General features: G+C 64.0%; 48 protein-coding genes and 2 pseudogenes (1 of these 50 running past the window's edge). 21 read left to right on the top strand and 29 right to left on the bottom strand.

What is annotated here, in order from left to right; translation table 11 throughout:
• On the top strand, nt 1-1105 hold the 3' portion of the coding sequence (locus tag ACMV8A_RS00250; protein ID WP_495323716.1) for a PhoH family protein. Its footprint begins 311 nt before the window's first position; 1105 of the gene's 1416 nt are visible here — the last part of the coding sequence; its start codon lies off the left edge, out of view; the stop codon is at nt 1103-1105.
• A gap of 197 nt (nt 1106-1302) precedes the next feature.
• Nucleotides 1303-1539 (top strand): hypothetical protein, encoded by a 237-nt coding sequence (locus tag ACMV8A_RS00245; protein WP_495323715.1) that lies wholly within the window; start codon nt 1303-1305, stop codon nt 1537-1539.
• Nucleotides 1540-1629: 90 nt separating this feature from the next.
• Here the strand turns inward: ACMV8A_RS00245 and ACMV8A_RS00240 are convergent, their stop codons facing one another.
• The 7 genes from ACMV8A_RS00240 to ACMV8A_RS00210 form a co-directional block, all read right to left on the bottom strand.
• Nucleotides 1630-2709, bottom strand: a complete 1080-nt coding sequence (locus ACMV8A_RS00240) for an AI-2E family transporter (RefSeq protein WP_495323714.1) — start codon at nt 2707-2709, stop codon at nt 1630-1632.
• On the bottom strand, nt 2706-3047 hold the full coding sequence (locus ACMV8A_RS00235; protein WP_495323713.1) for a Crp/Fnr family transcriptional regulator: 342 nt from the start codon (nt 3045-3047) through the stop codon (nt 2706-2708). The genes ACMV8A_RS00240 and ACMV8A_RS00235 overlap by 4 nt, the downstream gene beginning before the upstream one ends.
• Before the next feature lie 3 nt (nt 3048-3050).
• Nucleotides 3051-3962, bottom strand: a complete 912-nt coding sequence (locus ACMV8A_RS00230) for a selenium metabolism-associated LysR family transcriptional regulator (protein WP_495323712.1) — start codon at nt 3960-3962, stop codon at nt 3051-3053.
• A 227-nt stretch (nt 3963-4189) separates the two neighbouring features.
• Nucleotides 4190-7420 carry an efflux RND transporter permease subunit gene (locus tag ACMV8A_RS00225; protein ID WP_495323711.1) on the bottom strand — a complete coding sequence of 1077 codons (3231 nt, stop codon included), beginning with the start codon at nt 7418-7420 and terminating at the stop codon, nt 4190-4192.
• Nucleotides 7417-8424: an efflux RND transporter periplasmic adaptor subunit gene (locus ACMV8A_RS00220; protein WP_495323710.1), complete on the bottom strand. Its 1008-nt coding sequence runs from the start codon at nt 8422-8424 to the stop codon at nt 7417-7419. The genes ACMV8A_RS00225 and ACMV8A_RS00220 overlap by 4 nt, the downstream gene beginning before the upstream one ends.
• 216 nt (nt 8425-8640) lie before the next feature.
• Nucleotides 8641-10263 (bottom strand): methyl-accepting chemotaxis protein, encoded by a 1623-nt coding sequence (locus tag ACMV8A_RS00215; protein ID WP_495323709.1) that lies wholly within the window; start codon nt 10261-10263, stop codon nt 8641-8643.
• Nucleotides 10264-10456: 193 nt separating this feature from the next.
• Entirely contained in the window at nt 10457-11776 is a 1320-nt protein-coding gene (locus tag ACMV8A_RS00210; protein ID WP_495323708.1) for a PAS domain S-box protein, read from the bottom strand.
• Between the two features lie 150 nt (nt 11777-11926).
• On the opposite strand from ACMV8A_RS00210, the gene ettA reads away from it, so the two are divergent.
• The 4 genes and pseudogenes from ettA to ACMV8A_RS00190 all read left to right on the top strand — a co-directional run bounded on the left by ettA (nt 11927) and on the right by ACMV8A_RS00190 (nt 14929).
• Nucleotides 11927-13591 carry an energy-dependent translational throttle protein EttA gene (gene ettA / locus ACMV8A_RS00205; protein WP_495323707.1) on the top strand — a complete coding sequence of 555 codons (1665 nt, stop codon included), beginning with the start codon at nt 11927-11929 and terminating at the stop codon, nt 13589-13591.
• Nucleotides 13592-13621: 30 nt separating this feature from the next.
• A pseudogene (locus ACMV8A_RS00200) lies at nt 13622-13875 on the top strand (DUF4160 domain-containing protein).
• Nucleotides 13830-14150, top strand: coding sequence for a DUF2442 domain-containing protein (locus tag ACMV8A_RS00195; RefSeq protein WP_495323706.1), 321 nt, complete (start codon nt 13830-13832; stop codon nt 14148-14150). The pseudogene ACMV8A_RS00200 and the gene ACMV8A_RS00195 overlap by 46 nt, the downstream one beginning before the upstream one ends.
• Before the next feature lie 128 nt (nt 14151-14278).
• Nucleotides 14279-14929 (top strand): hypothetical protein, encoded by a 651-nt coding sequence (locus tag ACMV8A_RS00190; RefSeq protein WP_495323705.1) that lies wholly within the window; start codon nt 14279-14281, stop codon nt 14927-14929.
• A gap of 52 nt (nt 14930-14981) precedes the next feature.
• Here ACMV8A_RS00190 and ACMV8A_RS00185 read toward each other — a convergent pair whose 3' ends face one another.
• Both ACMV8A_RS00185 and ACMV8A_RS00180 read right to left on the bottom strand, forming a co-directional pair.
• Nucleotides 14982-15179 (bottom strand): hypothetical protein, encoded by a 198-nt coding sequence (locus ACMV8A_RS00185; protein ID WP_495323704.1) that lies wholly within the window; start codon nt 15177-15179, stop codon nt 14982-14984.
• 372 nt (nt 15180-15551) lie between these two features.
• A complete protein-coding gene (locus tag ACMV8A_RS00180) occupies nt 15552-15998 on the bottom strand; it encodes a NanQ anomerase/TabA/YiaL family protein (protein WP_495323703.1) in 447 nt (148 codons plus the stop codon).
• 167 nt (nt 15999-16165) lie between these two features.
• Here ACMV8A_RS00180 and ACMV8A_RS00175 point away from each other — a divergent pair, with 167 nt between their 5' ends.
• The 4 genes from ACMV8A_RS00175 to ACMV8A_RS00160 all read left to right on the top strand — a co-directional run bounded on the left by ACMV8A_RS00175 (nt 16166) and on the right by ACMV8A_RS00160 (nt 22621).
• Nucleotides 16166-17518: a TrpB-like pyridoxal phosphate-dependent enzyme gene (locus ACMV8A_RS00175; RefSeq protein ID WP_495323702.1), complete on the top strand. Its 1353-nt coding sequence runs from the start codon at nt 16166-16168 to the stop codon at nt 17516-17518.
• A gap of 133 nt (nt 17519-17651) precedes the next feature.
• Nucleotides 17652-20105, top strand: a complete 2454-nt coding sequence (locus ACMV8A_RS00170) for a Lon protease family protein (protein WP_495323701.1) — start codon at nt 17652-17654, stop codon at nt 20103-20105.
• Nucleotides 20095-20832 carry a hypothetical protein gene (locus ACMV8A_RS00165; protein WP_495323700.1) on the top strand — a complete coding sequence of 246 codons (738 nt, stop codon included), beginning with the start codon at nt 20095-20097 and terminating at the stop codon, nt 20830-20832. Before ACMV8A_RS00170 ends, ACMV8A_RS00165 begins: the two co-directional genes overlap by 11 nt.
• A gap of 181 nt (nt 20833-21013) precedes the next feature.
• On the top strand, nt 21014-22621 hold the full coding sequence (locus ACMV8A_RS00160) for an ABC-F family ATP-binding cassette domain-containing protein (protein WP_495323699.1): 1608 nt from the start codon (nt 21014-21016) through the stop codon (nt 22619-22621).
• A 22-nt stretch (nt 22622-22643) separates the two neighbouring features.
• On the opposite strand, the gene ACMV8A_RS00155 is transcribed toward ACMV8A_RS00160, so the two are convergent.
• The gene (locus ACMV8A_RS00155; protein ID WP_495323990.1) at nt 22644-23276 is read right to left on the bottom strand and encodes a protein-L-isoaspartate(D-aspartate) O-methyltransferase; all 633 of its coding nucleotides are present in this window, start codon (nt 23274-23276) and stop codon (nt 22644-22646) included.
• 53 nt (nt 23277-23329) lie between these two features.
• The gene (locus ACMV8A_RS00150; RefSeq protein WP_495323698.1) at nt 23330-23629 is read right to left on the bottom strand and encodes a DUF6763 family protein; all 300 of its coding nucleotides are present in this window, start codon (nt 23627-23629) and stop codon (nt 23330-23332) included.
• 194 nt (nt 23630-23823) lie between these two features.
• On the opposite strand from ACMV8A_RS00150, the gene ACMV8A_RS00145 reads away from it, so the two are divergent.
• Nucleotides 23824-25971 (top strand): putative bifunctional diguanylate cyclase/phosphodiesterase, encoded by a 2148-nt coding sequence (locus ACMV8A_RS00145; RefSeq protein WP_495323697.1) that lies wholly within the window; start codon nt 23824-23826, stop codon nt 25969-25971.
• Nucleotides 25972-26042: 71 nt separating this feature from the next.
• On the opposite strand, the gene ACMV8A_RS00140 is transcribed toward ACMV8A_RS00145, so the two are convergent.
• The gene (locus tag ACMV8A_RS00140) at nt 26043-26447 is read right to left on the bottom strand and encodes a DUF2914 domain-containing protein (RefSeq protein WP_495323696.1); all 405 of its coding nucleotides are present in this window, start codon (nt 26445-26447) and stop codon (nt 26043-26045) included.
• 135 nt (nt 26448-26582) lie between these two features.
• Nucleotides 26583-27827 (bottom strand): hypothetical protein, encoded by a 1245-nt coding sequence (locus ACMV8A_RS00135; protein ID WP_495323695.1) that lies wholly within the window; start codon nt 27825-27827, stop codon nt 26583-26585.
• A gap of 58 nt (nt 27828-27885) precedes the next feature.
• Here ACMV8A_RS00135 and ACMV8A_RS00130 point away from each other — a divergent pair, with 58 nt between their 5' ends.
• Nucleotides 27886-28854, top strand: a complete 969-nt coding sequence (locus ACMV8A_RS00130) for a YbgA family protein (protein WP_495323694.1) — start codon at nt 27886-27888, stop codon at nt 28852-28854.
• 425 nt (nt 28855-29279) lie between these two features.
• Here ACMV8A_RS00130 and ACMV8A_RS00125 read toward each other — a convergent pair whose 3' ends face one another.
• From ACMV8A_RS00125 to ACMV8A_RS00115, 3 genes are all read right to left on the bottom strand, one after another.
• The gene (locus ACMV8A_RS00125) at nt 29280-30122 is read right to left on the bottom strand and encodes a universal stress protein (protein ID WP_495323693.1); all 843 of its coding nucleotides are present in this window, start codon (nt 30120-30122) and stop codon (nt 29280-29282) included.
• A 13-nt stretch (nt 30123-30135) separates the two neighbouring features.
• On the bottom strand, nt 30136-31614 hold the full coding sequence (locus ACMV8A_RS00120) for a SulP family inorganic anion transporter (RefSeq protein WP_495323692.1): 1479 nt from the start codon (nt 31612-31614) through the stop codon (nt 30136-30138).
• Nucleotides 31615-31894: 280 nt separating this feature from the next.
• Nucleotides 31895-35773 carry a PAS domain S-box protein gene (locus tag ACMV8A_RS00115; RefSeq protein ID WP_495323691.1) on the bottom strand — a complete coding sequence of 1293 codons (3879 nt, stop codon included), beginning with the start codon at nt 35771-35773 and terminating at the stop codon, nt 31895-31897.
• A 215-nt stretch (nt 35774-35988) separates the two neighbouring features.
• On the opposite strand from ACMV8A_RS00115, the gene ACMV8A_RS00110 reads away from it, so the two are divergent.
• Together ACMV8A_RS00110 and nhaD are read left to right on the top strand one after the other, a co-directional pair.
• Complete coding sequence (locus ACMV8A_RS00110) at nt 35989-36174, top strand: hypothetical protein (RefSeq protein WP_495323690.1); 186 nt, start codon at nt 35989-35991, stop codon at nt 36172-36174.
• A gap of 98 nt (nt 36175-36272) precedes the next feature.
• The gene (nhaD, locus tag ACMV8A_RS00105; RefSeq protein ID WP_495323689.1) at nt 36273-37706 is read left to right on the top strand and encodes a sodium:proton antiporter NhaD; all 1434 of its coding nucleotides are present in this window, start codon (nt 36273-36275) and stop codon (nt 37704-37706) included.
• 69 nt (nt 37707-37775) lie between these two features.
• On the opposite strand, the gene ACMV8A_RS00100 is transcribed toward nhaD, so the two are convergent.
• The 5 genes from ACMV8A_RS00100 to soxB all read right to left on the bottom strand — a co-directional run bounded on the left by ACMV8A_RS00100 (nt 37776) and on the right by soxB (nt 44028).
• Nucleotides 37776-38270 carry a universal stress protein gene (locus ACMV8A_RS00100; RefSeq protein ID WP_495323688.1) on the bottom strand — a complete coding sequence of 165 codons (495 nt, stop codon included), beginning with the start codon at nt 38268-38270 and terminating at the stop codon, nt 37776-37778.
• On the bottom strand, nt 38267-40066 hold the full coding sequence (locus ACMV8A_RS00095; protein ID WP_495323687.1) for a SulP family inorganic anion transporter: 1800 nt from the start codon (nt 40064-40066) through the stop codon (nt 38267-38269). The genes ACMV8A_RS00100 and ACMV8A_RS00095 overlap by 4 nt, the downstream gene beginning before the upstream one ends.
• 136 nt (nt 40067-40202) lie before the next feature.
• Nucleotides 40203-41474: a sensor histidine kinase gene (locus ACMV8A_RS00090; protein ID WP_495323686.1), complete on the bottom strand. Its 1272-nt coding sequence runs from the start codon at nt 41472-41474 to the stop codon at nt 40203-40205.
• Entirely contained in the window at nt 41464-42144 is a 681-nt protein-coding gene (locus ACMV8A_RS00085) for a response regulator transcription factor (RefSeq protein ID WP_495323685.1), read from the bottom strand. The genes ACMV8A_RS00090 and ACMV8A_RS00085 overlap by 11 nt, the downstream gene beginning before the upstream one ends.
• A gap of 123 nt (nt 42145-42267) precedes the next feature.
• Nucleotides 42268-44028, bottom strand: a complete 1761-nt coding sequence (soxB, locus tag ACMV8A_RS00080; RefSeq protein ID WP_495323684.1) for a thiosulfohydrolase SoxB — start codon at nt 44026-44028, stop codon at nt 42268-42270.
• 187 nt (nt 44029-44215) lie between these two features.
• Between soxB and ACMV8A_RS00075 the strand changes: the two genes are divergently transcribed.
• The 4 genes from ACMV8A_RS00075 to ACMV8A_RS00060 all read left to right on the top strand — a co-directional run bounded on the left by ACMV8A_RS00075 (nt 44216) and on the right by ACMV8A_RS00060 (nt 47894).
• Nucleotides 44216-44422: a hypothetical protein gene (locus ACMV8A_RS00075; protein ID WP_495323683.1), complete on the top strand. Its 207-nt coding sequence runs from the start codon at nt 44216-44218 to the stop codon at nt 44420-44422.
• Nucleotides 44423-44522: 100 nt separating this feature from the next.
• Nucleotides 44523-46331 (top strand): cation:proton antiporter domain-containing protein, encoded by a 1809-nt coding sequence (locus tag ACMV8A_RS00070; protein WP_495323682.1) that lies wholly within the window; start codon nt 44523-44525, stop codon nt 46329-46331.
• Nucleotides 46332-46349: 18 nt separating this feature from the next.
• The gene (locus ACMV8A_RS00065; RefSeq protein ID WP_495323681.1) at nt 46350-46610 is read left to right on the top strand and encodes a YcgL domain-containing protein; all 261 of its coding nucleotides are present in this window, start codon (nt 46350-46352) and stop codon (nt 46608-46610) included.
• Nucleotides 46611-46652: 42 nt separating this feature from the next.
• Entirely contained in the window at nt 46653-47894 is a 1242-nt protein-coding gene (locus ACMV8A_RS00060; RefSeq protein WP_495323680.1) for a DUF1015 domain-containing protein, read from the top strand.
• 5 nt (nt 47895-47899) lie between these two features.
• Here ACMV8A_RS00060 and ACMV8A_RS00055 read toward each other — a convergent pair whose 3' ends face one another.
• Nucleotides 47900-48298 (bottom strand): hypothetical protein, encoded by a 399-nt coding sequence (locus ACMV8A_RS00055; RefSeq protein ID WP_495323679.1) that lies wholly within the window; start codon nt 48296-48298, stop codon nt 47900-47902.
• Between the two features lie 91 nt (nt 48299-48389).
• Here ACMV8A_RS00055 and ACMV8A_RS00050 point away from each other — a divergent pair, with 91 nt between their 5' ends.
• Both ACMV8A_RS00050 and ACMV8A_RS00045 read left to right on the top strand, forming a co-directional pair.
• Complete coding sequence (locus ACMV8A_RS00050) at nt 48390-48845, top strand: DUF6231 family protein (RefSeq protein ID WP_495323678.1); 456 nt, start codon at nt 48390-48392, stop codon at nt 48843-48845.
• 72 nt (nt 48846-48917) lie between these two features.
• Entirely contained in the window at nt 48918-49661 is a 744-nt protein-coding gene (locus ACMV8A_RS00045) for a pentapeptide repeat-containing protein (RefSeq protein WP_495323677.1), read from the top strand.
• Nucleotides 49662-49754: 93 nt separating this feature from the next.
• Here the strand turns inward: ACMV8A_RS00045 and ACMV8A_RS00040 are convergent, their stop codons facing one another.
• The 4 genes from ACMV8A_RS00040 to ACMV8A_RS00025 all read right to left on the bottom strand — a co-directional run bounded on the left by ACMV8A_RS00040 (nt 49755) and on the right by ACMV8A_RS00025 (nt 54538).
• A complete protein-coding gene (locus ACMV8A_RS00040) occupies nt 49755-51113 on the bottom strand; it encodes an HDOD domain-containing protein (RefSeq protein WP_495323676.1) in 1359 nt (452 codons plus the stop codon).
• Between the two features lie 123 nt (nt 51114-51236).
• A complete protein-coding gene (dinB, locus tag ACMV8A_RS00035) occupies nt 51237-52436 on the bottom strand; it encodes a DNA polymerase IV (protein WP_495323675.1) in 1200 nt (399 codons plus the stop codon).
• A gap of 15 nt (nt 52437-52451) precedes the next feature.
• A complete protein-coding gene (locus ACMV8A_RS00030) occupies nt 52452-53105 on the bottom strand; it encodes a VWA domain-containing protein (protein WP_495323674.1) in 654 nt (217 codons plus the stop codon).
• Nucleotides 53102-54538 (bottom strand): hypothetical protein, encoded by a 1437-nt coding sequence (locus ACMV8A_RS00025; protein WP_495323673.1) that lies wholly within the window; start codon nt 54536-54538, stop codon nt 53102-53104. Before ACMV8A_RS00025 ends, ACMV8A_RS00030 begins: the two co-directional genes overlap by 4 nt.
• Nucleotides 54539-54667: 129 nt before the next feature.
• Between ACMV8A_RS00025 and ACMV8A_RS00020 the strand changes: the two genes are divergently transcribed.
• Nucleotides 54668-56074 carry a Y-family DNA polymerase gene (locus ACMV8A_RS00020; RefSeq protein ID WP_495323672.1) on the top strand — a complete coding sequence of 469 codons (1407 nt, stop codon included), beginning with the start codon at nt 54668-54670 and terminating at the stop codon, nt 56072-56074.
• A gap of 90 nt (nt 56075-56164) precedes the next feature.
• Here the strand turns inward: ACMV8A_RS00020 and ACMV8A_RS00015 are convergent, their stop codons facing one another.
• The 3 genes and pseudogenes from ACMV8A_RS00015 to ACMV8A_RS00005 all read right to left on the bottom strand — a co-directional run.
• Nucleotides 56165-56680 carry a hypothetical protein gene (locus tag ACMV8A_RS00015; RefSeq protein WP_495323671.1) on the bottom strand — a complete coding sequence of 172 codons (516 nt, stop codon included), beginning with the start codon at nt 56678-56680 and terminating at the stop codon, nt 56165-56167.
• A gap of 67 nt (nt 56681-56747) precedes the next feature.
• Entirely contained in the window at nt 56748-57089 is a 342-nt protein-coding gene (locus ACMV8A_RS00010; RefSeq protein WP_495323670.1) for an antibiotic biosynthesis monooxygenase family protein, read from the bottom strand.
• A 226-nt stretch (nt 57090-57315) separates the two neighbouring features.
• Nucleotides 57316-57671: pseudogene (locus tag ACMV8A_RS00005) on the bottom strand (hypothetical protein); the annotation flags it as partial.

Below are 57671 nucleotides of genomic sequence, written 5' to 3'. Positions count from 1 at the left end.
CAAGGTGATGGACGCCGATCTGCCCACCACCCTGCCCGGCAGCAAGTCCGACAACACCATCCTCGGCACCGCCCTCGCCCTGCGCGATACACGCAAGGACGTCATCGTCACCCTGGTGTCCAAGGACACCAACATGCGCATCAAGGCGGCGATCCTCGGTATCCACGCCGAGGACTACCGCAACGACCAGGTACTGGACGACGTCGACCTGCTGTACAGCGGCATGACCGAACTGCCGGCGAACTTCTGGGACCAGCACAGCAAGGCGATGGAATCCTGGCAGGAGCAGGGCCGCAGCTATTACCGCATCAAAGGGCCGGAGGCCGCCTCCTGGCATCCCAACCAGTTGCTCTACCTGGACGGCGAGACCCCGTTCGAAGCCGTGGTGCGTGAATCGGGCGAGGAAGGCAGCATCATCGAGACCGTGCGCGACTTTCGTGGCAAGGGCCACAGCGTGTGGGGCATCAATGCGCGCAATCGCGAACAGAACTTCGCCCTCAATCTGCTGATGGACCCGGAGATCGACTTCGTCACCCTGGTCGGCCAGGCCGGTACCGGCAAGACCCTACTCACCCTCGCCGCCGGTCTGGCCCAGACCCTGGACGAGAAACGCTACAACGAAATCGTCGTCACCCGAGTCACCGTCCCAGTGGGCGAGGACATCGGCTTCCTGCCCGGCACCGAAGAGGAGAAGATGACGCCGTGGATGGGCGCCCTGATGGACAACCTGGAAGTGCTAACCCAGTCCGAGCACAACAACGACTGGGAGCGCGCCGCCACTCAGGAACTGCTCAACAAGCGCATCAAGATCCGCTCCCTCAACTTCATGCGCGGCCGCACCTTCCTCAACAAGTTCCTCATCATCGACGAGGCGCAAAACCTGACCTCCAAGCAGATGAAGACCCTGATCACCCGTGCCGGCCCCGGCACCAAGGTGGTGTGCCTGGGCAACGTCGCCCAGATCGATACGCCCTACCTCACCGAGACCAATTCCGGCCTCACCTACGTGGTCGACCGCTTCCAGAACTGGGAGCACTCCGGCCACATCACCCTCACCCGTGGTGAGCGCTCGCGCCTGGCCGACTACGCCTCCGAAGTGCTGTAGGTCCGAGAGTGGCCATCAGGGACAGGGACGTCCCGGCCGCGGCAGTAACAAAGCAAAATCCTTGGTTTTTGTGAAGGCGTTCGCACCGGCCTGTCCGCTCGCTATGTAACTTGATTGTCACCGGCACCGGTCATACTGCACCGGAATCAGGAAATGGCCGTCACAACAACAAGTGACATACCAGGAGGGAGCAGGAGATGTACCAAGACCCCACCGTCGCCGTACAACAGTTGCAGCAAACCTACCGCCAGAACAGGCACGCCATCGAACAACGCCTGCGCACAGAAATCGAACAGTTCCGCAGTGAGCGGGACAAACTTAACCCACGCAGCCCGCATGAGGCGGAGCGCTGGAGCGCGGATATCTACACCAAACTGCTGCAGCGCCGCGAATACCTCTTGCGCATCCTCTCATCAGAGGCCTGTACTGCCTGACGGCAGCGCATTACGCCTATGGCAGCAATAAAAAACGCGCCTTGTGGCGCGTTTTTTATTGCTGCCGCTACAACATGACTGCAACGCAGATCACTGGCCCGGCGCTGTGGTCGCGGGCGGAGCATCCGCGCCCGGCCGCGGCCAGGCGCGGATGATGGCGTTGACCAGGGTGGCAAGCGGAATGGCGAAGAACACGCCCCAGAAGCCCCACAGGCCACCGAACAGCAACACGGCGACGATGATCGCCACCGGATGCAGGTTGACCACCTCGGAGAACAGCAGCGGCACCAGCACATTGCCGTCCAGAGCCTGAATGATGGCGTAGGCCGCCATCAGCCAGGCAAACTCGGAACTCCAGCCCCACTGAAACCAGGCGATCAGCGCCACCGGCAGGGTCACCACCGCGGCACCGATGTAGGGCACCACCACCGACAGCCCCACCAGCACGCCGAGCAACACCGCATACTTCAGGTCCATCAGCACGAAGGTCACCGAGGTCACCAGACCGACGATGAGGATCTCCCAGAACTTGCCGCGCACGTAATTGCCAATCTGCACGTCCACCTCGCCCCACACCTGTTCCGCCAGATGGCGCTCCCGCGGCAGAAAGCCGCTGATCCAACGCACCAGCGCCTCCTTGTCCTTGAGAAAGAAGAACACCAGCAGCGGCAGCAGGATGACGTAGACCAGGATGGTGATGACGCCAGGCAACGAGGTGAGCGAATAGGTGAGCAGACGCTGACCAAAGCCCAGGCTCTGGGCACGGATCACCTGCAGCAACTCCGCCACTTGGTCCTCCGAAACGATGGGATAGTGCTGCGGCAATTGCAGCAGGGCCTGCTGTCCCTGATTGATGTAGGCCGGCAGCTCACGTGCCAGCTCCACCGTCTGCGCCCACAACAGCGGCGTCACGCCGAACAGCAGGAACACCAGAAAGGTCATGAAGGCCAGGAACACCAGAATCACCGCCGACAGACGCGGCGAGCCGTGGCGCACCATGATCCGAACCAATCCCTCCAGCAGATAGGCAATGACGATCGCCGCCAATACCGGCGCCAACATGTGACCAAAGAAAAACACCGCGCCGAACCCCACCAGCAGCAGCACGGCCAGGATGATGGCCTGCGGATCGGAGAAATAGCGGTTAAACCAGCGCGTGATCAGATTCATGCGCCATCACCGAATTGCTTCTGGTAGTGACGACGGAACAGGACCTCCAGCTCGTCGATCACCTCGGCGGCAGGACGTCCCTGCATCAGGTGCTCGGTCATCAGGCCCGAGGTCTCGTGCAGCATCTTGGAGCGATCCAGCATGTGATAGCTGGCGGACAGGCGCTTGATGGCGCCGACCACCGATTCCTCCGCCGGACGTTCGGTGGGTTTGGGAGTGATATCCAGCGGCACGGCACTGCGCGACACCAGAAACTCGGCGAAGGCCAACAGCGTCTCGCGTTGGGCGGTAGGCAAGCGATTGAACAGCTGCACCAGGCGGGCGTCATCCTTGGCCATGGCTTACAGACCTGCGCCGGGGTGATCCTTGCAATAGGCGCGGGCAAAATCGAGCAACTTCTCGATGGCGCGCAGACGGAACTTCTGCTTCTGGTGCACGAAGGAGAAGGGGCGCTCCATGGGCGGGTCGATATTGATCGCCACCAGGGTGCCCAGGGCCAGCTCCTTGGCAATGGTGGCGCGGGAGATGATGGAAATGCCCATGCCCGCCTCCACCGCGCCCTTCACCGCCTCGGGGCTGCCCAGTTCCATAACGATGTTGAGATTACACGATTCGATGCCGCCGGCATTGAGATGCTCCAGCATCACCTCACGCGTCCCGGACCCCTCTTCGCGGCAAATGTATGGATAATCCACGATGCGGCTCATGGGCACCGAGCGCTCCCGTGCCAGGGGATGGTTCTTGGGCACAATCAGCACCATCTGGTCCATGCGGCAGGTTTCCACCACCAGGTTTTTGTTGGCAACCGGTGCCTCGACCACGCCCAGGTCGATACTGTTGTTCTCCACCAGAGAAACGATGTGGTCGGTATTGGCCACCTGCAGACGGATGTTCACGTCCGGATACTTGGATTTGAAGTCGCCCAACAGCGCCGGCAACATGTATTCGGCAATCGTGGTACTGGCGCCGATGAGCAACACACCGCTCACCTCGCCGGTCAGCTCACGCACCGAGTTCTCCATCTCCCCATACAGGGTGAAAATGCGATCGGCATACTGGTAGACCCGCTCGCCGGCGGCGGTCAGGCTGATGCGATTGTGGGTGCGGTCGAACAGGCGGGTATTGAAATGCTCCTCCAACTGGCGCACCTGAAAGGTGACCGCCGGCTGGGTCATGTGCAGATGCTCCGCCGCCTTGGTGAAACTGAGCAGGCGGGCAACCGTGTGAAATACCTGTAAACGTCTGTCGGCCATGACATCCTCAAGCCGTGGGGGCGGCAAAACCTGATTAATGCATAGATAAGCGGCAAGAATACTTTATCCGCATGGTACGAAACAACGGCAACCGTATATCCACAACGGGGAAGGGGGATGTGATGAGGCGTATTTGCCTTGGCGGCGGCAGGTGAACGAGGTATGTGGGCTGCGCACATCCGCTCCCTCCCCCACATCCTTGGGGGGGGAGCGATTAAGCCGCCGGCCTAGGCCGGCCCGTTGATGATGCTATCCAAACGCTTGCGCATAAACGCGTAATACATCACCGGAATCACCACCAGGGTCAGGATGGTGGAAACCAGAATGCCGAAGATCAGCGACACGGCCAGACCGCTGAAGATCGGGTCGTCCAGGATGAAGAACGCGCCCAGCATGGCCGCCAGACCGGTGAGCACGATGGGTTTGGCGCGCACCGCACCGGAGCGAATCACCGCCTCCTCGAACTCCATACCCTCGCGCACCTGCTGATTGATGAAGTCCACCAGCAGGATCGAGTTGCGCACGATGATGCCGGCCAGGGCGATCATGCCGATCATCGAGGTGGCGGTGAACTGCATGCCGAGCAGGGCATGCCCCGGCATCACGCCGATGATGGTGAGCGGAATCGGTACCATGATGATCAGCGGCACCAGGTAGGAACGGAACTGCCCCACCACCAGCAGGTAAATGAGCAACAGCCCCACCGAATAGGCCAGACCCATGTCGCGGAAGGTCTCGTAGGTGACCTGCCACTCGCCGTCCCACTTCAGGCTGTACTCGTAGGGGTTGACCGGCGGACTGATCAGATACTGCTTGAGTGCCTCGCCGTTGCCCAGTGCGCGGTCCGCCAGTTGGCCGAAGATGTCGAACATGCCGTACAACGGGCTGTCCAGCTTGCCGGCCATATCGCCGGTGACGAACACCACCGGCAGCATGTCCTTATGGTAGATAGCATGCTCGCGCGTGCTCTCCTCCACCCTGACGATGTCGGACAGCGGCACCAGCTGGCCACCCTGGCTGCGCACGCGCAGGTCGAGCAGGGAGCCGATATCTGCCTTGGCCGCCACCGGGAACTCCAGGCGGATGGGCACCGGATACTTGAAGTGCTCGCCATGCAGATAGGAAGCGTCCTCACCGGACAGCGCCGTGGCAAGCGCCGCCACCACGCTCTGCTGCGCCACGCCGAGCAGGGCCGCCTTCTGCTGATCCACGCGCACGATCAGCTTGCGCTGCGGCGCCTCGACGCTGTCGTCCACATCGATGATGTCGGGCGTGCCCTCGAACACGGCACGTACTTCCTTGGCGACGCGGATCTGGCCCTCGTAGTCCAGGCCATAGATCTCCGCCACCAGCGGCGCCATCACCGGCGGGCCAGGCGGCACCTCCACGATCTTCACATTGGCGTTGTGGCGCCGGCCGATCTCCTGCAAGGGCGCGCGTACGGCCAGGGCGATGTCGTGGCTCTTGCGCTTGCGCTCAGCGGCTGCCACCAGATTGACCTGGATATCGCCCACATTGGCGCCCTGGCGCAGGTAATACTGGCGCACCAGGCCATTGAAGTTGATGGGTGCCGCGGTTCCGGCATAGACCTGATAGTCGCTCACTTCCGGCACGCTGGCGAGGTACTCACCCAGCTCGGACAGCACACGCGCGGTCTGCTCCACGCTGGTGCCCTCCGGCATGTCCAGTACCACCTGGAATTCCGACTTGTTGTCGAAGGGCAGCATCTTCAGCACCACCAGCTTGACACCGGCCAGCCCCACCGAGATCACGATCAGACCAAGGATCGCCAGGGTCAGCTTGCGCCGGCGCGGCGCCCCCTCGGCACCGCACAGGAAGCGGCCGACGTAGTTCTTGAACAGGCGGTACAGCCAGTCCTCGTTGTGCTCCTCGTGATGAGGCACGTGATGATTCTTGAACATCACCTGCGACAGCCAGGGCGTGAAGATGAAGGCCACGGCTAGGGAGATCAGCATACCGATGGAGGCGTTGATGGGGATCGGGCTCATGTACGGCCCCATCAGGCCAGTGACAAAGGCCATCGGCAGCAGCGCGGCGATGACGGTGAAGGTGGCCAGGATGGTGGGGCCACCCACCTCGTCCACCGCCAGCGGGATCGCCTCCAGCAGCGACTTGTTGCCCATCTGCATGTGGCGGTGGATGTTTTCCACCACCACGATGGCATCATCCACCAGGATGCCGATGGAGAAGATCAACGCGAACAACGACACGCGGTTGAGGGTGAAGCCCCAGGCCCAGGAGGCGAACAGGGTCACCGCCAGGGTGATCACCACCGCCATGCCGACGATGAAGGCCTCGCGCCAGCCGAGGGCGAAAAATACCAGCGCCACCACCGAGGCCGTGGCGAAGATCAGCTTGGAGATCAGCTTTTGCGCCTTGTCGTTGGCGGTCTCGCCGTAGTTGCGCGTCACCGTGGCGTGCACGCCCTCGGGGACGAAAATGCCTTTGAGCTGCTCGAAACGGTCGATCACCTGATTGGCGATGTCTACCGCATTGGTGCCGGCCTGCTTGGCTACCGCAACGGTCACCGCCGGGTGCACGCCCTGTGCACCAATACCCTTGCTGGCTGCCGCCGGCCCGGTGCCAAACCAGGCGTACTGTTCCGGCTGATCGGGGCCGCGCGTCACCCGCGCCACATCCCGCAGATAAACCGGCGCCCCGTTGGCCACCCCCACCACCAAATCGGCCACTTCATCAGCGCTGGACAGGAAGGTGCCCGCCTGCACCAGGATCTCCTGGTTGTCGCGCACCAGGGCGCCCGCCGGCTGGGTTACGTTGGACAATTGCAGGGCGCGGCGCAGATCATCCAGCGCCAGGCCGTAACCGGCCAGGCGCGCGGCGTCGAACTGCACGTGTACCACCTGATCCGGGCCGCCGATGGTGTAGATGTCGCGTGTGCCCTTGACCCGCTTCAGCTCCGTCTCCAGGGCATGGGCCACCTGCTGCAACTCGTAACCGCCCACCGCCGCATCGTCGCTCCACAGGGTGAGGGCGACGATGGGCACGTCGTCGATCCCCTTGGGCTTGATCAGCGGCTGGCCCACGCCCAGGTTGCGCGGCAGCCAATCACCCTTGGAATACATGGCGTTGTACAGACGCACGATCGCGGCGGTACGATCCTCGCCGACTTCATACTGCACGGTGAGCACCGCCATGCCCGGCTGCGATACGGAGTAGACGTGCTTGACGCCCTCGATCTCGGACAGGATCTGCTCCGCCGGCATGCTCACCAGGCTCTCCACCTCCTTGGCCGAGGCGCCGGGATAGGCGATGAAGACATTGGCAAAGGTGACGTTGATCTGCGGCTCCTCCTCACGCGGTGTGATCAACACCGCGAACACCCCGAGCAGAAAGCCCACCAGGGCCAGCAGCGGGGTGATCTCGGTGGTGAGGAAACGCTGGGCGATATTGCCCGAGATACCCAGCTTCATGCTCATGAGCCGCTGCCCCCGCGCTGTCCCTTGAGGTGGATACCGGCACGGATCGGGTCGAGCGCCACGCGCTCACCGGCGGCCAAGCCCGCCAGTACCTCCATGCTGCCATCGGACAGAGTGCGGCCGGCGCGGATCTGGCGCAGAGTGACGCGGTCGCCCTCGCCCACCACGTACACCGCCGTCACCTCGGAACGATGCACCACCGCCGCCGCCGGCACCAGCAGGCGCTCCTCCTCGCCCACGGCGAAGGCCACCTTGGCGAACATGCCGGGATACACGCCGTGCTGCCCGGGCGGCAGGTCGACGCGCACCTTGAAGGTGTGCGACACCGCATCGGCATAGGGGCTGATGGTCAGTTTGGTACCCTCGACGCTGCCGGCACCGTCCGGTACCAGCACCCGCGCCCGCGACAGGCTGCGCAGGGTGTCGATATGGGCCTGCGGCACGTCGGCCACGGCACGCAGCCGCTCCAGCGACAGACCGGTCATCAGCGCCTGGCCCGGATTGGCCACCTCGCCCACCTCGATGTGGCGCTTGACCACGATGCCGCTGTAGGGGGCACGCACCACGGTGTGCTCGATCTGCTCCTGCGCCTGGTCCAGGCCGGCGCGGGCGGCCTTGAAGGCGGCCTCGGCACGATCGAAGGCGGCCTTGGCCACCAGTTGCTTTTCGTAGATGTCCTTGATGCGGTTAAACTCCGCCTCGGCCTCGCTGTAGCGGGCCTGGGCGGCCTTGAGCGCGGCGCGCTGTTCGGCATCGCGGAAGCGGATCAGCACGCTGCCCTTGGTGACGTAATCATCGGTGTCGAAATTGACCTCCACCACCCGGCCGGAGGTCTGTGCCGACACGGTGGCACGCTGCACCGCCTCGATGACCGCATTGACCACCGCCTCGCGCACCACCGTGCGCGACTCCGCCGTGGCCACCTCGAAGGGCAGTTGCGACTCCGCCGCCGCCGAGCCCAGCCCGGCCAGGGCGACGATGCCACCGATCAACAGACGCCTCATGCGCATAACCGTTCCTCCAGAGAAAATCGTTATCAAACCGAAAGTTGGGTAACTATAGTGAATCCACGTTACAAGCGCGAACATGCCGCGCCGGATTGCATCGCATTGTATATTAGCGTTCTCTAATATACCAGAGCGGGTATGGGGCGGGCGGTAAAGGATTCAAGCGCCGGAGGGAGGAACCCGGCTGCGCCGGGTTCCCGTCCCGAGAGAGGACTACAGCTTGAACTGACCGACCAGGCGGTTGAGTTCGCTGGCGAGGCGTACCAGCTCCTCGCTGATCTGCGAAGTCTGTTTGGCCCCTTCCGAGGTCATGTCGGCCATGTGGCTGATGCTGGAAATATTGCGGTTGATCTCGTCCGCCACGGCGCTCTGCTCCTCGGCGGCAGTGGCGATCTGGGTATTCATATCATTGATGGTGCCCACCTCGCCGGCGATCATGCCCAGGCTCTCGGCCGCCTTCTCCACCTGTTCGGAACCGGACTGGGCCCGCGTCTGCGCTGCCTCCATGGCCCGCACCGCATCACGCACGCCCCCCTGCAGGCGCTCGATCATGGTCTGGATTTCCTCGGTGGACTTCTGCGTGCGCGAAGCCAGGGTACGCACCTCGTCGGCCACCACGGCGAAACCGCGGCCCTGCTCGCCGGCACGCGCCGCCTCGATGGCGGCGTTGAGGGCCAGCAGATTGGTTTGTTCAGCGATGCCCTTGATCACGTCCAGCACCATGCCGATGTTGGCGCTGTCGCCCTCCACCTTCTGGATCACCTTGGCGGCATTCTCGATGTCGCGGATCAACACCTCGATGCCACCCAAGGCCTCGGTGGCCACATAGGCGCCATTCTTGGCCTCGTCATCGGCACCCCGCGAGGCGGCCGCCGTCTGGCTGGCATTGCGCGCCACCTCCTGTACCGTGGCACTCATTTCATTCATCGCCGAGGCCACCATATCGGTCTCGCTGCGCTGATCCATCACCACCTTCAGCGTCTCCTCGGCGACATTGGAGACACGATCCGACACCTCGTTGAGCCGGTGGGTGGCACTGGACACCGCCTCCAGGCTGTGGCGGAACTTCTCGATCATACGGTTGAAGGCATGGCCCATGGCGCCGACCTCATCCTCCGCCTGGATGGCGACGCTGCGGGTCAGATCCTCGTTCTCGGCCATGGTTTCCATGGTGGAGCGCATGGCATTGATACGGCTGATCACCACGCGGCGCACGGTATAAACCATCACTGCCAGGCCCAGGAGCAGCAGCAGGAGTTGGATGCCGGCGGAAACCAGGATATTGCGGTCCACCTCTTCGTCCAGTTCCTTGAGGGAATAGCTGATGCGCACCGCGCCGACCACGGCGTTTTCCGCCACTGGGTGGCACATCAGGCAGTTGGTGCCGCGGTAATCCTTTTCGGCATGAATAGGGTTGATCACGGTAAGGACACGGCCGCCGTTCTGCTTACGCACGTCGATGATCTGCTCACCGGCCAGGGCGCGGCGATCGAAATCGTCCACCGGGGCCTGATGGTCAAAACCGGGCCCGAAGATCTTGGTGATTTCCTCGTCGCGGATGATGCGGGCATCGATGACACCGGGGCGCGCCAGGATCTTTTTGCGCAGCACATCGCGCTGGTTCATGGTGCCGGTCAGCATCATGGTGTTGATACTGTCGAAATAGGAGTCAGCCGCGTCCTTGGTCTGCTGCTCCACCACCTCCAGCACCAGCCGCTTTTCGGTACTCGCGGCGAACATCAGGGAAGCAGTCATGACTAGGCCAAGCACCAGTAGCAGGGCCAGATTGATTTTCGCCTGCACGGACATCTGTCGGGTAGCGGACGGCTTATTCATGTATTACCTCAACACCACAGTGGCGCACGGCACTGGGCCGTGGTCATTTATTAGTTTATTTAGATATTCCTTACTACTGACCCGACTTCCCCGCTGCGGGCCGGGCCTTCCCCTACCGTCCGCTATCGGCAAGCACCGCGCATTCTGAAGGGAGGGCCGGGGCTATCATACCCTGCGGCGCGCGCGATGCCACTCAACTGTTGATGCGCGGTCTGCCAGGGCCGGCGGGGTGGTGATAAAACGCATAATGCGCGCCGCACTCGCGCGCCCGCTGCATGGCGATTTCGGCCTTGTGCAACAGGTCTTCGGTTTCCTCGCCATCGTCGGGATAGAGGCTGATGCCGATGGCCGGGGTAAGGAACAGCGCGTAGCCATCCCGTCGCAGGGGCTGGGCAAACTCCAGCATGATGCGCCGGGCCAGCGGCTCCATTTCCTGGGCGTGCAGGGGTTGCTTGTGCAGAATGGCGAACTCGTCCCGCCCCAGCCGCGCCACCGTGTCCCCCGGTGCCACCACCTCCTTCAGATGCTGGGCCAGCAATCCCTGAAAGCCCTCCAGCGTCGCCCGCTCCACCTCATCACCGACAACGGCCCCCAGATCGAACCCCACCTGGAGCACCCCTACCGCCAAGCCCAGACGCCGCGCCTGCAACAGGGCATGCGTCAACCGGTCGACGAACAGGATACGGTTGGCGAGGCCAGTCATGGCGTCGTAATGCATCACCCGGTGTAGCCGCTGCTGGGCCGCCAGGCGCCGGGTGATGTCCTTGCCGGTGGACACGAAGTGGGTGATGTTGCCCTGCTCATCCCGTACCGGGGTGATGGTCTTTTCCTCGTAATACAGCTCGCCGTCCTTGCGCCGGTTGATGAACACCTCGCTATAGGGCAGGCCGTTGAGCAACAGCTGCCACATCTGGCGGTAGAAGTCCGTCTCCTGAAAGCCGGAGCGCAACAGCGCCGGGGTGCGGCCCAGCACCTCCTGCTTGGCGTAACCAGTGATGTCCTCGAAGGCAGCGTTGACGTACTCGATCACCCCGTCGCGGTCGGTGATCATCACCGCATCGGCGGTCTGTTCCAGGGCGCGCGACATCTGCTTCATCTGCGTCTCCAGCAAGCGCGCCTCGGTGATGTCGCTGGACAAGGTCACGCTGCGGCAAAGACGGCTATCGGCATCCCGGATGGGGAAGCTGCGGCTGCGCACCCAGCGCACCGCGCCGTCCGGCTGCTGGATGCGGTATTCACCGTTGAGGCCAGTCCATCCCGCCGTCAGCCATGCCTCCACTCGCGCCACATCCTCGGCATGTATCGTGGCAAGAAAGGCGGGAATATCGCGGAACAGGAGCGGCGCCGGGCGTCCCCACAGGTTCTCGCAGGCGGGATTGGTATGGAGCAGACGGCCGCTGGTGCTATCGGCCAGCCAGAAGGCTTCGTCGATGGCATCGGCGAGTTGCTGGATACCGGCGACGCTCATCTCGGGCGCAGCCGCCTCCGGCGGGGAATGGCGTGAGTCGTCCATCGCGGTGGATACACCTGGGTGGGAACACGGCTGCCCCCATCCTATGGCCACCACCACGCCGGCACAAGCCTTTTTCTACGCTGCTCTGCCCGCCCCTTGGCGGGCCGGGTATAATGCCGCCCTTTGCAACTTCACTGACAGCAGACAGCCATGGCCCAATACGTAATGTCCATGCTCCGCGTGAGCAAAGTCGTCCCGCCCAAGCGCCAGATCATCAAGGATATCTCCCTGTCCTTCTTCCCCGGCGCCAAGATCGGCCTGCTCGGCCTCAACGGCTCGGGCAAGTCCACCGTGCTGCGCATCATGGCCGGCGCCGACAAGGAATTCGACGGCGAGGTGCAATGGCAGTCCGGCGTGCGCATCGGCTATCTGCCGCAGGAGCCGCAACTCGATGCCAGCAAAACGGTGAAGGAAGAGGTGGAGGCCGGCCTGGGCGAGATCGCCGAGGCACGCACCAAACTGGAGGAGATCTACGCCGCCTACGCCGAGCCGGATGCCGACTTCGACAAGCTGGCCGAACAGCAGGCCAAGTACGAGGCGATCATCGCCGCCGCCGGCAATGACATCGAACACCAGATGGAGATCGCCGCCGACGCCCTGCGCCTGCCGCCCTGGGAGGCGAAGATCGAACACCTGTCCGGTGGCGAGAAACGCCGCGTGGCCCTGTGCAAGCTGCTGCTATCCAAGCCCGACATGCTGCTGCTGGACGAACCCACCAACCACCTCGACGCCGAGTCGGTGGAATGGCTGGAACAGTTCCTCACCCGCTTCCCCGGCACCGTGGTCGCCGTCACCCACGACCGCTACTTCCTCGACAACGCCGCCGAGTGGATCCTGGAACTGGACCGCGGCCACGGCATCCCCTGGAAAGGCAATTACTCCTCCTGGCTGGAGCAGAAGGAAGAGCGTCTGGAGAAAGAGCAGAAGCAGATCGACGCCCACATGAAGGCGATGAAGCAGGAACTGGAATGGGTGCGCTCCAATCCCAAGGCGCGTCAGGCCAAGTCCAAGGCGCGCATCGCCCGCTTCGAGGAACTCAACTCCATCGAGTACCAGCGCCGCAACGAAACGCAGGAGATCTTCATCCCGCCCGGCGAGCGCCTGGGCGACAAGGTCATCGAGTTCAAGAACGTCAGCAAAAGCTTCGGTGAGCGCCTGCTCATCGACGACCTCAGCTTCCAGATCCCGCCCGGCGCCATCGTCGGCATCATCGGCCCCAACGGCGCGGGTAAGTCGACGCTGTTCAAGATGCTGCAAGGCAAGGAACAACCGGATTCGGGCAGCATCGACATCGGCCCGACGGTGAAAATCTCCTCCGTCGATCAGAGCCGCGAAGGACTGGAGAACGACAAGACGGTATTCGACGCCATCTCCGGCGGAGCCGACATCCTCACCGTCGGCCGCTTCGAGATGCCGAGCCGCGCCTACATCGGCCGCTTCAACTTCAAGGGAGGCGATCAGCAAAAGATCGTCGGCAACCTGTCCGGCGGTGAACGCGGCCGCCTGCACCTGGCCAAGACCCTGATCCAGGGCGGCAACGTGCTACTGCTCGACGAACCCTCCAACGACCTCGACGTGGAAACCCTGCGCGCCCTGGAAGATGCCCTGCTGGAGTTCGCCGGCTGCGTGCTGGTGATCTCCCACGACCGCTGGTTCCTCGACCGCATCGCCACCCACATCCTGGCCTGCGAAGGCGACTCACACTGGGAATTCTTCGCCGGCAACTACCAGGAATACGAGGCCGACAAGAAACGCCGCCTCGGCGAAGAAGGAGCCAAACCCAAGCGCATCCGCTACAAGCCGATCAGCCGGTAACTGCTAGACTGAACCGCAAGTACGCGGCCCATGCCAACCGTCAGCCAGTTCTTCGGGAGATCCAGATGTTCTGGCGGGAACATGCGCCGCCTCACTTCCACGCCCTCTACGGCGAATACGAGGCGCTGATCGATATGCGTACCCTGGAGGTTATCAAAAACCTGCCCCAGCGCGCCTTGGCGCTGGTGCTCGAATGGGCGGCGCAGCACCGCAGCGAATTGACGGAGGATTGGGAGCTATGTCAAACGAAGCAATTGCCCAAGACTATCGCCCCACTGGAGTAGAGGCAGCGGCCCCCTGGCGGGTGCGCAACGTCGAGGTACTACCCGGCTATCGCCTTTCGGTCACCTGCAACGACGGCACCACCGGCATCATCGATATGTCCCGACTGGTCACGGACAAGCGGGCAGGCATCTATGCTGCACTCAAAGACGAGCAGTTATTCAGCCAGGTGCGTATCGAACTCGGAGCCCTCACTTGGCCTAATGGCGCAGATATGGATCCGGAGTGGATGCATGAGGAACTTGCCCGCAACGATGCCTGGCAAGTTCCCGCATAGCAGCATCGCCCCTGCATTCAGCCCCGTAGATGGATGGAGCGCAGCGCAACCCATCGATTCTCCGGGCTCAGCGCATGAGCCAAACCGCTATGCTATAGATGGCGCATCCTCGTGCAAGGACTGCAAGCATGCTGACGATATCCCGAGAAGCCCTGGTAAAACTCGCCAAGCACTCCTGGAATCTGTATCCACTGGAGGCGTTCGGCTATCTGTTGGGAAGCTCCGCCGACAACGCGATCTATGCCGCCCTGCCCTGCTCGAAGACACAACACTGGTACGAATATGGCGATCGCTGGAACGGCATCGCACAGCATGCGGACAAGGCCGCATCGGTGGCACGCCACTTCGACCTGGAATTGGCGGGTGTTTATGCATCGTTCTATGGATACGCCAATGATTCAGGAAGACTGGAGGATTACCCTGCCCCGCCGGCATTGGCCACACCGGGCATGGCGTTAGTGTTGAACTATCTCATGATGTGCTGCCGCAGTTGTTCGTCGTTCCGAATGACCCAACATGGACACCTGCTTACCTACGGCGACGACTATGTGCTGACACGCAAAAAGCGCCTGACGCGATCCATCAATCAGCGGCGCATCCTCCAGAAGTGGCACACGGTATTCGGCCCCATCGACTATTCCAACGGGTATGGGCTCATGGAGGCCATCAGGGCATACACCGAGCGATTTGACGAAGGCCCATCTATTCTCGGTTGGGCTGAACAGAAAGCGATCAGCGCCATCAACGAAGCGCTCGCCACGGGGCGCCCCGTCAAATGAGGGGCGGAGGCCGATATTCCCACTGGCGCGATCCTAAGGTGATGCGGGCGCATCAGCGCCTCAGGAGCGGCTCCAGCCACGCCGTGACATAGGCAAAGAACGCGAATACCGCCACGCCCGCGGCTATCGGCAGCATGACCGATATCCAGGGGTCCATGCCCCAGAACAGCCAGCCGGCGCCCAGGGCGACAACGAACGCAGGGATCAACGGCCAGAAGTGGCGCAGATAGATGAAAAAAATACGAACCATGGGGCAAGCGTAGCACGACTGGGGCAGCTGGCACGGCGGACAAATCCCGGGCCGCCCTACTGCGAAATGCACAAACTCAGACCGTGATCCAGCTCCAGCCGTGATTGAAGCGCTTACACCAATTTCGGAGGCTACCAGCCATGCTGTTTGACCGGCACAGTGTGAGGTATGGGGCAATCTGGGCCCTATGGATGCTCGTCGCCCTCCTGGTGGCATGGCACCAATTGGCAGCACCAGGCTCGCTGCTTTGGTTTCTCATCGTGGCCCCACCGGTCGCTGTGGCCATCCTTCTCTTTGGCGGCGTGGTGCTGATGGCCATCCTCGCGCTGTATGCCTGGTGTCTGACGCCCCCCAAGAGGCGATAGCTCCGGTTTACACCTCGATCTTCAACACCACCTTGTGGATCAGTCCGTCGCTCACCAGTGGGGCGTGGGCGTCTTCCGGGAAGAAGATGCAGAAGCTGCCGGCACGGGCCGTGACCCAGCTGTGCGGCGTGTCGTGGAAGAACTGGATGTCCTTTTCGCTGCTGAAGGCCGCCACCGGCTGGCGGCAGGCCTGTAGCGGCGCCCAGCCCATTTCATCGCAGCCGGCAATGACGTACTGAATGTCGATGTAGCGGCGATGGCATTCCAGTTGCGCCGCATCGCGCGCCCGTCCCTGCACCGCCGAGTAGATGGCCACCAGGTGCTCGCCGACGAGATTGAGCCGCCCGCTCTGCGGCGGCTGCACCGGCAAATGGTGCAGATAGGCAAAGGCGCGCTCGAATAGGGGGTGCAGGCCGGTGTAACGGTGGGAATTGTCCAGGGTGTCGAGGATCACGCGGGGTCTCCAGTAGCCAGGCCGAATTGCGCCATTGTGCCTTTGCGGCGTCTTGTGCGCCATCATTGACCCAGCCATTTGACGCCGCCCTCCCGCATGGGCTAAAACCGCACGACCGGCGCGCCAGGCGCGTCCGCCCCCTGCCGTCATAACAACGAGGTATCACCGTGGCCCAGACCAAGATTCTGCTCGACGAGAACGAAATCCCCACTCACTGGTACAACGTCGTTGCCGACATGCCCAATGCGCCGGCGCCGGTGCTGGGCCCGGACGGCAAGCCGATCACCCCCGACGCGCTGGCGGCCATCTTCCCCATGTCGCTCATCGAGCAGGAGGTCTCCGCCGAGCGCTGGATCCCCATCCCGGAGAAGGTACGCGAAATCTATCGCCTGTGGCGCCCCTCGCCCATGTTCCGCGCCCACCGCCTGGAACAGATGCTGGGCACCCCGGCAAAGATTTACTACAAGTACGAGGGCGTCAGTCCCGCCGGCTCGCACAAGCCCAATTCGGCCATCGCCCAGGCCTATTACAACCAGCAGGCCGGCATCAAGCGCCTGGTCACCGAAACTGGCGCCGGCCAGTGGGGTTCCTCGCTGGCCCTGGCCGGCCAGATGTTCGGCCTGCAGGTGCGCATCTACATGGTGAAGGTGAGCTACGAGCAGAAGCCGTTCCGCCGTTCCATGATGCAGACCTGGGGCGCCGAGGTGTTCGCCAGCCCCACCAACATGACCAACGCCGGCCGCAGCATCCTGGAGAAGGATCCGACCAATCCCGGCTCCCTCGGCATCGCCATCTCCGAGGCGGTGGAAGAGGCGGCCTCCCGCGCCGACACCAACTACGCCCTCGGCTCGGTGCTGAACCACGTCATCCTGCACCAGACCGTCATCGGCCTGGAGGCCAAGAAGCAGTTCGAGAAGGTGGGCGACTACCCGGACATGATCTTCGCCCCCTGCGGCGGCGGCTCCAATTTCGGCGGTGCGGCCTTCCCCTTCTTCGCCGACAGGGCGGCTGGCAAGAACGTGCGTCTGGTGGCAGTGGAGCCCTCCTCCTGCCCGACCCTGACCCGCGGCCACTATGCCTACGACTTCGGCGATTCCGTCGGCATGACTCCGCTGCTCAAGATGTACACCCTGGGCCACGACTTCATGCCGCCGTCGATCCATGCCGGCGGCCTGCGCTACCACGGCGACAACGCCATCGTGTCGCAGCTTTATAACGAGGGGCTGATCGAGGCGGTGGCGGTACCGCAGGTGGCCACCTTCGAGGCCGGTGTGCAGTTCGCCCGCGCCGAAGGCATCATCCCGGCGCCGGAATCTTGCCACGCGGTGCGTGCCTGCATCGACGAGGCGCTGCGCTGCAAGGAGTCGGGCGAGGCCAAGACCCTGTTCTTCAATCTTTCCGGCCACGGCCACTTCGACATGGCCTCCTACGACAAATACTTCGCCGGTGAGCTGGAAGACTATGCTTATCCGGAAGAGGCCATCCGTCAGGCGCTCGATCACCTGCCCAAGGTAGGCTGATACCACCGACCACGGAGGGCACAGAGTTCACGGAAAAAGGAGCTGCTGCGTGGCATCCCCCTTGGGGTGACGACCAGAAATAAGCACCGTGCCCTCTGTGGTCCCTATTCCTCACCAGACAAAATAGACAACCATGAGCAAACCCGAACCGCTGGCACCCGAAGCGCTGTACAGGCGCTGTGACCCCGGCCTGTTCAGTTTCGAAACCACCGCCGAACTGCCGGATGTCACCGGCATCATCGGCCAGAACCGTGCCATCGGTGCCGTACGCTTCGGCGTCAACATCCAGCGTGAAGGCTACAACCTCTACGTGATGGGTCCGCCGGGCATCGGCAAGCACACCCTGGTGCGCCAGTTCCTGGAACAAAAGGCAGCCGGCCGCACCACGCCGGACGACTGGTGCTACGTCAACAACTTCGAGCAGGCACACAAACCTCACGCCCTGCGCCTGCCGCCCGGCCGCGGAATCGCGCTCAAGCGCGACATGGAAAAGCTGGTGGAAGAACTGGGCGTGGTGCTGCCCGCCACCTTCGAAGGGGAGGAATACCGCAGCCGCATCCAGGCGCTGGAAGAGGAGCTGAAGGAACACCAGGAACACGGTTTCAGCGGCCTGGCCGAAGAGGCCGCCAGCCATAACGTCAAGCTGTTCCGTACCCCATCCGGTTTTGCCTTTGCCCCGATGAAGGATGAGGAGGTGCTGGGGCCGGACGAATTCGAGAAGCTGCCCAAGGAAGAGCAGGCACGGATCGAAGAAGTTGTCGCCACGCTGCAGGAGAAGTTGCAGGCGCTCATCCGTCAGATTCCGCTCTGGCGCAAGGAGACGCGCGAGAAGGTCAAGGAACTCAACCGTGAAACCACCAAGGCGGCAGTGAACCATCTCATCGATGATGTGAAGCAGCGCTACGCCGACCTGCCACGGGTGGTGGAATACCTGGCCACGGTGGAGCAGGATGTCATCGACAACGTGCGCAACTTCGTCCACAGCGATGACGGCGGTGAAGGCATGCCCGACGGCAAGGGCGAGTCACTGCATCGCTATCAGGTCAACGTGCTGGTAGACAACAAGGACACCGAGGGCGCCCCCATCGTCTACCTGGACAATCCCACCTATCTCAATCTGGTGGGCCGCGCCGAACACATCGCCCAGTTCGGCACCCTGATCACCGACTTCACCCTGATCAAATCCGGCGCCCTACACCAGGCCAGCGGCGGCTATCTGCTGGTGGACGCCTACAAGCTGCTCACACATCCGTTTGCCTGGGAGGGACTGAAGCGTGCACTGTACTCCAGCGAGATCCGCATCGAGTCACTGGAGAAGATGCTGTCGCTGGTCAGCACCGTGTCGCTGGAGCCGGAGGCGATTCCGCTCGACGTGAAGGTGGTGATTGTCGGCGACCGCATGACCTATTACCTGCTGCACGAATACGACCCGGACTTTGCCGAACTGTTCAAGGTAGCGGCCGACTTCGAGGGGCGCATTCCGCGCAACGACGACAACAAGCGCATCTACGCCCAGCTCATCGCCACCCTGACACGCAAGGAAAAGCTGCGCCCCTTCGACCGCCACGCCGTGGCGCGTGTCATCGAACACGGTTCGCGTCTGGTGGAGGACACCGAACACCTCACCGCCCACATGCGCTCCATCGCCGATGTGTTACGTGAAGCGGACTACTGGGCCGGCGAGTCCGGCCATGAGGTCGTCGGTGCCGCCGATATCGAACAGGCCATCGACCATCAGATCCACCGTTCCTCGCGCGTGCGCGAACACCTGTTGGAGGAGATCCGCCGCGGCACCATCATGATCGACACCAGCGGCGCCAAGGTCGGCCAAGTCAACGGCCTGTCGGTGCTGTCCATGGGCGAGTTCGCCTTCGGCCAGCCCTCGCGCATCACCGCCACCGTGCACATCGGCGAAGGCAGCGTGGTGGATATCGAGCGCGAGGTGGAGCTGGGCGGCGCCATCCACTCCAAGGGTGTGCTGATCCTCTCCTCCTTTCTCGCCGCGCGCTACGCCACCCACCACCCGCTGGCGCTGTCCGCCAGCCTGGTGTTCGAACAGAACTACGGCATGGTGGACGGCGACTCCGCCTCGCTGGCCGAACTGTGCGCCCTGCTCTCGGCCATCGCCGGACTGCCGATATTGCAGTCCTTCGCCGTCACCGGCTCGGTCAATCAGCACGGCCAGGTGCAGCCCATCGGCGGCGTGAACGAAAAGCTCGAAGGCTTCTTCGACGTCTGTCGTCTCAAGGGACTCACTGGCCAACAGGGCGTGCTGATCCCCGCCAGCAACGTAAAGCATCTGATGCTGCGTCAGGACGTGGTGCAGGCGGTGGCCGACGGCCAGTTCCGCATCTATGCGGTGGAGACGGTGGATCAGGCCCTCAGCCAGCTGCTGGATACGGACGCCGGGGTACAGGATGCCGATGGCAACTGGCCTGAGGACAGCGTCAACGGCCGCGTGCAACACCGTCTCTCCGAGATGGCCCACATTCGCGCCAGCTTCGGCGACCACGGCAAGGACAAGGGCGACGACAGCCCGGCGCCGGACACCAGCGATGCCGGCGCCCCACCCCGCCATGTCGACTGAAGACACCGCCGGCGCCGTGCGCCGCATCCTGCTCGCCCTCGACTCGGCGCAAGATGCCAGCAGCCTGGAACTGGCCGCAGAACTCGCCGCCCTGGTGCAGGGCACGCTGCATGGCGTGTTCGTGGAAAACAGCGATCTGCTGCGTCTGGCGCAGCTGCCCTTCGCCCACGAGGTCACCCTCAGTTCCGCCATGACGCGGCGACTGGAGGCGGCACAACTGGAACGCGACCTGCGCGCGCAGGCCGAACAGGTGCGCCGTCTGCTGGAAAACCACGCCCTGCGCCATCGTGTGGAATGGAGCTTCCGCATCGAACGGGGCGCACTCACCGCCACGCTGGCCGCCAGCAGCGGCAGCGACGTGGTGATGCTGGGCCGCTCCGGCGTTGATACCCGACAGCAACGCACTGAGGCCACGCCGATCCTCGTTGCCTACGATGGCAGCGCCGCCGCCGGTCGCGCCCTCGACACCGCCGCCGATCTCGCCGGCAACGATCTGCTGGTGCTGCTCCCCGCCGAGCAGGCCACGACGCTGCGCACGGCGGCGGCGAACCACCTCGCCGGCCGCGGCCTGCGCGCCAGCTACCTGGTGTTGCCTGAGCTGTCGCCGCCGCACCTCATCGCCAGCGGCCGGCGGCATCATTGCCGCCTCCTGGTCATGGCCGGCGATCCGGCGCAACTGCTGCCGCACATGCGGCGCTCCAGTTGCCCGGTGGCGGTGGTGCAATAGCACGACAACTCTTCTGCGGCTACGTTGAACCAACTTCTGCCCTGCTTGGCCTGACACAGCAACAGGATTACACTACGCCCACTTTTCTCCTGGAGTCCGCCACCGACATGAACAACTAAGTCCCTTCCGGCCCTGCCGCCGGTTTCCCTGTGTTCCATGGTCCACCTCAGGGGGCTTGTTCATGTCATCACGCTCTAACTCCTCGCTCTGGCTGCACGCCCGTCACCTCGGCTATTCACTGCCCGGCGGCCGGGTGTTGTTTTCCAACCTTGATCTGGTCCTGCACCACGGCGCCACCGCACTGGTCGGTCGCAACGGGATCGGCAAGTCCATGCTGGCACGCCTCCTTGCCGGCCAACTGACACCGGCGCACGGCCAGATCGAACGCTACGGCAGCATCGCCTATGTGGCGCAGCGCAGCACCACCGGCCAGGGCCGCGTGGCCGAACTGCTCGGCTGCGCGCCACAATTGGAGGCGCTGGAGCGCATCGGACATGGCAGCTGTGCGCCGGAGGACTTCGAACTCGTCGGCAACGACTGGGATCTGCTACCACGCCTGCAACAGTGGCTCAACAGCTTCGGCCTCGATCATTTAGCGATGGATACCGATAGCCGATGGCTGAGTGGCGGTGAATTGGCGCGGCTCGATCTGATCGCCGTCCTGTGGCGTGCATCGGACCACCTCATCCTCGACGAACCGAGCAACCATCTCGACCGCGCGGCGCGCCGACGACTCGCCGCGTTCATCGCCCAATGGCCGGGCGGACTGCTGCTCGTCAGCCACGATCGCGCACTGCTGGAAGGGGTGCAGGAAATCCATCACCTCGATACCCTCGGCCTGCACCGTTACAGCGGCAGCTACAGCGCGTATGCCGCGACCCGTCGCCAGGAACAGGAACACCTGGCCGCACAGATCGCCCAGGGCAAGGCGGCGCTGCGCCGCGAACGCCAGCAGCAGCAGGAACTACTGCAACGCCAGCAGCAACGCCTGGCACGGGGACGGCGTGAGCGCGCTGCCGCCAATCAATCCAAATTGCTGCTGGATCGGCAGAAGGAACGCAGCGATCACAGTACGGCGCGGCTCGCCGATACCCAGGCCACCCGTGTCCAGCGCCAAGCACTTGCTTTGCAGGAATTGGAGCAGCGCTGTGAGGTGCTCGCCGATCTGCGTCTCGAACTGTCCACGCCGCAGGCGTGCGGCGGACGCACGGTGATAGAAGCAGAAGGTGTGTGCTTCGGCTATGAGCGGCCGCTGTTGCGCGACCTCGAACTGCGCGTGTTGCAGGAAGAACGTCTGGCGCTGCGCGGTGCCAACGGCAGCGGCAAGTCCACCCTGCTGAGGTTGCTGATCGGCGACCTGCCGACGCAGGCCGGCCACGTGCGGCTGCATCAGCCCTGGGCGCTCATCGATCAGCACACCACCCTGCTCGATGCGGCGCAGTCACCGCTGGAGAATTTCCGTCGCCTCGCCCCCGGCCTGAAGGAAAGCGATTACCACCATCGCCTGGCGCGGCTGCGCCTGGCGGCGGACTGCGCGACGGTGCCAGTGCAACAACTGAGTGGCGGCGAGCGCCTGAAGACCGCGCTGGCCTGCGCCCTGCTCGGCCCACGTCCCTGCCCATTACTGCTGCTCGACGAGCCCACCAACAATCTTGATCTGGAGGCCATACACGCGCTGGAAGCGGCGCTCAATGACTATCACGGCACCCTGCTGGTGATCTCCCACGACGAACATTTTCTCGCCGCCATCGGCATCACACGGCAAATTGAATTGGAACGCGGCCTGTAGGATGGGCGCAGCGTAACCCATCCTACATTTGCACCAACGGTACAAACGCCACCGGCAATACCGCACGCTCACTCAGCGCGCCCGCCGCATCCTTCTCCACCAGCAGTAATTGCTGCGGCCCGCCGACATCGCCAACCGGGATCACCAGGCGCGCCCCCGGCTTGAGTTGTGCGATGAGTGCGGCGGGGATATAGGGCGCGGCGGCGGTGACGATGATGCCGTCATAGGGCGCATGTTCGGGCCACCCGGCGTAGCCATCGCCGTGGCGCACTTCGACATTGCGGCAGCCGAGACGATGCAGACGCTCCGCCGCGGCGCCGGCCAGAGCCGCCACGACCTCCAGGCTGTAGACCTGGCGCACCAGCCGCGCCAGCACGGCGGTCTGATAACCGGAGCCGGTGCCCACTTCGAGAACGACATCATCGGGGCGCGACCGCAGCAGGTCGGTCATCAGGGCGACGATATAGGGCTGAGAGATGGTCTGGCCGTGACCGATGGGCAGGGGGCCGTTGTCATAGGCCGCGTCCTGCAACTCGTCCGGCACGAAATAATGGCGGGGCACCGCGGCCATCGCCGCCAGCACGCGCTCGCTGAAGGCCTCCTGGCCGATGTAGTCGCGCGTGTAGCGTAACTCGCGGTCGATATCCAGCAACATGCGCCGCAGACCGTGAGGGTCGGGCGCAGCCGCGGCGGACTCGTCGTGGAGGATTACTCCTCCCACTCCAGCGTATCCAGCGGACCGGACCAGTCCTCGGGATGGCGCACCATCTCGGTGTCGCCGAAGTCGTCCTTCTCCAGGTCATCGAAGGGGCCGGACCAGTCTTCCGGCGCCTCGCGCCGCATCAATTCCATTTCGTACCAGGTATCCGTATCCAGCTCTTCCACTGCGCCGTCGAAATATTGAATCTCCACGATACCTTCCTGCTCATCGATGGCAATGACCTCAAACGACTCGCCTTCGAGGTTCTTGTACCAGGCACCAATTTCGGGGTTGATCGCTGTAGCCATGTCACACCTCCACTTCAGGTACACATGCCTATAGTAGTCCGAATATTCCGCCACAGAAAACCACCCTCGGCCGCGTTGCGGATTTGTCATACATTTGTCTTTGACTTCTTGTGTCTGCGCCGCCTATGCTAGCGCGCGGGTTTTATACTGAAGCCGTATAAATCAGACAGATACGACAAGAACCTAGAAACTTGATGAAGCGCACGGAAATAGCCAACTCTCCGCTACGCCTCTGCCGGCTGACCAGCCTGCGCAATCGCTATATCGCCGCGACCCTCGTACTCACCGCTCTCCTCACGATCTGCGCCCTGCTGCTGCAGCACTACATCACAGCCGTGCGCAGTGAACGCACCGCCAGCATCGAATTGCGGGAGCAGACCGCCGCCCACAGCCGGGCGTTGCGCGATGCAGTGCTCGAAGTGGAGCGCTCACTCACCGTCTACTTCTGGGCACCGTCGGCGGAACGCCGCCAGGCCGTGTTCCATGCAGTTGACGCGGTCCACACCCAACAGCGCCGACTTCAGGCCCTGCCCCATCCTCTGGCCGCCGACCTCGCCGACCTGAACCAGGAGTTGCAGGGCTTGCACGGCAAGCTCGATCAACTGATGGAGCATCCTCCGCAGGGGGAAGGGCTCCCCCCCACCGGCATCTTCACTCCCCTGTGGCAACAATTACAGCAACTGGATCGGCACCTGGAGGAGTCTGCCGCCGCCGAGGTGTCCTATCTGCTGCAGGCGTCGCGCAATGTCATCGGCAGCATCTGGTTGCTGGCGGTGGGCGCTCTGGTCCTGATGCTGCTCGGTTTCTTCCTGTTCCAGCGTTACGTGCTCGGCCCCATCTCCCTGGTTGCGCGCGCCCTGCGCGATGAGGCCCACGGCAAGCGCGAGCTGCTACTGCCCTTGCCCGCCACCGAAGAAACCCAGCATCTGGTGGATGCCTTCAAGGAAATGCGCCGCCAGGTCATGGACCGGCAGCAGGCCCTGGAACATCAGGCCATGCACGACGCCCTCACCAGCCTGCCCAACCGCGTACTGCTGCAGGATCGCGTACAGCAGGCCATCCACCACCTGCGCCGCATCGGCCAGGGCGGGCTGGCCCTGCTGATCATGGACCTGGACGGCTTCAAGGAGATCAACGACACCCTGGGCCATCCCATCGGCGATGGCCTGCTGCAACAACTGGCGGAGCGCATACGGCGCGAAGTGCGCGATAGCGACACCGTGGCCCGTCTCGGCGGCGACGAATTCGCGGTGCTGCTGGAACAGGTGGATGAGGCCGAGGCGCGCCACATGGCGGGCCGCATCCTGCGCCTGCTGGATCAACCCTTCGAGGTGGCCGGGCAGAGCCTGTACCTGGCCGGCAGCATCGGCATGGCCCTCTACCCGCTGCACGCCCAGACGCCGCAGGAGCTATCGCGCCGCGCCGACGTGGCCATGTACGTGGCGAAGCGGGAGAAGAACGGCATCGCCCTCTATGACCCAGCCCAGGACCATTACACCATGCAGCGTCTGGCCCAGGCCAGCGACCTGCGCAGCGCCATCGGCAACGAACATCTGTCGCTGCATTTCCAGCCGCAGATCGATCTGCACAGCGGCATGTTCAGCGGCGTCGAGGCGCTGCTACGCTGGCAACACCCGCAACTGGGCTACATCTCGCCCGACGATTTCATTCCGGTGGCAGAGCAGACCGGCCTCATTCGCCACCTCACCTACTGGGTACTGGATCAGTCCCTGGCCCAGGCCGCAGCCTGGTACCATCACGGCCTGCCGGTGGGCACCATCGCCGTCAATCTGTCCGCCTACAACCTGCAGGACACGGCCCTGTCCCTGGAGGTGGGCCGCCTGCTGAAAAAGTGGGGCGTCCAGCCCTGGCGGCTGGTGCTGGAGATCACGGAAAGCTCGATGATGGCCAACCCGGCCCGCGCCCTGGCCACACTGGAAAAGCTCAATGACATCGGCGTGCAGATTGCCATCGACGACTTCGGCACCGGCTTCTCCTCGCTGTCCTATCTGAAGCAGTTGCCGGTGGACAAGCTGAAGATCGACAAGTCCTTCGTGATGCAGATGAACGAGGACGACAACGACGCGATGATCGTGCGCTCCACCATCGATCTGGCCCACAACCTGGGGCTGGAAGTGATCGCGGAAGGCGTGGAAAGCGATGAGGCGTTGGCGTTGCTGCGCATCCTCGATTGCGATGCGGCGCAGGGTTATTTCATCAGCCGCCCGCTGCCGGCGGCGGCACTGGAGGCGTGGCTGACCTCAAGCGAATACTGCCAGGGCTATCAGAATGTCGAGGGGCCGGACGATGCGCCGGAGCCGGACCTGCCGACGACGCACTGAGCAGGCCGTAGGGTGCATGGAGCGCAGCGGTATCGGGCAGAGTTGCCGGACACCGCTGCGCCACCTCCGGCTTACTGGCCGTAGCTGAACTCGCGGCTGACCAGCACCTCGCCGTTGCCGTCCACCACGCTCACCAGCCAGTTACCCGCCCATTCCGGCATCATGTTCTTGCTCGACCACACACGCCAGCGCGGGCCGTTCACATCGAAACCGACCTCGGCCATCACCGTGTCATTGTGTACCCAGCGATGGACCACGCGCTGCCCCTGCATGCCGCGCAGCTCGGTGAAGAAATAGACCTGGGCGGAGTCCCCCGTGATCTGGCTGGTCTCATCCACCGGCTCACGTTCGCTGATCCCGCTGGTCACGATGGCGCGCGCCACCTCCCACTGGCCGTTGGCCGCCACGCCCTGCGCCAGGACCGGCACCGCGGTGACCAGCAAACCCAGCGACAATATCCAAGAAACGATACGCATGTTGAATCTCCCTGTTGCTTGTTGTGTAAATTCCGCCCGCGGCATCGCCGCCCCCGGGCGCAGGGAAACTTATAGTTCAGAAAGAACAGAAAAACCGCGATCCCCTCAGCAGAAAGCGGGGCATTACCGCCGGGTTCAGGCCCCGGCGGCAAATACGTAAGGTGTTTCCTGCTTGGTGCGGTAGGCCGCCACATCCTGTACCGTCCCCTCCGCCACCTGGCCACGGGCGCGGCGCAGCGCCGTCTCGATGCGGCGGTCGCGCAGGTGGTAACGCGGGTGCAGGCCGATGTCGGCCAGCGCCGGGCAGGACTCGCCGAATACATACCGGTACAGCTCGGTCATCATACCGTAGCGCCCGGCCATCAGGGTGTTGGTGGCGTTCTTGATGGCGTCGATATCCTTGTGCCCGCGCACGAAGAAGCTGGTCACCAGCATCACCGCGATGGCGTGCAGCACGTCGTAGCGCACATGGGCGATGAACACGAACAGGTGGCGCTGCGTCAGCGGCACCTTATGGTCCTTGGCGAAACGGATCATGCCGCCGAGCAGCAGGCTGAAGAACTCCGGCACACCCCACTCCATGCCCAGCCCCACCGACGCCAGCGACTCCAGCGGCGTGAACTCCTCGCTGCCGGCCACCAGGCGCTGGGTCAGCACGTTGTCGGCCACGCCCGGCAGCATGGCGATGTCCTGCTGCTCGAAGGGAATGCCCAGGCCCTCGAACAACTGGCGGTACATGACGATGTGGGTGGTGGACTGGAACAGCCCGCCCATGGAGGGATAGTCCTCGACGCTGTGACTGCCGACGCCGTATTCGTCGGCCACCAGTTGCGCCAACACGATCTGGGTCAGCTCCGACAGGCGCTCATTGAGCACGCCGTAGGGCAGCGCCATCACGCCGGAGAAGCGCCCCAGCGACAGCGCCACGCACTGGCGCGTGTTCTTGATCTGGTTGAAGTAGTGCAGCGCGAAGGTGACAAGCTGCGGCTGGGTGAAGCGGCCCTCGAACACCCGCACGAAGAACGGGTGGCGCCACACCGGATGGTCCATCACGTGGTCGTGCAGATCGAGGAACATCGCCCGCAAGGCGCCCGCCTCGAACAGGCGATTATCCGGAAACGGATTGCCGGGCTGGGCAGCGGCCAGAGCGCGCAGCTCGTGCAACATCTGATACAGCGGATTGGCCGGGTCTTCCAGCTCCCGGATGACACGGCTGAAGTCGGCCTGCTGGCTCTCCTTGAAGCGGGAGAGCACCTGCTCGGCGGACAGCTCCAGCAGATCGGCCATGGGATGCACCGCCTCGGGCAGGCGGGCGGAACCGTCGGGCAGGACTTCGACCAGATCGGAATACAGGGTTCCGGCGGCAATGGGATTGGACATGAAAGGAGGCTCCTGAATACGATGGGCGTAACGTTAACGCCTCTATATGTGTCCGCCAATGACAAATATCAAAAATTCGCCGGAAAGCCCCGTGATCCGCCTGGGCATCAGCGCCTGCCTGCTGGGCGAGAAGGTGCGCTTCGACGCCAGCCACAAGCTGGACACCTACATCCGCGACACCCTCGGCCAATACTTCGACTTCGTGCCGGTCTGCCCCGAGGTCGCCATCGGCCTCGGCGTGCCGCGCCCCACCCTGCGCCTGGTCGGCGATCCGGCCCGGCCGCGCGCCGTGGGCGTGCTCGACCCCAGCCGCGACGTCACCGCCCCGCTGGAACACTACGGCCAGCGCATGGCCAGGGAACTGCCGCCCCTCGCCGGCTACCTGCTGAAGAGCAAGTCGCCCTCCTGCGGCATGGAGCGGGTCAAGGTGTACCAGGACAAGGGCGTACCAAAACTCGGCCGCGGCCTCTACGCCCGCGAACTGATGACCGGCCGCCCGCTGCTGCCGGTGGAAGAGGAAGGCCGCCTCGGCGACCCGGTGCTGCGGGAAAACTTCATCGAGCGCGTGTTCGCCTACCACCGCTGGCAACAACTGGAAGCACAAGGCATCACCCCGGCGCGGCTGGTCGACTTCCACGCCCGCCACAAGCTCATCCTCATGAGCCACGGCGCCGAACACTACCGCGCCCTCGGTCGCCTGGTGGCGCAGGCCGGCAGCGCCGAGATCAACACATTGGCCCATGACTACATCCACGGCTTCATGGCCGCGCTGGCCCACCCCGCCACGCGCAAGCGCCACACCAACGTGCTGCAACACCTGATGGGCTATCTGAAGAAACAACTCGACAGCGAAGACAAGGCCGAACTGCTGGAGATCATCGATGCCTACCGCCTGGGCGCAGTCCCGCTCATCGTTCCCATCACCCTGCTCAACCATCACTTCCGGCGCCATCCCAACGAATACGTGACGCAGCAGATCTATCTGGCGCCGCACCCAAGAGAGTTGATGTTGCGGAATCATATTTGAGGACACGCTGCACGCGGCATTTGCACCGCAGCTCTGTGTAGTGGTCAAGTCTTTTTGGCCACCGCGTTGTGGGCACTCCAGTACCGCCGTTCCACCGGTACAAGGGGTCCGTTCCACCGGTGCAAGCGGTGCACGGTGCAAGGGGTCTGCACGGTGCAAGGGGTCAGTGCACGGTGCAAGGGGTCAGTTCTTTACTTTATACACGCGGAAGCGGGGTCAGGTCTCACATGGTAGCAACCACCACCAAGCTACGGAGAACAACTGCGGCCAGAACGATCTGATGGGTGTCGTTTCGCTTCGCTCCACCCATCCTACGAGACTGGCGTGAACTGGATTCGGTCAGCGCGGTAGCTTGGGCTGAGGTACGAGGCCCTACCTACCGCCTGCTCGTTGGGCTTCCTGCGTCAGCCCAACCTACATTTCGCCTACCGCAGCAACAGCACCGGCACCGTCGCGTTGCGCATGACGCTGGTAGTGGTGCTGCCGACCAGGAAGCGACGGATCACCGAGTGGCCGTAGGCGCCCATCACCAGCAGGTCGATGTCGTGTTCGGCGCGGTAGTCGCACAGGGTGCGTTCCACGTCGCCGCTGCGCAGGGCGGTGTGGACCTCGAAGCCGGCGGCCTCCAGGCAGTCACGCGCCCAGGCGAGCTGGCCCTGGTTGGCCTTGCTGTCGGCGCCGATCATCAGCAGATGGCAGGGCAGGCCGCGGAACAGCGGGCTGCCGGCGACCATCTCCACGCCCTTGCGCGTGGTCTCGCTGCCGTCGAAGGCGATCATGATCCGGCGCGGCGGGCGGAAGGTATCGGTGGTGACCAGGATCGGCCGGTGCAAGGTGCGCACCACGTTCTCCAGACGGCTGCCGATGTGTTCGTTGAGATTCTCGTCGTGCTTGCCCAGCACCAGCAGCCGGGTGTCCGGCTCCATTTCCACCAGGGTTTCGATCAGACTGCCGTGGCGCTGACGCGTGACGGGATTGGCGACGCCATCGTTGATGACGCGGTGCTGCGCCTCTTCCAGCAGCAGGCGCCCCTGTTCCAGGGCGAGCCGACCACGCTTTTCGTCCAGCGCGGCCAGTTCCTCCAGCAAGGCCTCGCGGCTGCCGAGGCCGATGTTGCCGGTGAGGTTGCTCTTGACCGGGTATTCCGACTTGTCCAGCACATGCAGCAGAACGAGCGGCGCATCCAGGCGCAGGCTGCTCCAGGCGGCGTAGTCGCAAACGGCGGGGGTGACGGGCGTACCGTCGATGCAGGCGATCACATGGGTCATGTTGTTGTTCTCCTCAGTGGCCCATCAGCTTGTCTACGGCTTCCGGTTTGTCGTGTACGGCGAAACGATCGACGATGGTGGCGCTCGCCTCGTTGAGGCCGACCACCTCCACCGCCGTGCCCTCGCGGCGGAACTTGAGCACCACCTTGTCCAGCGCGGCCACCGCCGTGATATCCCAGAAGTGGGCCTGGCACAGGTCGATGACCACCTTGTCGATGGCCTCCTTGAAATCGAAGGAGTCGACGAACTTGTCCGCCGAGGCGAAGAATACCTGACCGACCACCTTGTAGGTGCGGGTCAGGCCATCCGCGCTCAGTTCGGAGCTGACGTACTTGTACTGCGCCACCTTGTTGGCGAAGAACATCGCCGCCAGCAGCACGCCGACGAACACGCCGTAGGCCAGGTTGTGGGTGGCCACCACCACCACCACCGTGGTGATCATCACCGCGCTGGTGCTGGCGGGATGCTTCTTCAGGTTGGCCAGCGACTGCCAGCTGAAGGTGCCGATGGACACCATGATCATCACCGCCACCAGGGCCGCCATGGGGATCTGCGCCACCCACTCGCCGAGGAACACCACCATCAGCAACAACACGCTGCCCGCCGTCAGGCTAGACAGGCGGGTGCGGCCGCCGGACTTCACGTTGATCACCGACTGGCCGATCATCGCACAGCCGGCCATGCCGCCCATCAGGCCGGAGGCAATGTTGGCCACGCCCTGCCCCTTGCACTCGCGGTTCTTGTCGCTGCCCGTGTCGGTGAGGTCATCGACGATGGTGGCAGTCATCAGGGACTCCAGCAGACCGACGATGGCCAGTGACAGGGAATAGGGGAATATGATCGCCAGGGTCTCGAAGGTGAGCGGCACATCAGGCCAGAGGAAGATGGGCAGCGTGTCGGGCAGCTCGCCCATGTCGCCCACGGTACGGATGTCCATGTCCAACACCATCGCGATGGCGGTGAGCACCACGATGGTCACCAGCGGCGAAGGAATCGCCTTGGTGATGTAAGGAAACAGATAGATTATGGCGAGGCCGGCGGCGGTCATGGCGTAGACATGCCAGGTGACATTGGTCAGCTCCGGCAACTGCGCCATGAAGATCAGGATCGCCAGGGCATTGACGAAGCCGGTGACCACCGAGCGGGAGACGAAGCGCATCAGCGATCCCAGCTTGAGGTAGCCGGCGATGATCTGCAGCACGCCGGTGAGCAGAGTGGCAGCCAGCAGGTATTGCAGGCCATGCTCCTTCACCAGCGTCACCATCAGCAACGCCATGGCACCAGTGGCGGCAGAGATCATGCCAGGGCGGCCACCGACGAAGGCGATCACTACCGCGATGCAGAACGAGGCATACAACCCCACCTTGGGATCGACGCCGGCGATGATGGAAAAGGCGATGGCCTCGGGGATCAGCGCCAGCGCCACCACCAGCCCGGCCAGCACATCACCGCGGACATTAGAAAACCAGCTATTTCTTACGGATTTTATCATTGCAGCGGGAACCTGGATAAATACAACACTCGCCGCCATCAGCACGACGGCGGCACAATTTCGGGGGCTGGAACGGTATCGGTGCGCGGAACACAATGGATCCGCGGGAGAGAACCGGAATACGTGTTATGGCGGAGTGATACGCATAAGGCGCGTGATTTTAGTCAAAAATCGTGCCCGCCTCAATCGAAAGTTGCCGCATGAAGGGAAAACATCCTGGTGAAGGCCGCATCGTCTCGTGGGGGAGAGGCAACACCCTGCGCCGAGCGGAGGTGCCGCTTTACTTCCCCCCATCCAGCACAAGCCGGCGTCCCTCGCGCAACATCTGCTCCACCTCTTCGGCCGGTACCGGTTTGCTGAACAGATAGCCCTGTACCTGATCGCACTCCTGTTCACGCAGGAACTGCAACTGCTCCACGGTCTCGACGCCCTCCGCCAGCACGTGCAGATTGAGGCTGTGGCCCATGGCAATGATGGTACCGGCGATGGCGGCGTCATCGGCATTGCTGTTCACGTCGCGCACGAAGGACTGGTCGATCTTCAGGGTATCGATGGGGAAGCGCTTGAGATAGCTGAGTGAGGAATAGCCGGTACCAAAGTCATCCACCGACAGCGAGATACCCAGTTCCTTCAGCTTGCGCAGCATTGACGCACTGGCCTCGGCATTGCCCATCAGGCTGCTCTCGGTGATCTCCAGTTCCAGCCAGGCGGCATCGGCACCGCTGTGTTTCAGCGCATCACGCACGGTTTGCAGCAGGTTGCTCTGGCAGAACTGACGCGGCGAAAGATTCACCGCCACACGCAGCGGACCGAGGTCCATCCCCTGCCAGGCAGCAATCTGATTGCACGCACTGCGCAGCACCCACTCCCCTACCTGCACGATCATCCCGGTCTCCTCCAGCACCGGGATGAACTGCGACGGCATCACCATGCCAAGATCCGGATGATGCCAACGCAACAACGCCTCCACGCCGACGATATGGCCGTCGCGGAGCGCATTCTGCGGCTGGTAGTAAAGCTGGAACTCGCCACGCTCCAGGGCGCGGCGCAGGCTGTTTTCCATCACCAGCCGCTCGAAGGCGGAAGCGTTCATCTCGCTGCGGTAGAACTGGTAGTTGTTCCGCCCCGCCTCCTTGGCGTGATACATGGCGGTGTCGGCGTACTTGATCATGTCGTCGAGGGTCTGCGCGTCCTGTGGATAGACACTGATGCCGACGCTGGTGGTGACGAATACCTCATGGCCCTGAAGTTGGAAGGCCGCGCCCATGGCCGTCAGCGCCTGCTGCGCGATGTGGACGATGTCGGTCTCGTGGTGCACGTCGGTGAGCATGATGACGAACTCGTCGCCGCCGAGGCGGGCCACGGTGTCACACTCACGCACATGGGTCGACAGGCGGCGCGCCGCTTCCTTGAGCAGTTCGTCGCCGATGAAGTGACCCAGGGTGTCGTTGATGTTCTTGAAGCGATCCAGGTCAATGTACAGCAGGGCCAGCATGCGCCGGTTGCGCTTGGCCTCGGCCATGGCCTGCAACAGGCGGCCGTGGAACATGGTGCGGTTGGGCAGTTCGGTGAGCGGATCGTAGTAGGCCAAATGATAGATGCGCTGCTCCGCTTCCTTCTTCTCGGTGATATCGCTGAAGATGCCGACGTAGTGGCTGACTTGGCCGGAGGCGTCGGGCAGCATGTTGATGGACAGCCACTCCGGGTACACCTCCCCGTTTTTGCGCCGGTTCCATATCTCGCCCTGCCACTTGCCCTCTGCGCGCAGGCGCGCCCACATGGTCTGGTAGAAATCTTCATCATGGCGCCCGGACTTGAGCATGGCCGGTGTCTTGCCGATGATTTCCTCCTCCGCATAACCGGTGATGGTGCTGAAGGCGCGGTTGACCCGCACGATGCGTCCGCTGGTGTCGGTGACCAGCAACCCCTCCACGCTGTTGTCGAATACCTTGGCGGCAAGGCGCATGTTCTCTTCCGCCGCACGGCGCTCGGTGAGGTCGCGCAGCACGGCTATGAATAGTGGTTGGTCGTGCTGAGTCGCCTCGGACAAGGATATCTCCAGCGGGAAGCTGCTGCCGTCCTTGCGCAGCCCCACTATCTCGCGCGTCCGCCCCAGGGCCTGCGCGCTGTCCCGTGCAGTCAGATAGCGCCGCACGAAGGCATCGTGCTGCGAGCGGTAGGGCTCGGGCATCAACAGGGTGACGCTGCGGCCGACGATATCCGCGGCCTCATAGCCGAAGATCTGTTCCGCCGCGTGGTTGAAGGCCGTGACCACGCCGTTACCGTCGATGGTGACGATGCCGTCGAGGATGTTTTGCAACACGGCTTGGCTGCGCGTGCTGTTCTCGCGCAGCGCCGCCTCGTTGCGCCGCCGCTCGGTAACGTCGCGGAAGAACACCCACAGACCTTCCGCGGAAGGGTAGAGATGGGTCTCGAAGAATTTCTGCAGCGGTGGATAATAGCCCTCGAACTGTTCACGCTGCTGTCGCGTCAATGCCTGCGCAAAACGCTTGTAGAAGCTGCTGGCCAGTTCCGGCGCCACATCCCATAACTCCTGCCCCAGCGCCTCCTGCCGTGGCACCTCCAGCAGGCGCTCCGCCTCGGCGTTGAAATAGGTGATGTGCCAATGCCTGTCCACCGCCAGATAGGCGTCGGTCGTGCTCTCCAGCAACGAGATGATCTGCCGGCTCTTTTCCTGCAGCGCCGCCTCGGCGCGGCGCCGCTCGGTGGCATCGCGGCCGACCACCACCAGGCCCTTGCGGCTGCCGTCGTCGTTGTACAGGGGCACCTTGGTGATCTCGAACAACAGACTGGGGCCGTCGTGGCGAGGAATCACCTGCTCCGTCCATTGCGGCTGACCGGCCTGCCACACGGCACCGTCACTGCCGGCGCACGCTTCCAGGGCATCGCGGTAGAAACGGCTGTACTGGGCCAGCTCATGATCGGTGCGGCCGCGATATTCCACCGATTCCAGGCCGAATATCTGCAGGCCGAAACGGTTGGCCACCAGCCAACGGCCGGCGCCGTCCTTGAAACAGACGAAGTCGGGCATGGCATCGAGCAGCGTTTCCAGCCAGTACTGCTGGTTGCGCACCGCCTCGGTGGCGCGGCGCGCCTCGGTGATGTCCTGTACCGTGCCCACCATGCGCAGCGGCGTGCCGTCGGCAGCGCGGAATACCTCACCGCGCTGGCGCACCCAGCGCTGCTCGCCATCGCGCAGCACGATGCGATGGGCGAGATTGAAGGGCCGCTGCCGGCTGAGCGCCTGCTCCACCGCTTCGCGCACCTCAGCCAGGTCGGCCGGATGCACAAAGGAAAGAAAATCTTCGTAGCTGGCGCCGGTGGCCTGCGGTGACAGACCGAAGATGCGATAGATTTCGTCCGACCAATAGACGCGATCGGTGGCGTAATTCCATTCCCAGTGACCGAGCGAGGCGATGCGTTGCGCCTCCGCCAGACGCATCTCGCTCAGGCGCAGGGCGCGTTCACGCTCCATGTCGAGATGGTGTGCCTGCAACAGGCTGTGCGACATGGCGTTGAAGGCCGCCACCGCCTGCGCCAGGGCATCGTTGCCGTCCACCGGCAACTGGTAGCCGTACTCACCGGTAGCGATGCGCCGCGCCCCTTCCTTCAGGCGGCGCAGGTCACGAAACAGCAGGCTCAGCAAGGCAAATGCAGCCGCCAGACCGATGCCGATCAGCAGCAGCACACCGGCGAACAGGTCGATCCCGAGCCAGCCCTGGGCATGCCCGGGATCGCCCGGCACCAGCGCCACCTCGACACGCCCCCAGGCATAATCACCGTCGGCAATCAGCGCGTCGGCCACCAGCGGCCGTGTCTTGCGTTTACCCGGCGTCGGCGGCGTCCCAACCTCGACCAGCAACTGGTCACGGCCGTATACGCGCACATAACCCAGCCAGCGCCCATCCACCAGGCCACGCGCCAGCCGTTCCACCTCGGCCCGATCGCCGGCCAGCACGCTGGGCCGCAGCGCCGCCGCCAGCATGTCAGCGGCCGCGGTCACATGGGCGCGCTGATGCTGCTCCATCGCCGCCCGCTCTGCCATGTGCTGACGCCACAACAGGACGGCCAGCAGCAGCACCAGGGCGGCCAACACACCGAGGGCGATTTTGTTGCGGAACAGAAAGGAAGTACGCATCGATGTCCGAATGACGTCGTCGGGTCAGGTGACAGGACGTGAAAGTCTCACGTGTCTGCGCAGATTAACATAACGATAACCGACTCGCCGTCCACGCGGGCCGAGGGGATGTGGTTTTGTCCCCACTTCACGGGATTTTCACGCGGTTTTGACCACCACTTCACCCCGACTCCGCTAGGCTGCGGCACACGTTCCCTAGCTCCGTGGAGTTTGCCGTGGCCGCGTCCCGCCCTGCCGCCCCCCCGTTCCGCCGCCTGAAGTCGTGGCCGGCATTGCTGATTGCCGCCCTCGCCGTGCTACTGCCCTTTGTCCCCCTGCTCTCCCACCGCCTGGACATGCTAGCCCTGATTGCCATGCCGTTATCCCTCATCGCCGCCCGCATGGAACGTGGATGGCACTGAGTTCCACCAAGACACCCGTGGCGACGGGTGCGCTATGCAGCAATCACGCGCCCAATTCTCAACCTATCCGTGCCTCCCTAGGTGTGACAGGAGTTGCCATGCGCTCGTTGCCGTCGTTGTCTGGTCTGTTGTCTACCCTGCTGTTTTGCCCCGCCGTCCTGGCCAGTGATGGGGGGCTTACCCAGGATCTGACCGCCACCTGGTTCGGCATCGCCGCCGTCGTGGTCTTCGTGCTGGCCTATGCCCTGGTGGTGACGGAAGAATTCCTCCACCTGCGCAAGTCCAAGCCGGTCCTCGTCGCCGCCGGCATCATCTGGACCCTGGTGGGTGCCGCCTACGCCATGCACGGAGACACCCACACCGCCGGCGCCGCCATCCGCCACAACCTGATGGAATATGCAGAACTGATGCTGTTTCTGCTGGCGGCGATGACCTACATCAACACCATGGAAGAGCGGCAACTGTTCAGCGCCCTGCGTGCCTGGCTGGTATCGCGCGGCTTTTCCCTGCGCTGGGTATTCTGGATCACCGGCATACTGGCCTTCTTCATCTCCCCCATCGCCGACAACCTGACCACCGCCCTGTTGATGGCCGCCGTGGTGATAGCCGTGGGCGCCGGTAATACCCAGTTCATTGTGCTGTCCTGCATCAGCATCGTAGTGGCCGCCAATGCCGGCGGCGCCTTCAGCCCATTCGGTGATATCACCACGCTGATGGTGTGGCAGAAGGGCACTATCGAATTCAACGAGTTTTTTGCCCTGTTCCTGCCCTCCCTGGCCAACTGGCTGATCCCGGCGGTGCTCATGTCCTTTGCCGTACCGCAGGGCCAGCCGCAGGCGGTGTCGGAAAAGTTCGAGGTGAAGTACGGCGGCTATGTGGTGGTGATGCTGTTCATCGCCACCATAGCGCTGGCGGTGTCCATGCACAGGTTCCTGCACCTGCCACCGGTGCTGGGCATGATGACCGGCCTCGGCGTACTCAAGCTATACGGCTACCTGCTGCGCCGTCAGGAACTCAAGCACGAGAGCAGGCGTGAGCCTGAGGCCCTGGACCTGGGCGAGCTGGCGCCCTACGTGAAGGCACGGCACAAGCCGTTCGATATCTTCATCAGCATGAAACGCGCCGAGTGGGACACCCTGATGTTCTTCTATGGCGTGGTGCTGTGCGTCGGCGGCCTCGGCACCATGGGTTATCTGGCCCATGCCTCGGAGTGGCTGTATCAGGGCATCGGCGCCACCCGTGCCAACATCGCCATCGGCCTGCTGTCAGCGGTGGTGGACAACATCCCGGTGATGTTCGCCGTGCTGACCATGTCCCCGGAGATGTCCCACGGCCAGTGGTTGTTGGTGACGCTGACGGCTGGCGTCGGCGGTTCCCTGCTGTCCATCGGCTCGGCAGCCGGCGTTGGCCTGATGGGCCAGGCACGCGGCATCTACACCTTCTTCGCCCACCTCAAGTGGAGTTGGGCCATCGCCCTCGGCTACGCCGGCAGTATCTGGCTGCACTTCCTCATCAACCGCAGCGTGATGTAGCACAAAAAAATAGCCACCCCGGTTGGCCGGGGAGGCTGCTGTAAAGGCCACAACAGCAGAGCGTAACAATCAGGAATATGGTGCCCTCACACCGGACCACCAGCGCGCCAGATGGGCGCTCCAGTGCTCATCATCTCCCACATGCAACACATCACACCCCACCTCTTGCAGACGGACATCGGCGGCCAACTTGGCGAGCTTGCTGAGAGCGCCCCACTTGAGCGGCCCGGTCACCACATAGCGTGCGCGTCGCTGCAGTACCAGTTCCGCCAGCTCCGTTCGCAGCGCACCGGCAAGCACGACGCATTCAGCCGGCGGCAAATTCATCTTTTGCATCAGCCGCTGCAGACGCTCATGCGCTGCCCGTGCCATCGCTCCACGCAACTGTACCGGACTCAGAAACGGCACATGATCGCTTTCGAATCCGGTTTCATGCTCGACCACATGCACCACCACCAACACCAGATCCATGGACTGCGCCAGACGCGCGGCATGCCGGATCACCCCGGCGGCGCGCCGATCGAGATCCACTGCCGCGAGTAGGCAGGCGCGTACGGTATTCATGCCTGTGCCTGCTGCGCCGCACCCGGCCGCTGCGCGCACTCGTGGAAGATGCGCGTGGTACAGCCGCGGCAGACATCGGCATCCAGCAGCGAAATTACGCTGGACAGCGCCACGGTCTTGCCGGTGAAGATGCGATCGCGGCCGATGTCATCCATGTAGCCACCTCGCTCCAGCATCTCCAGCACCGAAGGCTTGACACGGATCAGATACAGCCCACCACCGGCGGCACGACGACGCTTGGCCTCCTGGGCAATGAATTCGGCGCCAGCCACATCGATGAAATTGATGCCAGTGGCGGAGATCAGCAGATGCTTCTGAAGCGGCTGTCCCTCGGTCAGGCGGCGCATGGATTCCGCGACGTGGTTCACGGCACCGAAGAACAGCGACCCATCGAGGCGCAGCAGCTTCAGCTGCGGGCATTCCGGCAGTGTTCCGTCGGTGACGAACTCGCGGCGCGGTGAGGCCGGATTGGGCACACGTGGCAGCAGCTTGGGTTTGGAGGTGCGGTTGATGTACAACACTAACGACAGCAATACGCCGGCGAGGATGGCGAACTCTAGTTCCAGGAACAGAGTGGAAAAGAAGGTGACTGCCAGGATCATCGTCTCCTCGCGACTCGCCTGGATGATCTTGTGGATGTGATGGAAATCGATCAGACCCCAGGCCACCAGGAACAGGATCGCCGCCATCGCCGCATTGGGCAAATAAGCGGCGAGCGGTGCCACCAGCACGATCACCCCGGCCAGCAGCACACCGGCAAACACAGCCGACAGCGGCGTGCGCGCACCGGCCTGGAAGTTGAGGCCGCTGCGGTTGAACGAACCGGTGGCGACATAACCGGAGAAAAAGCTGCCAACCATGTTGGACAGGCCCTGACCGATGAACTCCTGATTGCCGTCGATGTGCTGGTTGGCGCGCGCGCCGAGGGAGCGCGCGATGGACACCGCCTCGGTGAGGGCAAACAGTGTGGTAGCCAGGGCCGCCGGTGCCAGTTGCTTGATGGTCTCCAGGCTGAAGTCCGGTGCCGACAGCGGCGGCAGGCCGTCGGGCAGCGCGCCCACGGTACGGATGCCGGTGACATCTGGCCCCAGCCACTGATTGAGGATTGCCGCCGCCACACTGCCGGCCACCATCGCCGTGATCATGTAGGGAATACGCGGCAACCAGCGCTTACAGGCCAGACCCGACAGCAGGGTGAGTATTGCGACACCGGTGACGTACAGATTGATGTCGCCGAACTGCTGCAACAGGTGCAGCAAGGTTTCGTGAAACTGCAGGCCGCGCGGCATGTCGAGACCGAAGAAGTGCTTGATCTGGTTGCCGGCGATGAGCAGAGCCGCACCGGCGGTGAAGCCGATCACCACCGAGTGGGAGATGAAGTTCACCAGCGTGCCGAGACGCGCCAGGCCCATCACCAGCTCCAGCACGCCGACCATGAAGGTCAGGGTGAGCGCCAGGCGTACATAGTCGATACTGCCCGGCTCGGCGAAGGCCGACAGGCTGGAGAACACCACGATGGAGGCTGCCGTAGTGGGACCGGACACCAGATGCCAGGATGAACCCCACAGTGCGGCGATGATTGCCGGCACGATGCCGGCGTACAGGCCGTATTCCGGCGGCATGCCGGCGATGGTGGCGAAGGCCACGCCCTGCGGCAACACCACCACCGCGCCGGTGAGACCGGCCATGAAATCGGCACGCAGTGTGCCACGGTTGACCATCGGCCACCAGCGGATGAAGGGCAGCAAACGGGCTAGCCAGAGCGGACAGGACAGCGCACCTGCGCTACGGGACACGGTGAGAGTCTTTGCGGACGACATACGGCTCCTCGACTGTGACGCGACACCCGCGCCGGCGAAGGGGTAGAGCACCCCAAGCCTACGCCGGGACCGGTCAAGCGGCGGTCAAGGAATTGTCAAGAAACGGTGAAAATCACACCCGGAAGACGAGACGGAAGGCGGCGCCCTGCCCGGTCTCACTGCTGACGGATACGCGCCAGCCTTGACGATCGGCGATGCGCTTCACCAGCGGCAGACCGATACCGGCGCCGCGGGTTGCACGGCGCGAATGCGCAGTGTGTTCGAACAGACTACACAGATCCTCGGGGGGCACACCGGGTCCGGTGTCGGCCACCGTCACCTCGGCGCCGGAAAGAGTGATCGTCACCTGCCCCTGCTCGGTGTAGGCAAAGGCGTTACGCACCAGATTGCCGAGGGCGATGGCCAGCAGCGGCCGCTCCACCGCCACCTGCGGATGAGCCTCGATGTGTAGCTGCAATTGCACCGGCTTGTGCTGCAACAAGTGCTGGTGCTGCTCGATCACCTCGCGTAGCACCTCGTCCACCGGGCACGGCGTGTAGGCCGGGGCCGGACCGGGACGCTCGCGCGCCAGCATCAGCAGGGTGCTGGTAAGATCGGTCATACCGCGCACGGCGCGCGCCATGCGCTCGACGCGGGCGCGCATCTTCGCGTCGAGCTGCGGATCGGCCTGCAACACCTCCACCGCACCCTGGAGCACCGCCAGCGGCGTGCGCAATTCGTGACTGGCATCGGCAGCGAAGGCGCGCTCGCGCTCGACGAAGGCGAGCATGCGCGCCAGATAGCGCTCGAAGGCGTGCGCCAGCTCGCCCACCTCGTCGTGCGGCAGACCTTCGGCAAACGGACTCACCAGATCGGCCGCGTCGCGCTCGCGCACGCGCCGCGCCAGCTCGCCCACCGGGGCAATCACCCGGCCGGCCAGCCACCAGCCGCCCGCCGCCGACAGCAGGGCGGTGGCGAGGATGCCGAACAACACCACAGCGATCAGACGCTGTTCGCGGTATTCCACCTGGGCACGGCTGTGCAGCATGTACAGCGTCCAGTGGTCGCTGGCAGTGACGGCGACGCGATAGCTGGTGCCCTCCACATCGAGGGTGTGATAGCCGACAGCGAGGGCGCGCAACGCCGCCGGTAGCTCATCGGGCACGGCGCCACGCGGCAACAGATAGCCGCGCACTGTGGCGGTGAGCGGCGGCAGCGACTGCGGATTGCGCGCCAGACGGGCCTCGTAGTCGTCCAGCTCCGCAGTAAGCGCCTCATTGATGAGCCGCTCTTCGAGATCACGCGAGGTGAAATAGACCCAGCCGCCCAGGGCCAGACTGACGACCACGCACAACAGGGCAAACCCCGTCGCCACGCGCAGCCGCAGGCTGGGGCTAAAGCGCATCGGACTCGCTCAGGCGATAACCGAAGCCGCGCACGGTATGCAGCAGCGGCACGGCAAAGGGCTTGTCGATGGCATTGCGCAGGCTGTGCAGATGGGCGCGCAGCGCATCACTGTCCGGCGGCGAGTCGCCCCAGATGGCACGCTCCAGCTCGGCACGGCTCACCACCTGCGGCGCCCGCTGCATCAGCAGCTCCAGCAGCTTGAGGGGAATCGGCGACAGCTCGATGGGCTGGCCGCCGCGGGTCACGCGCCAGGTGCCGGTATCCAGTACCAGATCGGCCACGCGCAGCGGCTGGCTGCCGCTCTCCGGGCGCGGGCGCCGACTCAATGCCAGCAGGCGCGCCTCCAGCTCCAGCAGGGCGAAAGGCTTGATCAGATAATCGTCGGCACCACTGGCAAAACCGTCCAACTTGTCTTCCAGACTGTCGCGGGCCGTGAGCATCAGCACCGGCGTGACGATGCCTTCCCGGCGCAGGCGCGTGCACACCTCCAGACCGTCGATGCCCGGCAGCATCAAGTCGAGCACGATGGCGTCGTAGGGGTTTTCCAGCGCAAAGCCGAGCCCAGCGTAACCGTTATAGGCCACGTCGACGCTGTGACCGCGCCCACCCAGATAGTCGATCAGATTGGCGTTGAGGTCCGGATTGTCCTCGATGACGAGGATGTGCATGGGCCCACCTGCGCAAGGGAAAAGGTCATTGTACGCGCACGGGGAAACAACGGGGAGTCCGCCGCAATGGCGGTGCTGCAACCGCCTGCCGCCTCAGCGTGGCAGACGGTTGCAGCATAACGGTCAGGCGGGGTAGTCGGCGATGCCGGGGTTACCGGCAACGTTCTTCAGCTTCGGCGTGTTGAACTTCTTCACCTTGGCCACCTTCTGGTCGCGCAGGTAGTCGGCCACCACGTCCCAGATGGGGCGGCCCGGCGATTGCGAGCCGACCGTGGCCCAACCAGCCACCTTGTACTTTTTGGTGGCCTCGATGGCCTTGCCGTTGTCCAGGCGCATCTCGGTGACGCGGCTGCCCATCTTGGCGGTGGGGTCGCACACATAATCCAGGCCGGACACGCGCACCATGTCGCCGCCCTGCTGGAAGTACGGGTCTTCGTTGAACAGGTTGTCGAGCACATCCTCCAGGATCAGCTTCACCTCGGCGCCGTCCATCTCGCGCACATAGGTCTCCGGATAGGTGGTGCAGGTCTGGTCCAGCACATGCTCCATGGTGATGTCCTGGCCCGGCAGCACGGTGGTGCCCCAGCGGAAGCCCGGCGACAGGGCGATCTGCGCATCGCCCACCACGCGCTGGGCGTCGCAGATGATCTGGTCGAAGGTGCCGTTGAAGTTGCCGCGGCGATAGAGCAGCTCGCCGGCGGTGGCCAGCTTCTCGTTGAGCTGCGGCAGGTAGGGCTTGCGCACGTTGTCGATGTAGGCCTGCATCTCGGCGTCGGCCGGCAGCAGGTTGGAGAACACCGGCAGCAGGCGGTAGCGGAAATCGCGCACCTTGCCGCCACGCACGTCCAGATCCATCACGCCCAGGTACTTGCCGTTGGAACCGGCATTGGTGACCAGGGTCTGGCCGCCGCGATTCTTGACGATGGACGGGGCCGGCATGCCGTCGTGGGTGTGGCCGCCGAAGATCACGTCGATGCCGGAGACGACAGAGGCCATCTTCAGGTCCACGTCCATGCCGTTGTGGGAGATCACCACCACCAGCTCGGCCTTCTCCTCATTGCGCACCTTGTCCACCATCTCCTGCATCGCCTCGTCGCGGATGCCGAAGGTCCAGTTGGGGATGAAGCGCGACGGGTTGGCGATGGGGGTGTAGGGGAAGGCCTGGCCGATCACCGCCACCTTCACGCCGCCCACGTTGCGAATGGTGTAGGGCTTGAAGGCATGGCCGCTGTTTTCGTCGAAGGAGGGGAAGCCGTCGAACAGCGCCTCTTCCTTCACCTTGACGTTCTGCGCCACGAACTCGCCCTTGAAATCCTTGACGTTGTCCAGCACCTCGGTGTCCAGGTAGGTGAACTCCCAGTGGCCGGTCATGATGTCCACGCCAAGCTGATTGCAGGCGCCGACCATGTCCTTGCCGCGGGTCCAGTAGGCGGTGCCGGAACCCTGCCAGGTGTCGCCACCGTCCAGCAGCAGCGAATTGCCGTCGCCGCGCTCGGCGCGGATCTGCTTGACCAGGGTGGCCAGGTGGGCGAAGCCGCCGACCTTGCCGTACTTGCGCGCCTCATCGGCGAAGTTCAGATAGGTGAAGGCATGGGCCTCGATGGTGCCCGGCTTGATGCCGTAGTGGGCCAGCAGCTTGTCGCCCACCAGGTGCGGTGCCTTGCCGAAAGAGCTGCCCAGACCGAGGTTGACATTGGGTTCGCGGAAATAGATGGGCTGCAGCTGGGCATGGGTGTCGGTGATGTGCAGCAGGCTGACGTTGCCGAACTTCGGCATGTCGTACAGGGCGGAACCGCCCTTCTTGCCGAAGGCCAGGCCCGGCGTCATGGCGGCGGCACCGGCGATACCCATCAACTGAAGAAACTGACGACGCGAAATGGACATTGCAACTCCTCGGGACGTTATAAATTGGGTAACCGGCAGGCAGGCCGGCGTATGTGGCTAGAGTGTCGGCAAGGCTGGGGATTATTCCATCAATTGCTGGCGATTGTTGAGAATTACGCTCGGTGGACGGACGCCGCGCCGAATCCCATACTGTGCCTACGGCATATATCCGGCACTCACCACAACCATGAATACCTACGACAACATCCGCCACGACCTCTCAGATGCCAGTTTCTCCGTCACCACCGCCATCGAGCTGCTCAACGGCATCGAGCAGGACGGGGAGGAGAATCAGACGCTCGCCACACTCATCGCCCGGCTGGAGCAGGTGCGCGATGAACTGGATGGCCTGCGTCTGCAGGTGACCGAGGTGGAAGGCCAGATCACCGTCTGAAATCACCGCAGCCCCCCACCACTTCCGGCGGATTCGGGTTAAACTTCCCGCCCCGACCGGCCGGCGGCCGGCGGGTTGCTGCCGAGGATGTCGTTCATTCATGTTTGACCACACCATCACTGCCCTGGCCGGCCTCGCCATTGTCGCCGTCGCCTGCCAGTGGCTTGCCTGGCGCCTGCGCCTCCCCGTCATCCTACTGTTGCTGGGCGCCGGCATCCTGGCCGGGCCGTTCAGCGGCCTGCTGCAACCGGACGCCCTGTTCGGCGACCTGCTGCCGCCATTGCTGTCCCTGGCCGTGGCCATCGTCCTGTTCGAGGGCAGCCTGAGCTTCCGCCTCAACGACCTGACCGGCCTGGGCGGCACGGTATTCAAGCTGGTCAGCCTCGGCGCCCTGCTCAACGGCCTGCTCATCACCGCCGCCACCCACCTGCTGCTCGGTCTGCCCTGGCTGCTGGCGGCCCTGTTCGGCACCCTGGCCCTGGTGAGTGGCAACAGCGAGCTGCTGCCGCTGCTGCGCCGGGCCCGCCCCGGCGCCCGCCTCGGCACCCTGTTGCGCCAGGAGGCGGCCCTGCTCGCCCCCCTCGCCACCCTCATCGCGGTCCTGCTCCACGCCTGGCTGATGGCCGGCGATCAGCGCGACCCCCTACTCGCCTTCGCCAGCGCCCTGCTCGCCGGCAGCGCCCTGGGCATTGCCGGCGCCTACCTGCTGGCGCTGCTGCTGCGCAATCACTTGCTGCCGGCCCACCTGATCAACCTCACCACCCTGGCCCTGGTGCTGGGCACCTTCACCCTGGCCAGTGCGCTGGAGCAGGAGGCGGGGCTGCTCACCGTGATCGTCATGGGCATGGCCCTGGCCAACATGAAGGACCTGCCGCTGCGCGAAAACGTGGACTTCAAGGAGAGCCTCAGCGCGGTGATCCTCTCGCTGTTGTTCCTGATGGTGGCGGCGCGGCTGGAGCCGTCTCTCCTGACGGCCCCCAGCGCCGAGGTGCTGTTGCTGCTCGGCGTCATCCTGCTGCTGGCGCGGCCGCTGGCCGTGCTCATCGCCACCTTCGGCTCCGCCCTGAATTGGCGCGAGCGCCTGCTGGCCGGCTGGATCGCCCCACGCGGCATCATGGCCACCGCCGCCGCCGCCCTGCTCACCCTGCAGTTGCTCGACCACCGCCTGAGCGACGCCGAACCCCTGCTGTCACTGGTAGTGCTGCTGGTGCTGGCCTCGCTGCTACTGCAACACCTCACCGCCTACCCGCTGGGGCGGCTGCTCGGCGTGGCCGAGGCGGCGCCACGGGGTGTGCTGATCATCGGCGCCCATGGCTTTGCCCGCGCCATCGCCCGCACCTTGAACGAACTCGGTATCCGCGCCGTGCTGGCCGACACCGATTGGGAGGATGTGCAGCAGGCACGCATGGACGGTCTCAGCACCTACCTGGGCAACCCGCTGTCGGAGCAGGCGGATCGCAGCCTGGACCTGATCGGCATCGGCCACCTGCTCGCCATGTCGCACCGCCCGGCGCTCAACGCCCTGGCCTGCCAGCGCTACCGCAGCGAGTTCGGCGGCGAATACGTCTATTCCCTGCTCACCGCCGAGGAAAAACGCGCCACCGGCAAGAGCGCCATTGGCCGCCACTATGCCGCCACCCGCCTGTTCGGCGGCGAATTCACCCTGACCCAGTTGTCCGGCATGCTGGCCCGCGGCGGCGACATCACGGTTCTCAGCGCCGCAGAAGCCGAGCAGCGCCCGCGACACATACCGCTGTTCGTGCTCACGGCCGGCGGCGTGCTGCGTGTCGTCACCAGCAACAGCGCAGAACTGCAAGAGGGTGATCGCCTCATCGCCCTGCTGCCAACGGCGGAAGAGCAATTGCCCCTGCGCGTGGACTCGGCCGTGACCAGCGCGACCCCGGCCTGAGCATCGAGGAACACCGTCATGAAGTGCTACATCTACAAAAGCAGCAAGAAAGACCAGCTCTATCTCTACCTGCCGCAGAAGGATGATTTCGAGGCCGTGCCGGCCATCCTGATGGACACCATGGGCACACCCGAATTCGTGATGGAGCTGGAACTGACAGCGGAACGCAGGCTGGCCCGCGCCAATGCGACGGAAGTGCTCGCCAGTCTGGCTGAAAAGGGGTTCTACCTGCAGATGCCGCCCAAGGACCCCCTCGCCGACATGCGTATCGACGCATAAACAACTCAAAACGACAAAGACGATAACCGACAGGAACGTGCCATGCCCCTGATCCGCCCCTTCGCCGGCCTCTGCCCCGCCCCCAACCGCGCCGCCGAGGTGGCTGCCCCGCCCTACGACGTGCTCGACAGCAACGAGGCGCGCCAGCGCGCGGTGGGCAGACCGTGGAGCTTTCTGCACATCTCCAAACCGGAGATCGATCTGGCGCCCGACACCGATCCCTACGACGCCCGCGTCTACGCCAAGGGTAGAGAAAATTTCGAACGCATGCTGAAGGAAGGCGTGCTGCAACAGGATCCGGCGCCATACTACTACCTGTACCGCCTGATCATGGGCGATCACCAGCAGACCGGTTTGGTGGCCGCTGCCCGCGTCAGCGACTACGACAGCAACCGCATCCGCAAGCACGAGTTCACCCGCCCGGACAAGGAAGACGATCGTGTGCGCCAGATCGACAGCCTAAGCGCGCAGACCGGCCCGGTGTTCCTCACCTACAAGCACCACGCAGTGATCGATAGCCTGGTCGCCAAGGCCACCACCGCCACACCGGACATCGACATCACCGCCGACACCGGCGTGCGCCACTCCCTGTGGCGCGTCACCGACCAGGCCAGCATCGACCTCATCACCCAGACCTTCGATGCCATGGACTGCCTGTACATCGCCGACGGCCACCACCGCTCCGCCGCCGCCTCGCGCGTGGCCGCCGCACGCAAGGCCGCCAACCCCAATCACAACGGTGAAGAGGCCTACAATTATTTCCTGTCGGTGATCTTCCCCGACGATCAGATGCAGATCCTCGACTACAACCGCGTCATCAAGGATCTCAACGGCCACACGCCGGACAGTTACCTCGCCGCGGTGAATAGTGCCTTCACGGTGGAAAAAGTGAACGCCCAGTACAAGCCTGCGCAGGCCGGCGAGTTCGGCATGTACCTGCAGCAGCAGTGGTACCGCCTGTCCATCAAGCCGGAGCGCATTCCGCAGCATGATCCGGTGAAGCGCCTCGACGTCAGCCTGTTGCAGGACAATCTGATCGAACCGGTGCTGGGGGTTGCCGATCCGCGCCGCGACAAACGCATCGACTTCGTCGGCGGCATCCGTGGCCTGGGCGAACTGGAGCGCCGCGTCAACTCAGGCGAGATGGCCGTGGCCTTCGCCCTCCACCCCACCTCCATGGCACAACTGATGGCGGTGGCCGATGCCGGCGAGGTCATGCCGCCCAAATCCACCTGGTTCGAGCCCAAGCTGGCCGACGGCCTCGTTTCACATTTGCTCGACTGACACAGCTAGCGCCGCTGGCGTTGCTTGGCCTCTTCCAGTTCACGCGCCAATTCGCGGATGTCGTCCACGCTGCGGATGGTGAACTCGCGCTCGGGCAGCGGCACATAGTCTGAGGTCTGAGCGGGAGGCGCCGCAGGTGCAGGCGCTGGCTGAACCGGCGGCGTGGCGACCACCGGCGGCGGAACGGCCGGCACGGCGTGAGCAGGCGCCGCAGGCAGACGGTCCGCCGCCGACTCCACCCCCGCCTGCTCCGCACGCGCGGCCTCCAACATACGGCGCAGGTTGGCGGCGATATCCATATCCGGGATCACCACACCGGCCTCGGGCGGTGCCTCTTCTGCCGCGGCCGCTACGGCAACACACAAGCTGCCCCACAACCACACTGCCTGCCAGATTTTTCTCACTGCTCGCGCCCGCCTGATTGATGCCGTTCCCCTTCCCCTGCCTGGCAACGACGTCCACAATAGAAACATGGACGCGCAGTATAAAGCAGACATGGTGCAGCTACTCGAACAGATGCAGCCGCGCAGCGTATTGTGTCTGGGTGCCCCCTGCCCACCGGCAGTGCATGACTATATCTCCGCCGCACCCGGCCGCCTGGCCCAGCACCTGGCCAAAGCGCCCACCACCCTGGGCCGCTTCGATCTGGTCATCGTGGCGGATCTGCTGGAGCGGCTGTCCAAGAACCGCGGCGCACAGTTGCTCGCCCGGCTGCGCGACGTGCATGGCGGCCGCTTCCTGTTGCAACTCGCCGCCATGCCGCATGCGGAACACGCCAGCCAGTGGGACGGCAACGAACTGCTGGCCCTCGGCCTGGTCAGAGTGAAAAGCTACCCCGAGGCCGGCCTCCATCTGTACCGCTACGACCTCGATGATTACAAGACCACGCCCGATTGGTTCAATCCCCGCTTCTGGGCGCACCCCGAGCGCTGGGACAAGGATTACTGGTAAACAGCGACGGCTGTAAAATGCCACACCATCGCGTACAGTGTTCACACCAACCACCAGACTGCGCACCAACCGATGCCACGTTATCTGCTACTGCTCCTCACCCTGCTCACCATCGCCGGCACGGCCCATGGCGCCTGCGACGATCCCCCCGCGCCGGGCGTGATCTGGCGTGACTGCGACAAAAGCGGTATCGACCTGCGTGGCGCCGACCTGCGCGGCGCCGTGCTCACCCGCAGCAAATTCACCGGCGCCGACCTGCGCGAGGCACGCCTCGATCGCGCCGACCTCAACTTCACCGATCTGAGCAACGCCCGCCTGGAACAGGCCCATCTGCCCACTGCCCGCCTCACCGGCGCCCAGGCGCGGCAGACCGATTTCAGCCATGCCCTGCTGCGCGGCGCTCGCTTCGACCGGGCCGAGATGCAAGGCGCCATTCTGCGCGGCGCACAACTGGGCGGCGCCAGCTTCTATCAAACCGTGCTCGATGAGGCCGATCTTGGTAGTGCCGACCTGAGCGGCGCCGAGCTGCGCCAGACCTCGCTGCAACAAGCCAAACTGGCGGGTGCCAACCTGACCCGCGCCAATCTGTTGCAGGCCAACCTGGAACGCGCCGATCTCAAGGCAGCCCTCATGGAACAGGCGCGGCTGGAAAAGGCCAACCTGCAATACGCCGACTTCAGCAACGCCGACCTCACCCGCGCCTCACTGGTGGAGGCACGGCTGTTCGAGACCCGCTTCGATGATGCCAAACTGGGCGGCGCCATGTGGGTCGATCGCAAGCGCTGCCGCTTCGATTCGGTGGGGAGCTGCCAGTAGGGCGGAGATACAAGTTTCGTAGGGTGGATAAGCGCTGTGTTGAAAAACGAAACGGCCCGCGAGGGCCGTTTCGTTTTGGTGCGGGGGAAAAACTCAGGCAGCCATCTTGCGCGCCATGAACTGTAAACCTTCGCGCATCTGCAGCACGGTGCCGAGGGCGGCCTCCGTCTGCTCCTCGGTCAGGCCCACGGCCGCCAGCAAGTCCGCTGGCAGATCGATGCCGGTGGCATCACCCATGCCGAAGCGTTTGATCAGGCGGTTGGCGATGTGCACCAGATTGGGGTAGATGGCAAAGTCGCCGCGGTAGTCGCCGTTGTGATGCTCGCGCACCGTCTCGACGATCTCCTTGGGCAGGTTCCAGGCATCCATCAGCCACAGCCCCATCTCGGTGTGGGTCACGCCGACCAGCTCGCGCTCCAGCTCCAGCACCGGACGTTCCGGCTGGGCTGCCACCGCCGCGTTGAGACGCTTGAACTGATCCGGGAACAGGTGGCCCAGCAGCAGGAAGCCAAAGTTGTGCAGCAGACCGGCCATGTAGGCGACACCGGGGGACGGGCGATGACTGAACTCGATGGCATTGCACAGGGTCTGGCTCAGCGCCGCCACGTGCAAGGCGTCGCGCCAGAAGTTGTCCAGTCCCAGCGGGCCATCCTTGGGGTTGCGGAACGACTTGCCCAGGGCCAGGCCGAGGGAGAAGTCCATGACGAAGTCCATGCCCAGCACCCGTACGATGGCCTGCTCCACCGAGGTCAGCTTGCCCTGGTAGGCATAGAACGGCGAGGCGGCATAGCGCAGCAACTGCGCGGTCAGGCTGGGATCCTGGTCGATCACCGCCGCCAGCTCGCTGGCGTTGGCATAGGGGTTATTGCGCAGCGCGAGGATCTGGCTGGCGATACCGGGCATCGGCGGCAGGGAATGTACCTTCTCCACCTTCTCCTTCATGCCATCGCGCTTGGTCTGCGCCGGGGTGGTCGCCTTGCTGATCGGGCTGGAGATGCGGTGGCCGCGCAGGGCACCGCTGGTCAGACGAGCAAAGTCGGCCTGCTGGGCGCGCACGAACAGATGGCCAACGCCGGGGGTGAAGAACACCTCGTCCAGTTCGTCCACGGCGCGGTCGACGATGACCTTGAGGCCGTAGGGTTCGCCCAGGGGCGGCAGGGCAGCGGTCTCGCTGTCGGTCAGCAGGGACTTCAATTCGTCGCTGTTGCAGGCAGTGAAGTTACGGCGGGAGTTGCCGTTGAGCACCTCCAGGTCGAGACGCTGAGTGGCCGGGTAGACGGCCATCAGGTAACTGGAGCCATCCTTGAGCACGGCGCTACGCACCAGCTTCTGCACCGGCACGCGGGCGGCACGCACCGCATCGGCCAGCGACAGACCCGCTGTTGCGGCATGTACCTTGTACTGCCCACCCTTGCGGGCGAGGTAATTACGCACAGTGGTCGGAATGTTCATCTCTCTACTCCTTCGGGCGCGTTGAACAGGATTTGGCCCGATCTTTCCATGAGCTAAGCCTAAGGCAACCCCAGCACCAGGGTTGGGATATATATCACACATTGCAAAAACAACAAATTAGCTCTATTTATCGCCCTGCCGGCCACCCCGGAACAGGCTGCCGCGACCATAGCGTTCGGTGATGCGGTCCACCACGGCATCAACACGGCTCTGGCGCTCCCGCAGCGGGGCCGCAAACAGGTCCGCCTGACCGTTGGGAACGGCGTCGAAACCGCTCACCCCCACCCCAATCAGCCGCAGCGGCGGCAGTGGTTGCGGCAGGCGCTGCTCGAACAGGGTCAGGGCCGCGCGGCGGATTTCATCCGTGATATCGGTCGGTTGTGCCAGGGTTTGAGCCCGGGTCAGGGTGGAGAAGTCCGCCAGGCGCGCCTTCAGGTGCACCGTGCGCCCCTGGAGGCCGTGCCGGCGCAGGCGCCAGGCCACCTGTTCGGCCAGATCCAGCAGCCAGGCGCGCAGCACCTCACGCTCGCCGATATCGCGGGGGAAGGTGGTTTCCTGGGAAATGGACTTGGCCTCGCGCTCGCTGACCACCGGCCGGCTGTCGTTGCCGTGGGCCAGCTGCCACAACTGTTCGGCGAAGTTGCCGAAGTGCTGTTGCAGCAGGCGCGGGCTGTAGGCGCGCAACTGGCCGATGGTGCCGATGCCGAGCCGCTCGAACGCCTTGGCCCCCACCTTGCCGACGCCCCACAAGCGCCCTACCGGCAAGGGATCGAGAAAGGCCTGCGCCTGCTTGGGAGTAACCACCACGAAGCCATCCGGCTTGTCGATGTCCGAGGCGATCTTGGCGATGAACTTGTTGGGCGCCACCCCCACCGAGGCCACCAGCCCCAGCTCGGCGCGGATTTCCTGCTTGATGCGCCGGCCGATGGCCTCCCCCGGCCCGAACAGCTGCTCGCTGCCGCTCACATCGAGAAAGGCCTCGTCCAGGGACAGCGGCTCCACCTGCGGGGTGTAACGCTCGAAGACGGCGCGGATCTGCTGCGATACCTCGGCATAGAGCTCGTGGCGCGGCGGCAGCAGCACCGCCTGGGGGCACAGGCGCAGGGCGGTGGCGGTGGGCATAGCGCTGTGGATGCCATAGCGCCGCGCCGCATAGCTGGCCGCCGCCACCACCCCACGCCGCTCGGCGGCGCCGCCGACGATCACCGGCTGCTGCGCCAGCTCCGGCCGGGCGCGGATCTCCACCGCGGCAAAAAAGGCGTCCATGTCCACATGGAGGATGGTGCGCTGCATGGGGATGTGACCAGCGGAAAACTCGGGCACATCAGTTTACACCCGTCAGTCGACGAACAGGGTCTCCAGCCGCTCCAGGTCGTTGAGCACACGCCAAGAGCCGCCGCCGGCCTCGACGCGCTGGCGCCACTGGGCCAGCCGGTCCATGTATTCGCGCGGGTCGACATTGTCGCTGCGCAGCTTGCTGACGTTGAGCGCAATCACCTCGAAGCCGTCCAGCTTGAGCGGGATGGCGTCGCGCACATAACCCGCCGCCAGCTCCTCCTTCATGTCGGAGAAGATCAGCACCGTCTTGCGGCCGCTGCCCTTCTCGTCCAGATACTCGATGGCCTGCAACAGGCCGCCGGTGATATCGGTGTAGGAACTGGGCTTCACGCCGGCGACGAACTTGTCGATGGTCTCGCGGAACTGGCGCTTCTGCAGATTGGCGCGACTGGGCTGGCCGTCGAAGGTGACGCGGGCGACGATGTCCTTTTCGCTGAAGCTGCCGGTCTTGATGCGCGCCACGGCAAAGGAGTCGCCCGGCCCCAGCTTGGCCAGCACGAAGTTGATGATCTGCTGCGCCTTGTCCAGTTCCTTGGTGTAGGTGCCGGAGGTGTCGAGCAGCAGATAGACACCGCGGCTGTGGCTGGTCTCATCGCTGCACGCCGGCAGCAGCAGGGCCGCGGCAGCGGCCAGCAGGAAGGCGCGCCGCTTCATGACCTCTCCTCCAGCGCCACCGCCTCCACCGCGGCCGGCGCCATCTGCTGGCGCCGGCGCCAGCGCTCCTCCAGCCACAGCGGCAGGAAGATGAGCAGGTCATACAGGCGGATCAGCATGGAGCCGCCGTGGCGGAACACATTGCCCGCGAAGCGCAGCACGAAGGCCAGCGCCTGCAACACGCCCTGGGCCAGCAGGCCGAGCACGGTACGCGAGGAGTGGATGAAGGACTCCAAGGGGATCGCCACGAACACCAGGGCAAAGGGCAGGATGAAACCCATACCCATCTGCGCCGCCGTGGTGATCCACTGATTGGCCGCCACCGCCGTCACCGTGCGATCGCCGATGAGCGAGGCCACCAGGCTGGCGTCGTCCTGCGACAGCTTCTCGCGCATATAGGCCAGCCCCGCCTCGACGCTGGCCAGCAGCAGCAGGATGGTGAAGGTGATCCACACCATGCGCACGCGCATGCGGTCGTCCAGCGCCGCAATCACCGGGAACAGGCGGGTGATGCGCAGCGACTCCATCAGGAACAGCCCCATGGCGATCTCCACCAGGATGATCACCAGGGCGGCGATATTGGCCACCTTGTGACCCATGATGAAGCTGCTGCCGCCCACCATCTCCTGCATCGGCCGGGCGATGAGGTGGAAGTTGATCACCGCGCCGCCAATGGCGATGGCCAGCACGAAGCCGGCGATGAAGAACTGGGTCAGCGAAGAGGAGGACAGCATACGTTCGGCGCGCGGACTGCGGTTGAGAATATCCTCGTAGGCGGTCATGTGGCGATCGATGCTGGTGGAACGCTCCAGCAGGCGGGTGACGCGCTTGTCCATCTCGCCCAGCACCCGCGCCACGCGCCGCCACAGCGGCATCATGCGGCTCAGGATACGATGGCGCTTGCTGTTGTCGTTGCGGTACTGCTCCAGGGCGCTGCGCTGGGCGCGCACCATGGAATCGTGGATATCTTCGAGGATTTCGCCTACCACCGGCTCCTTGGGCGCGATCTTCGCCACCGCGTCCACCACCTTGGCCCAGGCCGGCGGTTCCGGCGGCACCGTGGAGCTGGCGTGATAGTCCTGCTCCAGGCGGTCGACGGCCTCGCTCATCTGGCGTTGCAGGGCGGGGTACTCCGCCAGGTCGCGGCGCACCGCGGCATCGATGCGCTCGAACTCGCGCTCGATGATGCGTTCCGCCGCCTCGCGCCCGGCGGCGAGCAGCACCTCACTGTTGCGCTGCTTCAGGCGCTGTTCCGCCAGCAGCACCGAGCGGGCCGCCAGCTTGCAGGCATGGTGCAACAGGCGCGAGCCCGCCGCGATGGCGTGGTGCGCCGCGGGCCGCGCCAGATAAAGCAGCGCGACGCCGACCACCAGCCAGATCAGGGCGGACAGCAACGGCGACCCCGGCACCAACAGCAACGATTCCCAAGACATAGCCACCTCCCTAGCCGATATTTCCCCACCACGTTATAGCCTATCGCTGCAGCGGACTGCTATGGCAATCACACTTCCCTCCGCGGCCAGCCGGGCTATACTGCACATCCATACACATTGGATATCCCCATGCTCTGGCTCGCCATCCACCTGCCCCACCTCGCCCTGGAACTATTTGGCCCCACGTCACAACCCTTCGTGGTATTCGAGGCATCCGGCAACCGTTCCAGCGTTCACGCCCGCAACCGTGCCGCGGCCGCCGCCGGCATCCGCCGCGACATGACCTTGAGCACCGCCCGCGCCCTGTGCGCCGAACTGGCCGCCCACCCACGCGACCCCACGGCGGAGCAGGCCGCGCTGGAACAACTCGCCGCCTGGGCCGGACAATACACCTCACAGATCAGCCTGCAAGCCGACGGCCTGCTGCTGGAGATCGGCGGCAGTCTTGCCCTATTCGGCGGCCTCAACGCCTTGCAGAAACAAATCAGCCACGGTCTGGACGGACTCGGCTATCACCCACGCCTGGGCATCGCCCCCACGCCCCTCGGCGCCTGGCTGCTGGCCCGCGCCGGCGACGCGACACCGGCCATCGATCGCGCCGAACTCACCCGCCGCCTGCACCCGCTGCCCATCGCCCTGCTGGAGGTAAAGGAACAGACCAGGCAGGCCCTGCATGGCCTGGGCCTCGCCACCCTCGGCGACTGCCTGCGCCTGCCGCGCGCCGGGCTGGCCCGCCGTCTGACACCGGACCTGCTCATTTATCTCGATCGCGCCTTCGGCCTGCTGCCCGACCCGCGCCCCAATTACACGCCGCCCACACGGTTCGCCGCGCGCCTTGCCCTGCCGGCGGAAGTGGAACACATCGAGGCCCTGCTGTTTCCCCTGCGCCGCCTGCTGCTGGAACTCACCGGCCTGCTGCGCGCCAGGAGCGCCGGCGTGCAGGAATTGCATCTCCAGTTGGAACATCACCTCCGCCCCGACAGCCGCATCACCCTCGGCCTGCTGCAACCCACGCGCGACAGCCAACACCTGCTCGCCCTGCTGCGCGAACGCCTGGAACGCTTCGAGCTGCCGGCCCCGGTGCAAGCCATCGCCCTGCACGCCGAACGCTTCCCCGCCCTCGATGAACCGCATCACGAACTGTTCGCCGCCGATCAGCCGACCGGCAATGACAGGGCCGCACTCACCGAACGCCTGCGCGCCCGCCTGGGCGAGGACGCGGTGTGTGGTCTGACCATTGCCGCCGACCACCGGCCGGAACACGGCTGGCAAACCCTGCCACCCGCCCAGGGCAACACCGCGCAGCACAGTGTCGCACCGGCAACGCGCCCCGTCTGGCTGCTGCCCGCGGCGCAACCGCAGTCCCTGCTCGGCCTGCGCCTGTTGCGCGGACCGGAGCGCATCGAATCAGGCTGGTGGGATGGTTCTGATGTTGCGCGTGATTACTTCATCGCGCTCACGCCACAGGGGCAGCAATTGTGGGTGTATCGGGACAGCCGGAATAATCAGTGGTGGATGCAGGGGATGTTTGGATGAATGGGAAATGAGGGTGCTAACGTTTGAAATCACCGGCCTGCGCGGCTTTTCGCGCAGGTCCAGTGGATTGATGGGTTGGGACGCAGACCTTCATGCCACCACCGGTTCAATGCCCAGCAAAGAGTAGTTGTCTATGAAGCTGTCGGCACCGATGAACTCGCCGACGGTTTGAACCCCTGACTCTTTGGTGCGACCCTGAGGCTTGAAATCGAGCGACAAGTGATAACTGTCGCTATTCGGGAACTTGCTGCTGAAAAAGTAGTGAAGTCCCTTGGCTACAGTGGCCGCTGGAAAGACAAACACTTCAGGCGCGAGCTGCCCATTTGCGAGATCGACGCAGCAGATAAATCGGCGTGCAAGAGGGATAGTGTCTTTTTCTGGCGAGGCGTATTTGCTCTGAAGTATCCAGCGGCGTGAATACTTCGCAGAAGACTTCACTTCAAGGAAGGCGACATTTCCGGCTTTGTCGAAGACGAGAATGTCGTAGCCAATGGTAGTTCCCCATTGAAGCGTGACCATGTAGCCGCGTTGCGTGAGCCGTGACGCAACGAGAAACTCGCCAGCGAGGCGATTCAAATTCTTCTGCTCGTTCGATACGCGCATCATTGGTGTGCGCCCCAACGTTTAAGGTAAGGGGCGCACCGCTTGCGGCGCGTCCCGCTTGACCGCAATGTTAGGCCGATGGTTTGCCATAAGCACGCTCAACTTTCGCGACTCTGATTTCATAGTGTTCGTACCATGAACGCTTCCCCATTTCTTGAGCGACACAGTGCTCAGCATGAGCTTTCCACGCAGCGATAGATTCTTGGGATGTCCAGTATGAGACTGTAATGCCAAAGCCATCGACTCCACGGACGCTTTCAACGCCCAGAAAGCCGGGTTGTTTGGCGGCCAGGGCAACCATTTTCTCAGCCATATTTCCGTAACCGTTATCGCCTCCGGCTCGCCGAGAGGAAAAAATGACGGCGTAGTACGGCGGCTCGGGTGTACGGGTAAAGTCAGCTGCTGAGCTCATATATACGGCCTAACGTAGAAGTGAGCGGCCTGCGCGGCTTTTCGCGCAGGTCCGCTCGACTGCCGGGTTCGGCATACACGCGACGAGTTGTTGCGGCAATGCACGAAGACCTTCACGCCGTGCTACACGCGCACGGCAAAGACTCATCGGAGTATGCAAAACAGCTTGACCGTGCCAGCCGCATTTTGCGCGGCTCGCTGCCCGAGATACTGGAGGTGTTTCTCGACTACTCATCTTCCTCGCCACGGTGATGCACGGTGTCAAACCAATCGAACTGCCCAATGGTTTCAATCGCTGCGGCGAATAGCTTTCGTTCCATCGGGTCGCCAAACGCGACATCGCCGGTGAACTTGAAGGAGCAGATACATGCTTTTGTGTCGTAGAAGACTTCATCGACAGCGTCAGCGACGCCAGCAAGTGCGGCCTTCTGCGCGAACGACAGCATTTCAATCAATTCATCTGCCTTGGAGTAACGACTGATGAGATTTATGCCGAATGCGGAAAGGCTTCCAGGCTCTACCTGGTGTGCTTTTTCATCGAAGTACGAGGTCATGCGGACTCCTTGGTTGTGGATGCCGAACG

Source organism: Sulfurivermis sp., assembly GCF_059410345.1.
Note: the sequence above shows the minus strand (reverse complement) of the source record. Positions and strands in the feature narration are given on the sequence as shown.

Coding starts and splice junctions, on each gene's coding strand:
- ACMV8A_RS00245 (WP_495323715.1), top strand. CDS start 1,303: ATGTACCAAGACCCCACCGTCGCCGTACAACAGTTGCAGCAAACCTAC.
- ACMV8A_RS00240 (WP_495323714.1), bottom strand. CDS start 2,709: ATGAATCTGATCACGCGCTGGTTTAACCGCTATTTCTCCGATCCGCAG.
- ACMV8A_RS00235 (WP_495323713.1), bottom strand. CDS start 3,047: ATGGCCAAGGATGACGCCCGCCTGGTGCAGCTGTTCAATCGCTTGCCT.
- ACMV8A_RS00230 (WP_495323712.1), bottom strand. CDS start 3,962: ATGGCCGACAGACGTTTACAGGTATTTCACACGGTTGCCCGCCTGCTC.
- ACMV8A_RS00225 (WP_495323711.1), bottom strand. CDS start 7,420: ATGAGCATGAAGCTGGGTATCTCGGGCAATATCGCCCAGCGTTTCCTC.
- ACMV8A_RS00220 (WP_495323710.1), bottom strand. CDS start 8,424: ATGAGGCGTCTGTTGATCGGTGGCATCGTCGCCCTGGCCGGGCTGGGC.
- ACMV8A_RS00215 (WP_495323709.1), bottom strand. CDS start 10,263: ATGAATAAGCCGTCCGCTACCCGACAGATGTCCGTGCAGGCGAAAATC.
- ACMV8A_RS00210 (WP_495323708.1), bottom strand. CDS start 11,776: ATGGACGACTCACGCCATTCCCCGCCGGAGGCGGCTGCGCCCGAGATG.
- ettA (WP_495323707.1), top strand. CDS start 11,927: ATGGCCCAATACGTAATGTCCATGCTCCGCGTGAGCAAAGTCGTCCCG.
- ACMV8A_RS00195 (WP_495323706.1), top strand. CDS start 13,830: ATGTCAAACGAAGCAATTGCCCAAGACTATCGCCCCACTGGAGTAGAG.
- ACMV8A_RS00190 (WP_495323705.1), top strand. CDS start 14,279: ATGCTGACGATATCCCGAGAAGCCCTGGTAAAACTCGCCAAGCACTCC.
- ACMV8A_RS00185 (WP_495323704.1), bottom strand. CDS start 15,179: ATGGTTCGTATTTTTTTCATCTATCTGCGCCACTTCTGGCCGTTGATC.
- ACMV8A_RS00170 (WP_495323701.1), top strand. CDS start 17,652: ATGAGCAAACCCGAACCGCTGGCACCCGAAGCGCTGTACAGGCGCTGT.
- ACMV8A_RS00165 (WP_495323700.1), top strand. CDS start 20,095: ATGTCGACTGAAGACACCGCCGGCGCCGTGCGCCGCATCCTGCTCGCC.
- ACMV8A_RS00160 (WP_495323699.1), top strand. CDS start 21,014: ATGTCATCACGCTCTAACTCCTCGCTCTGGCTGCACGCCCGTCACCTC.
- ACMV8A_RS00155 (WP_495323990.1), bottom strand. CDS start 23,276: ATGTTGCTGGATATCGACCGCGAGTTACGCTACACGCGCGACTACATC.
- ACMV8A_RS00150 (WP_495323698.1), bottom strand. CDS start 23,629: ATGGCTACAGCGATCAACCCCGAAATTGGTGCCTGGTACAAGAACCTC.
- ACMV8A_RS00145 (WP_495323697.1), top strand. CDS start 23,824: ATGAAGCGCACGGAAATAGCCAACTCTCCGCTACGCCTCTGCCGGCTG.
- ACMV8A_RS00140 (WP_495323696.1), bottom strand. CDS start 26,447: ATGCGTATCGTTTCTTGGATATTGTCGCTGGGTTTGCTGGTCACCGCG.
- ACMV8A_RS00135 (WP_495323695.1), bottom strand. CDS start 27,827: ATGTCCAATCCCATTGCCGCCGGAACCCTGTATTCCGATCTGGTCGAA.
- ACMV8A_RS00130 (WP_495323694.1), top strand. CDS start 27,886: ATGACAAATATCAAAAATTCGCCGGAAAGCCCCGTGATCCGCCTGGGC.
- ACMV8A_RS00125 (WP_495323693.1), bottom strand. CDS start 30,122: ATGACCCATGTGATCGCCTGCATCGACGGTACGCCCGTCACCCCCGCC.
- ACMV8A_RS00120 (WP_495323692.1), bottom strand. CDS start 31,614: ATGATAAAATCCGTAAGAAATAGCTGGTTTTCTAATGTCCGCGGTGAT.
- ACMV8A_RS00115 (WP_495323691.1), bottom strand. CDS start 35,773: ATGCGTACTTCCTTTCTGTTCCGCAACAAAATCGCCCTCGGTGTGTTG.
- nhaD (WP_495323689.1), top strand. CDS start 36,273: ATGCGCTCGTTGCCGTCGTTGTCTGGTCTGTTGTCTACCCTGCTGTTT.
- ACMV8A_RS00100 (WP_495323688.1), bottom strand. CDS start 38,270: ATGAATACCGTACGCGCCTGCCTACTCGCGGCAGTGGATCTCGATCGG.
- ACMV8A_RS00090 (WP_495323686.1), bottom strand. CDS start 41,474: ATGCGCTTTAGCCCCAGCCTGCGGCTGCGCGTGGCGACGGGGTTTGCC.
- ACMV8A_RS00085 (WP_495323685.1), bottom strand. CDS start 42,144: ATGCACATCCTCGTCATCGAGGACAATCCGGACCTCAACGCCAATCTG.
- soxB (WP_495323684.1), bottom strand. CDS start 44,028: ATGTCCATTTCGCGTCGTCAGTTTCTTCAGTTGATGGGTATCGCCGGT.
- ACMV8A_RS00075 (WP_495323683.1), top strand. CDS start 44,216: ATGAATACCTACGACAACATCCGCCACGACCTCTCAGATGCCAGTTTC.
- ACMV8A_RS00070 (WP_495323682.1), top strand. CDS start 44,523: ATGTTTGACCACACCATCACTGCCCTGGCCGGCCTCGCCATTGTCGCC.
- ACMV8A_RS00065 (WP_495323681.1), top strand. CDS start 46,350: ATGAAGTGCTACATCTACAAAAGCAGCAAGAAAGACCAGCTCTATCTC.
- ACMV8A_RS00060 (WP_495323680.1), top strand. CDS start 46,653: ATGCCCCTGATCCGCCCCTTCGCCGGCCTCTGCCCCGCCCCCAACCGC.
- ACMV8A_RS00050 (WP_495323678.1), top strand. CDS start 48,390: ATGGTGCAGCTACTCGAACAGATGCAGCCGCGCAGCGTATTGTGTCTG.
- ACMV8A_RS00045 (WP_495323677.1), top strand. CDS start 48,918: ATGCCACGTTATCTGCTACTGCTCCTCACCCTGCTCACCATCGCCGGC.
- ACMV8A_RS00040 (WP_495323676.1), bottom strand. CDS start 51,113: ATGAACATTCCGACCACTGTGCGTAATTACCTCGCCCGCAAGGGTGGG.
- ACMV8A_RS00030 (WP_495323674.1), bottom strand. CDS start 53,105: ATGAAGCGGCGCGCCTTCCTGCTGGCCGCTGCCGCGGCCCTGCTGCTG.
- ACMV8A_RS00025 (WP_495323673.1), bottom strand. CDS start 54,538: ATGTCTTGGGAATCGTTGCTGTTGGTGCCGGGGTCGCCGTTGCTGTCC.
- ACMV8A_RS00020 (WP_495323672.1), top strand. CDS start 54,668: ATGCTCTGGCTCGCCATCCACCTGCCCCACCTCGCCCTGGAACTATTT.
- ACMV8A_RS00015 (WP_495323671.1), bottom strand. CDS start 56,680: ATGATGCGCGTATCGAACGAGCAGAAGAATTTGAATCGCCTCGCTGGC.
- ACMV8A_RS00010 (WP_495323670.1), bottom strand. CDS start 57,089: ATGAGCTCAGCAGCTGACTTTACCCGTACACCCGAGCCGCCGTACTAC.